Origin of the sequence: Microcoleus sp. T3_A4 (genome assembly GCF_036700465.1) — a bacterium.
GTDB lineage: Bacteria > Cyanobacteriota > Cyanobacteriia > Cyanobacteriales > Microcoleaceae > Microcoleus.
In genome coordinates this window covers 1-57,671 of sequence record NZ_JAUBOY010000004.1, presented here as the reverse complement: position 1 = coordinate 57,671, position 57,671 = coordinate 1, and the positions used below count along the sequence as shown (strand labels likewise).

General features: G+C 46.7%; 43 protein-coding genes (1 of these 43 running past the window's edge). 20 read left to right on the top strand and 23 right to left on the bottom strand.

Annotated features, from left to right (window positions below; translation table 11 throughout):
- From QUA07_RS03270 to QUA07_RS03260, 3 genes are all read right to left on the bottom strand, one after another.
- On the bottom strand, positions 1 to 67 hold the 5' portion of the coding sequence (locus tag QUA07_RS03270; RefSeq protein ID WP_333322663.1) for a type II toxin-antitoxin system PemK/MazF family toxin. It extends 212 nt beyond the left edge of the window; only the first 67 of its 279 coding nucleotides appear in the window; the start codon lies at positions 65 to 67; its stop codon lies off the left edge, out of view.
- Entirely contained in the window at positions 54 to 263 is a 210-nt protein-coding gene (locus tag QUA07_RS03265) for a toxin-antitoxin system, antitoxin component, Xre family protein (protein ID WP_333322661.1), read from the bottom strand. The genes QUA07_RS03270 and QUA07_RS03265 overlap by 14 nt, the downstream gene beginning before the upstream one ends.
- 138 nt (positions 264 to 401) lie before the next feature.
- Positions 402 to 563 carry a hypothetical protein gene (locus QUA07_RS03260; RefSeq protein WP_333322659.1) on the bottom strand — a complete coding sequence of 54 codons (162 nt, stop codon included), beginning with the start codon at positions 561 to 563 and terminating at the stop codon, positions 402 to 404.
- A gap of 140 nt (positions 564 to 703) precedes the next feature.
- On the opposite strand from QUA07_RS03260, the gene QUA07_RS03255 reads away from it, so the two are divergent.
- From QUA07_RS03255 to QUA07_RS03245, 3 genes are all read left to right on the top strand, one after another.
- The gene (locus QUA07_RS03255) at positions 704 to 1,201 is read left to right on the top strand and encodes a TIGR00725 family protein (protein ID WP_333322657.1); all 498 of its coding nucleotides are present in this window, start codon (positions 704 to 706) and stop codon (positions 1,199 to 1,201) included.
- Between the two features lie 8 nt (positions 1,202 to 1,209).
- Complete coding sequence (locus QUA07_RS03250) at positions 1,210 to 1,731, top strand: hypothetical protein (protein ID WP_333322655.1); 522 nt, start codon at positions 1,210 to 1,212, stop codon at positions 1,729 to 1,731.
- A gap of 288 nt (positions 1,732 to 2,019) precedes the next feature.
- Complete coding sequence (locus QUA07_RS03245; protein ID WP_333322653.1) at positions 2,020 to 3,207, top strand: TPM domain-containing protein; 1,188 nt, start codon at positions 2,020 to 2,022, stop codon at positions 3,205 to 3,207.
- 109 nt (positions 3,208 to 3,316) lie between these two features.
- On the opposite strand, the gene wecB is transcribed toward QUA07_RS03245, so the two are convergent.
- Entirely contained in the window at positions 3,317 to 4,429 is a 1,113-nt protein-coding gene (gene wecB, locus QUA07_RS03240; protein ID WP_333322651.1) for a non-hydrolyzing UDP-N-acetylglucosamine 2-epimerase, read from the bottom strand.
- 213 nt (positions 4,430 to 4,642) lie between these two features.
- On the opposite strand from wecB, the gene QUA07_RS03235 reads away from it, so the two are divergent.
- On the top strand, positions 4,643 to 5,212 hold the full coding sequence (locus QUA07_RS03235) for a pseudouridine synthase (protein ID WP_006631347.1): 570 nt from the start codon (positions 4,643 to 4,645) through the stop codon (positions 5,210 to 5,212).
- 75 nt (positions 5,213 to 5,287) lie between these two features.
- Here the strand turns inward: QUA07_RS03235 and QUA07_RS03230 are convergent, their stop codons facing one another.
- Positions 5,288 to 6,133: a hypothetical protein gene (locus QUA07_RS03230; RefSeq protein ID WP_333322649.1), complete on the bottom strand. Its 846-nt coding sequence runs from the start codon at positions 6,131 to 6,133 to the stop codon at positions 5,288 to 5,290.
- A 196-nt stretch (positions 6,134 to 6,329) separates the two neighbouring features.
- Between QUA07_RS03230 and ctpB the strand changes: the two genes are divergently transcribed.
- Positions 6,330 to 7,649: a carboxyl-terminal processing protease CtpB gene (ctpB, locus tag QUA07_RS03225; protein WP_333322647.1), complete on the top strand. Its 1,320-nt coding sequence runs from the start codon at positions 6,330 to 6,332 to the stop codon at positions 7,647 to 7,649.
- A 313-nt stretch (positions 7,650 to 7,962) separates the two neighbouring features.
- On the opposite strand, the gene QUA07_RS03220 is transcribed toward ctpB, so the two are convergent.
- Positions 7,963 to 8,400 (bottom strand): VOC family protein, encoded by a 438-nt coding sequence (locus QUA07_RS03220; protein ID WP_006631344.1) that lies wholly within the window; start codon positions 8,398 to 8,400, stop codon positions 7,963 to 7,965.
- Between the two features lie 231 nt (positions 8,401 to 8,631).
- The gene (locus QUA07_RS03215; RefSeq protein ID WP_333211502.1) at positions 8,632 to 9,141 is read right to left on the bottom strand and encodes a TIGR02652 family protein; all 510 of its coding nucleotides are present in this window, start codon (positions 9,139 to 9,141) and stop codon (positions 8,632 to 8,634) included.
- 106 nt (positions 9,142 to 9,247) lie between these two features.
- On the opposite strand from QUA07_RS03215, the gene QUA07_RS03210 reads away from it, so the two are divergent.
- The 3 genes from QUA07_RS03210 to QUA07_RS03200 all read left to right on the top strand — a co-directional run bounded on the left by QUA07_RS03210 (position 9,248) and on the right by QUA07_RS03200 (position 14,365).
- Positions 9,248 to 9,805, top strand: a complete 558-nt coding sequence (locus QUA07_RS03210; RefSeq protein ID WP_333322644.1) for a gamma carbonic anhydrase family protein — start codon at positions 9,248 to 9,250, stop codon at positions 9,803 to 9,805.
- 333 nt (positions 9,806 to 10,138) lie between these two features.
- Positions 10,139 to 12,652 carry a GH116 family glycosyl hydrolase gene (locus QUA07_RS03205; RefSeq protein ID WP_333322642.1) on the top strand — a complete coding sequence of 838 codons (2,514 nt, stop codon included), beginning with the start codon at positions 10,139 to 10,141 and terminating at the stop codon, positions 12,650 to 12,652.
- A gap of 285 nt (positions 12,653 to 12,937) precedes the next feature.
- The gene (locus QUA07_RS03200; RefSeq protein ID WP_333322640.1) at positions 12,938 to 14,365 is read left to right on the top strand and encodes a protein adenylyltransferase SelO family protein; all 1,428 of its coding nucleotides are present in this window, start codon (positions 12,938 to 12,940) and stop codon (positions 14,363 to 14,365) included.
- An 80-nt stretch (positions 14,366 to 14,445) separates the two neighbouring features.
- Here the strand turns inward: QUA07_RS03200 and QUA07_RS03195 are convergent, their stop codons facing one another.
- Together QUA07_RS03195 and QUA07_RS03190 are read right to left on the bottom strand one after the other, a co-directional pair.
- Positions 14,446 to 16,860 carry a tetratricopeptide repeat protein gene (locus QUA07_RS03195; protein WP_333211496.1) on the bottom strand — a complete coding sequence of 805 codons (2,415 nt, stop codon included), beginning with the start codon at positions 16,858 to 16,860 and terminating at the stop codon, positions 14,446 to 14,448.
- Positions 16,817 to 19,015 carry a tetratricopeptide repeat protein gene (locus QUA07_RS03190; protein WP_333322638.1) on the bottom strand — a complete coding sequence of 733 codons (2,199 nt, stop codon included), beginning with the start codon at positions 19,013 to 19,015 and terminating at the stop codon, positions 16,817 to 16,819. The genes QUA07_RS03195 and QUA07_RS03190 overlap by 44 nt, the downstream gene beginning before the upstream one ends.
- Positions 19,016 to 19,488: 473 nt before the next feature.
- On the opposite strand from QUA07_RS03190, the gene QUA07_RS03185 reads away from it, so the two are divergent.
- Both QUA07_RS03185 and mnmE read left to right on the top strand, forming a co-directional pair.
- Positions 19,489 to 19,734 (top strand): hypothetical protein, encoded by a 246-nt coding sequence (locus QUA07_RS03185; RefSeq protein WP_333322636.1) that lies wholly within the window; start codon positions 19,489 to 19,491, stop codon positions 19,732 to 19,734.
- Positions 19,735 to 19,784: 50 nt separating this feature from the next.
- Positions 19,785 to 21,170, top strand: coding sequence for a tRNA uridine-5-carboxymethylaminomethyl(34) synthesis GTPase MnmE (mnmE, locus tag QUA07_RS03180; protein ID WP_333322634.1), 1,386 nt, complete (start codon positions 19,785 to 19,787; stop codon positions 21,168 to 21,170).
- Positions 21,171 to 21,421: 251 nt separating this feature from the next.
- Here the strand turns inward: mnmE and QUA07_RS03175 are convergent, their stop codons facing one another.
- On the bottom strand, positions 21,422 to 22,960 hold the full coding sequence (locus tag QUA07_RS03175) for a SagB/ThcOx family dehydrogenase (protein ID WP_333322632.1): 1,539 nt from the start codon (positions 22,958 to 22,960) through the stop codon (positions 21,422 to 21,424).
- 227 nt (positions 22,961 to 23,187) lie between these two features.
- Between QUA07_RS03175 and QUA07_RS03170 the strand changes: the two genes are divergently transcribed.
- From QUA07_RS03170 to QUA07_RS03155, 4 genes are all read left to right on the top strand, one after another.
- The gene (locus QUA07_RS03170; protein WP_333322630.1) at positions 23,188 to 23,709 is read left to right on the top strand and encodes a pentapeptide repeat-containing protein; all 522 of its coding nucleotides are present in this window, start codon (positions 23,188 to 23,190) and stop codon (positions 23,707 to 23,709) included.
- 182 nt (positions 23,710 to 23,891) lie between these two features.
- A complete protein-coding gene (locus QUA07_RS03165; RefSeq protein ID WP_333211487.1) occupies positions 23,892 to 24,224 on the top strand; it encodes a hypothetical protein in 333 nt (110 codons plus the stop codon).
- A gap of 33 nt (positions 24,225 to 24,257) precedes the next feature.
- On the top strand, positions 24,258 to 26,336 hold the full coding sequence (locus tag QUA07_RS03160; protein ID WP_333322627.1) for a dynamin family protein: 2,079 nt from the start codon (positions 24,258 to 24,260) through the stop codon (positions 26,334 to 26,336).
- A 14-nt stretch (positions 26,337 to 26,350) separates the two neighbouring features.
- Complete coding sequence (locus QUA07_RS03155; protein ID WP_333322625.1) at positions 26,351 to 28,033, top strand: dynamin family protein; 1,683 nt, start codon at positions 26,351 to 26,353, stop codon at positions 28,031 to 28,033.
- Here QUA07_RS03155 and QUA07_RS03150 read toward each other — a convergent pair.
- Both QUA07_RS03150 and gloA2 read right to left on the bottom strand, forming a co-directional pair.
- Entirely contained in the window at positions 28,000 to 29,292 is a 1,293-nt protein-coding gene (locus QUA07_RS03150; protein WP_333322623.1) for an endonuclease/exonuclease/phosphatase family protein, read from the bottom strand. The two genes, QUA07_RS03155 and QUA07_RS03150, sit on opposite strands and share 34 nt — an antisense overlap.
- A gap of 109 nt (positions 29,293 to 29,401) precedes the next feature.
- Positions 29,402 to 29,788, bottom strand: a complete 387-nt coding sequence (gene gloA2, locus QUA07_RS03145) for an SMU1112c/YaeR family gloxylase I-like metalloprotein (protein WP_333259973.1) — start codon at positions 29,786 to 29,788, stop codon at positions 29,402 to 29,404.
- A gap of 277 nt (positions 29,789 to 30,065) precedes the next feature.
- On the opposite strand from gloA2, the gene ilvC reads away from it, so the two are divergent.
- Positions 30,066 to 31,115 carry a ketol-acid reductoisomerase gene (gene ilvC, locus QUA07_RS03140; protein ID WP_333043995.1) on the top strand — a complete coding sequence of 350 codons (1,050 nt, stop codon included), beginning with the start codon at positions 30,066 to 30,068 and terminating at the stop codon, positions 31,113 to 31,115.
- A gap of 850 nt (positions 31,116 to 31,965) precedes the next feature.
- Here ilvC and QUA07_RS03135 read toward each other — a convergent pair.
- Complete coding sequence (locus QUA07_RS03135) at positions 31,966 to 33,624, bottom strand: alpha/beta hydrolase (RefSeq protein ID WP_333322620.1); 1,659 nt, start codon at positions 33,622 to 33,624, stop codon at positions 31,966 to 31,968.
- A gap of 75 nt (positions 33,625 to 33,699) precedes the next feature.
- Between QUA07_RS03135 and QUA07_RS03130 the strand changes: the two genes are divergently transcribed.
- Positions 33,700 to 33,891 (top strand): hypothetical protein, encoded by a 192-nt coding sequence (locus QUA07_RS03130; protein ID WP_333322618.1) that lies wholly within the window; start codon positions 33,700 to 33,702, stop codon positions 33,889 to 33,891.
- A gap of 352 nt (positions 33,892 to 34,243) precedes the next feature.
- Here QUA07_RS03130 and QUA07_RS03125 read toward each other — a convergent pair whose 3' ends face one another.
- Together QUA07_RS03125 and QUA07_RS03120 are read right to left on the bottom strand one after the other, a co-directional pair.
- Entirely contained in the window at positions 34,244 to 36,247 is a 2,004-nt protein-coding gene (locus tag QUA07_RS03125) for a cation:proton antiporter domain-containing protein (RefSeq protein ID WP_333322616.1), read from the bottom strand.
- A gap of 267 nt (positions 36,248 to 36,514) precedes the next feature.
- The gene (locus QUA07_RS03120) at positions 36,515 to 37,912 is read right to left on the bottom strand and encodes an amidase (RefSeq protein WP_333322614.1); all 1,398 of its coding nucleotides are present in this window, start codon (positions 37,910 to 37,912) and stop codon (positions 36,515 to 36,517) included.
- Between the two features lie 305 nt (positions 37,913 to 38,217).
- On the opposite strand from QUA07_RS03120, the gene QUA07_RS03115 reads away from it, so the two are divergent.
- On the top strand, positions 38,218 to 39,489 hold the full coding sequence (locus QUA07_RS03115) for a type IV pilus twitching motility protein PilT (protein WP_333322612.1): 1,272 nt from the start codon (positions 38,218 to 38,220) through the stop codon (positions 39,487 to 39,489).
- A 68-nt stretch (positions 39,490 to 39,557) separates the two neighbouring features.
- Positions 39,558 to 40,358, top strand: coding sequence for a circadian clock KaiB family protein (locus QUA07_RS03110; RefSeq protein WP_333322609.1), 801 nt, complete (start codon positions 39,558 to 39,560; stop codon positions 40,356 to 40,358).
- Between the two features lie 339 nt (positions 40,359 to 40,697).
- Here the strand turns inward: QUA07_RS03110 and QUA07_RS03105 are convergent, their stop codons facing one another.
- The 8 genes from QUA07_RS03105 to QUA07_RS03070 all read right to left on the bottom strand — a co-directional run bounded on the left by QUA07_RS03105 (position 40,698) and on the right by QUA07_RS03070 (position 51,856).
- On the bottom strand, positions 40,698 to 42,338 hold the full coding sequence (locus QUA07_RS03105) for a thioredoxin-like domain-containing protein (protein WP_333322607.1): 1,641 nt from the start codon (positions 42,336 to 42,338) through the stop codon (positions 40,698 to 40,700).
- Positions 42,339 to 42,545: 207 nt separating this feature from the next.
- Positions 42,546 to 42,692, bottom strand: a complete 147-nt coding sequence (locus QUA07_RS03100; RefSeq protein WP_333322605.1) for a hypothetical protein — start codon at positions 42,690 to 42,692, stop codon at positions 42,546 to 42,548.
- 34 nt (positions 42,693 to 42,726) lie between these two features.
- Positions 42,727 to 44,058 carry a two-component system sensor histidine kinase RppB gene (gene rppB, locus QUA07_RS03095; protein WP_333322603.1) on the bottom strand — a complete coding sequence of 444 codons (1,332 nt, stop codon included), beginning with the start codon at positions 44,056 to 44,058 and terminating at the stop codon, positions 42,727 to 42,729.
- A 1-nt stretch (position 44,059) separates the two neighbouring features.
- Complete coding sequence (rppA, locus tag QUA07_RS03090; protein WP_333322601.1) at positions 44,060 to 44,773, bottom strand: two-component system response regulator RppA; 714 nt, start codon at positions 44,771 to 44,773, stop codon at positions 44,060 to 44,062.
- A complete protein-coding gene (locus QUA07_RS03085) occupies positions 44,770 to 47,919 on the bottom strand; it encodes an efflux RND transporter permease subunit (RefSeq protein WP_333322599.1) in 3,150 nt (1,049 codons plus the stop codon). Before QUA07_RS03085 ends, rppA begins: the two co-directional genes overlap by 4 nt.
- 103 nt (positions 47,920 to 48,022) lie before the next feature.
- Positions 48,023 to 48,718 (bottom strand): hypothetical protein, encoded by a 696-nt coding sequence (locus QUA07_RS03080; RefSeq protein ID WP_333322597.1) that lies wholly within the window; start codon positions 48,716 to 48,718, stop codon positions 48,023 to 48,025.
- A 391-nt stretch (positions 48,719 to 49,109) separates the two neighbouring features.
- Positions 49,110 to 50,078, bottom strand: a complete 969-nt coding sequence (gene arsM / locus QUA07_RS03075; protein WP_333322594.1) for an arsenosugar biosynthesis arsenite methyltransferase ArsM — start codon at positions 50,076 to 50,078, stop codon at positions 49,110 to 49,112.
- Positions 50,079 to 50,161: 83 nt separating this feature from the next.
- The gene (locus QUA07_RS03070; protein ID WP_333322592.1) at positions 50,162 to 51,856 is read right to left on the bottom strand and encodes a hypothetical protein; all 1,695 of its coding nucleotides are present in this window, start codon (positions 51,854 to 51,856) and stop codon (positions 50,162 to 50,164) included.
- 644 nt (positions 51,857 to 52,500) lie between these two features.
- Here QUA07_RS03070 and psaA point away from each other — a divergent pair.
- Entirely contained in the window at positions 52,501 to 54,795 is a 2,295-nt protein-coding gene (gene psaA, locus QUA07_RS03065) for a photosystem I core protein PsaA (protein ID WP_333322590.1), read from the top strand.
- A gap of 110 nt (positions 54,796 to 54,905) precedes the next feature.
- Complete coding sequence (gene psaB, locus QUA07_RS03060; RefSeq protein WP_333057331.1) at positions 54,906 to 57,134, top strand: photosystem I core protein PsaB; 2,229 nt, start codon at positions 54,906 to 54,908, stop codon at positions 57,132 to 57,134.
- The last annotated feature ends 537 nt before the right edge of the window (positions 57,135 to 57,671 follow it).

Sequence of the window (57,671 nt, the reverse complement as noted above, 5' to 3'; positions counted from 1 at the left end):
TATTGGTACTTTGCTCTGTAAAAGGAAACGGAACTAAAACCACATCACCAAAATTATAACTCGTCATACTCCCCGTCTTCTGGGTTATCCCAAATTTTAGCAAAAGCTGCTTCTGAGAGTTTAGTTGCAGTATAAACGAGCAGACGATCTTCACTTCGCGTTAAAAGGAAATCGATAAAATCTTCTAATAGCGTAATTTTATCGGGCGGTAAACTACGGATTTTTTCCATCAGCTTTGTTTCCGGGTTTTTGGCGACACTCATGTTATCTCTCACTTGTTAATTTTAACTTAGCCTACATTTTATACTCTCTCAATTTAATTGAATTTATTCCTTCGGTCATTCTTCTAAACCTAATTCCGCCAATTCATGTAACTCTGTCTCTTCTGCATAGACTTCCGCCTAGAGCATCGCCGATTCTTTCAACTGCTCGGTTTCTAAGGCTAATTCCCACCGTTGAATCGCTATTATAACCAATTCACTATGATTTTTCAATCCATAGTTTTGACAGTGTTCTAAAAATTTTATCTGAGATTCATCTAGTTTAAATGTTTGCTCTTTCATAGTAAAAATACTAGGAAGCTTCAGGAAGTTAGTTGTGTCAAAAACTGTTTTTATCAAGCCACTATTTATATGATAACATACATTCGTATATAGTGCAAAAAACTCGCAAGTATTAATAACACCATATTCACCCCAAAACTATGAAAAAAATCGTCATTGGCATCATGGGCCCCGGCGAAAGTGCCACATCAACAGACTTAGAAAACGCCTATCAACTCGGACAACTCATCGCCGAAGCAGGATGGATATTGCTAACTGGCGGCAGAAATGTCGGCGTCATGGATGCCGCCAACAAAGGAGCAAAATCAGCTAACGGTTTAACAGTCGGCATCCTTCCGGGGAATGACACTCGCGGCATTTCTGAAGCTGTAGATATTGCCATTGTCACCGATATGGGAAACGCCAGAAATAACATTAACATTCTTTCTTCAGACGTAATAATTGCCTGCGGTATGGGCACAGGCACAGCTTCGGAAATAGCACTCGCTCTGAAAGCTAACAAACAAGTTATATTGTTAAATCACAGCGGCGAAAGTCAACTTTTTTTTCAAGGTTTAGCACAATTTAACATCTTTGTGGTAAACAATGCTGTAGAGGCTATGAATCAAGCTCGCGAAATCCTAGTAAATTCAAGATGAAATCCAAGATGAGAGTAAGCAAATTCAATTTTTGTGCGATCGGCATTTTCCTGACTTTGGGGATTTTCGTCAGTACCAAAGCAGACGGAAGAATTGCACAGTTCAGTTTCAGCAACAAATCCACTCAAAAATTAGCACAAACCCTCCCTCCTCCTCCCCCTTTCGCACAGCCTGTTACCGAACAAGAAGCCCCACCTATTCGCAGCGAATCCGTGCCGGATCAAATAGCTTTAGCAACCCATTTGCAGACCATCAAAGCTAGAATGTACGGTGCTTACTGGTGTCCTCACTGTCACACGCAACAAGAACTTTTCGGCAAAGAAGCATTTACCGCAATTACTTACATTGAGTGCGATCCCAGAGGCAAAGATGCTCAACCGGATTTGTGCAAAGCTGCCAATATTAAAGCTTATCCCACTTGGGAAATTCGGGGAAAATATTACACGGGCAGGCAATCTTTGGAAAAACTGGCTATTTTATCCGGTTATAAAGGCAGCAGCAATTTTATGCCACCAGTTCCCTCTCCTTAAAAATATCTAAATTAGTTCGCACTCGCACTCGCCCACTAAGAAACCGGGTTTTTGAACCCAGATTAACGGTTTTCAGCAATTATTTTGGTTAAAAACCCGGTTTCTCGCCACCCCTGCCTCCAGGACTATAAATGTAAAGTGTTGATGGCGCACCTAAAATTATGATTTTTATGAACCCAACTTCTGAATAATATGAATTGACATCACCGCGAGCTGGTTATTTAATTGTAATTAGGCGGACAGATATATGTCATTTTCAGACTAGCAGTTATTCAGGAGACTGAAGCAATGCAGTTACAATTTAGCAACAAACAAATAATCTGGAGCAGTTTGCTCTGCTTTTCGGCAATTGCATTTCCCCTAACGAGCCAAGCTATAACAGTACAAGAAGTACCGAATCCCCGCCAGCTAAATAATACTTGGGTAACGGACAAGGCAAACATTCTCAGCGACAGCACCGAAACTAAACTAAATCAAATGATTTCGGATTTAGATGCGAAAAATGGTTCAGAAATCGCTGTTGTGACAGTGCCTGATACTAAACCATCTGCGACACCAAAAGCATTTGCTACAGAATTATTTAACTTTTGGGGTATTGGCAAAAAAGGTAAAAATAACGGAGTTTTATTGTTGATTTCGTCGGGTGAACGCCGCGTTCAAATTGAAACAGGTTCTGGCATTCAAAGCATTTTACCCGATGCACAGGTAGTGGGAATTATTAAAACCGAAATTACGCCCAGATTTAAACAGCAAGACTTTGACGGGGGCACATTAGCCGGGACAAAGGCGTTAGTAAATGTTTTACAAACTCCAACGGTAAATGCTCAATCTCAAACCACACTGCCTTTGGCTCCAATCGTACAATCTCAAGGGGTGAAACCGTCACCAATACCTAGTCAATCGCCAGTTATTAGCAATAGTACATCTATAGGTGAAGATTCATCGAATTTAATCTATGGCTTACTAGGGTTGTTATTCATAGCATTCATAGCATTTATACCTTGCTTCATTATCTTCAGGATATTTCGCAGCTTATTTTCTCGGATATCTCGTTACCGCCACCGCCGTTATCCGCGCAATTACAGCAGTAACCATCGCAATTACGGCAGTTACACTCCCAATTACAGCAGTAACCATCGCAATTACAGCATTAACAGTCACAACTATTACGGTGGGGCTGGCGACTACAGCAGTAACAGCATCGATTCCTGTACCAGTAGCGACTACAGCAGTCACAGTAGCAGCGATGATTGCGGTGGCTACTACAGCAGTAATAGCAGCGACTACAGTATTAGCAACAGCGACTGCGGGGGTAGCTTTGGCGGTGGCGACTCCAACGGTGGCGGTGGGGGTAGCGATTATAGCAGTAGCAGTAGCGATTATTGCGGTGGCGGCGACTACAGCAGCAGTAGCAGTAGCGACTACAGCTGTAGCAGTAGTGACTCTAGTAGTGGGGGTGGCGGTGGGGATTGGTAATTCGGGAAGGGAGGCAAAAACCGAATTTTTTTAACAGGAATTAGTCCCTCTCTGCGGGGACTTTGTTTGTTTAATTGCGGTTTCAACCGCCCAACTCGCGATGGAGTAGTTAACTAAAATACTCCTCAACAATTTTCAAAATCCGCGAAGCCGCCAAACCGTCACCAAAGGGATTAATTGCCATTGCCATTGCGTTGTATGCTTCGGAATTGCTGAGCAATTCTGCCGCTGCTGAGAAAATTGTATCAGAATTAGTACCGACAAGTTTAGCAGTACCCGCAGAAATTGCTTCGGGTCTTTCTGTGGTTTCTCGTAATACCAAAACAGGCTTGCCCAAACTAGGTGCTTCCTCTTGCAAGCCGCCGGAATCTGTTAAAATTAAATGACATCTCTGAATCGCTCCTACTAATTCTGCGTAATCTAAAGGTTCAGTTAAAAAGACTCTCGGATTGTCGCCTAAAAGAGCTTGCAAAGGTTCTCTGACTGTGGGATTTCGGTGTAGAGGTAAGAGCAAGGCTGTATCGGGAAATTTATCTAAGATTTGGAGAAATGCTTGAGCAATTCCTTGTAAGGGTTCACCCCAATTTTCGCGGCGGTGAACTGTTGCTAAGATAGTGCGATATTTGCTCCAATCTAAATTGGGAATATTGCATTCTGGTTCGCGTTTGGCGACAGAAAGCAAAGCATCGATTACTGTGTTGCCTGTACGGTGAATTTCTCCCAAAACGCCCGATCGCCCTAAATTCTCTTGGGCCAGCTCTGTCGGGGCAAAATGCAGCCTTGTGAGCTGAGATATCAACCGTCGGTTAGCCTCTTCGGGGTAAGGATTGAACACGTCGTCTGTCCGCAATCCGGCTTCTACGTGACCTACGGGTATTTTTTGGTAAAATGCAGCCAAAGCAGCGGCAAATGCTGTCGTTGTATCGCCCTGAACTAAGACGATGTGGGGCTGCAATTCTTTAAACAAGGCTTCCAAACCCTGCAAACTCCGGGATGTAATATCTGTCAAGGTTTGCTGGTGCTGCATAATTGCTAAATCCCGATCGGCTTTTAGATCGAACATTTGCATTACTTGTTCGACCATTTCTCGGTGCTGACCGGTTAAAATTACTTGGGTGTCAAAGGTTGGAGAACTTTTGAACAGTTGAATGACTGGGGCTAGTTTAATCGCTTCTGGGCGAGTTCCTAAGACGATGCAAACGCGGTGTGTGGCTTCGGGCATGGTAAAATTGGGTAGTTGAGATTTGTGAGGGTTTTAAAGGCTCAATATTTTATAGCAGGTTTGAATCTTTGGTTAATAAGATTTATTTTTTTAGGAACCGCAGAGGGCGCAGAGGGCGCAGAGGAGGGAGAAAAGATAGAGAGGAAGGGGTTTATTGAGGGTGTTATATAGTTTTATCTCGCACTGTTGGTACATTTTTATTGTTTAATTGTCATGCCTTATCGCTACATTCTATTTTATAAACCCTACGATGTTTTAACTCAATTCACTGACAACTCCAGCGAAACTAAACGCAGCACTCTCAAAGACTATATTCCTATTCCTAACATTTATGCAGTAGGAAGGCTCGATCGCGATAGTGAAGGTTTGTTGTTGCTAACCGATGATGGACAAATGCAGCACCGCCTCAGTGACCCGAAATTCGCTCATCCCCGCACTTACTGGGTGCAAGTGGAACGAATTCCCGATGCAAGTGCGATCGCTGCTTTGCAGACAGGTGTCACAATTCAAGATTATCGGACTCGATCGGCAAAAGTGCAATTATTGTTAGAAGAACCACCTTTGCCGCCCCGCGAACCGCCGATTAGATTTCGCAAAAACGTGCCGACAGCTTGGCTGGAAATGACTCTCACAGAAGGCCGCAACCGCCAAGTCCGCCGGATGACCGCAGCAGTAGGGTTTCCGACGCTGCGGTTAGTCAGATGCGCGATCGGGCATTTGCGTCTCGAAGGCCTCAAACCCGGTGAATGGCGCGAACTAACTCAAGCTGATTTTAGATTTTAGATTTTAGATTTTAGATTGGGGAATTACAGTAAACAGTCAACTGTCAACAGTCAACCGTTAACAATCAATAATCAACTACTTTCGAGGGGGCAAAATAAAACTCTCCTTTCCATCCTGATCTTTTTGCACCTGAGCTCCCAACTTGACAAGAGCTTGTCTCGCCCTTTGACGCACCAACTTATCAGTTGTTTGAGCATAAACCGTGCTCCAAGCAGTAAACCGCACCGGCACGCTATCGGGATCACGGCGCAAATACTCTGCAGTGGCTCGAAACATCGGCGCCAATTTCTGCCATTCCGGGCTTCCTTCCACCCAATCAGCGGCCATTTCGTGAGAGCGAATTGACTCGGGAATATCCCCCAACAGCAGCAACTCATCAATACCTTTAGTTCGCCACACTATCCAGGATTGGGAATGAAGTTGCGGCGAAAGGGAAAGAGCGCTAGTACCCCGCTCTATAAAGTTAACAGCAGTTTCAGGCTTTCCTTGATAAAAAGAAATAGCTGTGGAAAGAAACAGGTAGATGTCAGCCCACCGCGGGTCGCGCTGCGTAACTATGTCAAAATAATCTTGGCTCATATTGTAGCCCGTCACATCTCGCGCTTCGTCGTCGCCAAAATACTGCAAAAATTTGAGAAATGTCCAATCTGCAATTAAATTGTCAAACCCAAAACTAGGGATAGTTTTGAGCATTTTCAGCCGTAGGGCTTCTTGCTGCGCTTCTTGCTGTGCGGCTTGCTTGAAACTGGCAGCAGACATTGCAGAGGGCGACTTTTGCCCCTGAACACGAACTGGGGACATTCCGCCCAACTGCCCGCTAGACTGCATGGCGACGACCCCCGCCAGCGCTGCTATACCTATAGCTCCATTAACGAGCAGGCTCAACCACTTACGCGAAAATTGTTCGATTTTAGCTTCCACGGCACTTTATAAATCCAAGTTTTAAATTAAGTTTATTGAAAGAGAGTAATAATTGGTTGGCGATCGACAATAAATCTCGTTAAACTGTCCAAAGGGATGGTGGAGCCTCCACACAATAGTTTAAGTAGTAGTGTGAGATTTTTTAGCAATATAAAATCTCAAATCAAAAATCTAAAATCGAATTGAGCCAAATTCAATGAATCAAGCCCGCAGACGCTTTTCTAAATTACAGGCAGCCCTGTTCAGTGGGGCGATGGCAACAACCGCTTCGATATCTTTACTCGTTCCCGGCCTGAGTCAATCAGTCCGCGCCGAGCTTCAAGATAGCCCCAAAGCTGTCTTAGACGAAGCTTGGCAAATTGTGAACCGAGACTATGTTGATGGCAGCTTTAACAAGACTGACTGGCAAGTGACCCGCCAAGAGCTGCTGAGCAAAAATTATACCTCTCGCGAAGCTGCCTACACCGCCCTCCGCAAAGCTCTAGAGAAATTAAACGACCCCTACACGCGCTTCATGGACCCGAAGCAGTACGAAGCGCTGACGAATCAAACCTCTGGGGAACTGACAGGGGTGGGGATGAGGCTGGAAGAAAACGAGAAAACCAAAGCGATTACCGTAGTCGAGCCGATGGAAAATTCCCCGGCCCTGAAGGCAGGGATTCAAGCGGGCGATACGATTCTGGTGATTGACGGCAAAACTACCAAAGGCATGACTGTCTCGGATGCGGCTCAGATAATTCGGGGCGAGGAAGGCACGAAAGTCACGCTGCGGATTGCTCGTGAGGGCAAAAGCGAGTTTGATATCACTCTGACTAGGGCGAGAATTGAGGTAGCAGCGGTTCGCTACAGCCTCAAGAATGAAGGCGGTAAGAATGTCGGTTACATCCGTTTGCAAGAGTTTAGCTCCCACGCGGGCGAACAAATGGAGGCGGCAATTAAAAAGCTCTCGGCTCAGAAAGCTGACGCTTTTGTTTTGGATTTGCGGGGGAATCCCGGCGGGTTGCTGCGAGTGAGCATTGATATCGCTCGGATGTGGATGGATACAGGGGCGATCGTCCGCACAGTCGATCGCGCGGGCGATTCTCAGGAAATGAAGGCAAATCGCACTGCGCTCACTGACAAGCCTTTGGTGGTGCTCGTGGACGACAACTCGGCCAGCGCCAGCGAGATTTTGGCCGGTGCTCTGAAGGATAATAAGCGCGCAACTGTGATGGGCGGCCAAACTTTTGGCAAAGCTTTGGTGCAGTCGGTGCATTCTTTGGCTGACGGTTCGGGATTGGCGGTGACGATCGCTCACTACTATACTCCTAACGGTACGGATATCAGCCACAAGGGGGTTACTCCTGATGTTAAGGTGGAAATCACCGACGAACAAAAGCTGAAATTAGCTAACAAACCGATGTTGGTTGCGACTAAGGATGATCCTTGCTACGCGCAGGCGATCGCACTTTTGAAAACTACTACTTCCTCAGCGCGTCCCGTGGCCGCTAATGAGGTTCTTGTTCCTAAAAAGTAAGTAGTTGAAACAGTAATTTATTAACAATAAGCATGAAGATGAAACCCGCTGGTGCGGGTTTTATTTTTATTGATTAGTTATTGGTAATTAAGTAAATCTCCTTAATCCAAACGAAAGATGCAGATGGCTAAAAAGTTGGCTATATGAGCATTCTTCCTGCTTCCTGTTTCCTTTTTTTTCTATTTAGTTATTGGTTAATTGATATCCGGATTAAAGCAGATTAGTCGGATTGGGATTTTTTAACCGCAGATATCAACTTCGGAACACAGATGGAGGCTGATGGGATTTCTGAAGTGTTTCAACTCAGACTTAATTAGCTATTCATCCGTCGGATAAATTCTAAGGGCAAACCGTCGGTATCGGCAATAAAAGCTACTTCGTAAACATTTTGCCCGATCGCCTGTTGAGTCGGTTCTAACAAAACTTTCAAAGGTTGAAACTGATTGGGTTGCTCTTTAACTGCTTCCTCAAACCGTTCTTTCATAGACTCCAACCAGCTAGGCAAGTCAGTTGTCGCCTCAGTTAAATCGAAAGATAAATGATAATATCCAACATAATGCTCGTCTCCGAAAGCATCCGGTGCGGGTTTTGGTTCCGGGATTTGAATTAGTTCGATGCGTCCGTTGAGACCTTCCATCCAACAGGCTAGGGTGTAACCTGTGGTAAAGCGATCGCTCACAGTAAATCCCAACTGTTCGTAAAAGGCGATCGCCCGGTGTATGTTAGCAGTGCGAATCGAGGCGTGGTGCATTAGATTTTGGCAGTTGGCAGTTGATAGTTGGCAGTTGATAATTGTCAGTTGATAGTTGTCAGTTGATAGTTGTTATTAATCGGCTTTATGATTTGTTAATCATTAGTTACTTTATTTACTTATTACTGATAATTCCAGACTCAGGAATAAATTTAGTCAGTTAATTTCCTAATGACAACGGACAACGGACAACTGCCAACTGTCAACGGACAACTGCCAACTGTCAACTGACTATTCAAACAATCGAAAATAGGGATATCTAATCGGCTGTCCCGGCTCTTTTTCCAAATCAAAATTAATCACTTCCCAACAAGGGTCGTCTTGAGGATCGGGGCTAAAATCCACAGGCAAACCGTACAGTCTCGGTCGGGGCGATTCCGCTTGGCCGCGCCAAGGCGTGCTGCGTTCCAAATAAGCGCTGATTAAGTCGCGATAGCGTTGAGCAACGATCACGCGAGTTGCTCGGTAGCCTTGAGTATAAAGTCGATCGAGCGCTTCGTGAATTTCAAACCGAATTCCGTCCGGGTGCGTGTGCTGGCGATACCATTCATTCTCCCAGCGGCGCCAGTGCCGCCCAGACTGAAGGTGAACCAGTTCCCCCGTTTTTGGATCTGCCTCAAATGCCCCGTGACGCGGACACAAATAGGTATCCGTTAGCGTTAGAGCCGGAATTGTTTGGCGACAGTGGGGACACTGAATTTCCGGGCCAAACATCGGGTATTGCAAGGCAACTTCAATCATTTATTTGCGTCCCAGCATATTTTCTCTGCAAAAGTCCCAAATACTTTTATTATATCCCGTATCAACAACCAGCTAATCTGCTAGAAGTATAACGATCGACCAACTAATGAGCAATCTCAACGAATCTCAGTCTGCACTTCCTCCCTATTGGCCAAGACCAGATCTATCCCAAGCGGCTTTTGTCGCTGAAGGTGCTGTTGTGATCGGCAGGGTAGAGGTAGCAGCGGGCGCTAGTATCTGGTACGGGGCGGTGGTGCGGGCGGATGTAGAGCGAATTGCGATCGGCTCAAGTACCAATATCCAAGATGGAGCAATTCTGCACGGCGATCCGGGGAAACCGACGGTTTTGGAAGATTTCGTTACAGTCGGACACCGAGCTGTGATTCACTCAGCTTACATTGAACGGGGCTGCCTGATCGGGATTGGGGCGATCGTCCTGGACGGAGTGAGGGTGGGAACAGGCTCGATCGTCGGTGCAGGGGCTGTTGTCACCAAGGACGTTCCCCCTCACACGCTTGTTGCGGGAGTGCCTGCCAAGCGAATGCGGGATGTCTCTGAGGAAGAAGCTGCGGAGTTGGTGGAACACGCTAAGCGTTACGAAAAGTTGGCTTTGGTACACGCGGGGAAAGGTTCTGATTTGGGATTTGGTGAGTTGAAGGAATAAAGTTTTCAGGATAGTCCTGGACGCCTAAAAACCTTCTGAACCTGGTTTTTTGCGGTTTTTGCGGGCTGTAACGAAGTATTCTGAAAAAAACCTGGTTTCCGATCGCCCGTGCGTCCAGGATTATAAGACTCACTCTTAATGAGTTTTGTTGAGGTACAATAATGACAAATTTCAGGGCAAATCTGTCATTATAAGCGTAGCGAACACTCTCATAAATGCTAAACTACAGTAAGGAAAATTAAGCAAAAAATTATTTATTTATAATTGCTTACACAGCCAAAAAACTCCTAACCTTTGAAACATTCCTATATCGATAATCTAAAATCAATTGACATGAATAACGATCGCACATCCAATCCAAACATTCCCCCACACACCTGGAAACGTCCCATCGGTCTCGGTTGGGAGAATCCCTATACAGTCCGCTACGCAAGCAATCTCGACGACGGGCCCTGGCACGGAATGCCTCTGGGCGGGTTCGGTGCCGGCTGCATCGGGCGATCGCCCCGCGGCGACTTCAACCTCTGGCACATTGACGGCGGCGAACACATTTTTCGCAGTTTGCCCGCTTGTCAGTTTAGCATTTTTGAAGAAACTCAAGGCAATAAACAAGCTTTTGCACTGTCCACTGAACCGCCTACCGATGGCAGTTTATCTAGTTGGAAATGGTATCCATCGGAAGGAAGTTCGGCAACGAATTCTGTAACGGATGTAACGGATGGAATTCTGAATGCAGACGGAAGAAGGGAAGAGAAGGAAAAATTTCAATCTTCGGGGACTTATCATGCTTTGTATCCGCGCAGTTGGTTTGTATACGAAAATGTGTTTCAGGCTCAATTAAGCTGCGAGCAATTTTCGCCAATTTTGCCGAACAATTATCAGGAAAGCAGTTACCCAGTTGCCATGTTTGAATGGGTGGCGCACAATCCTACAGATGCGCCGATAACTCTTAGCATCATGCTGACTTGGGAGAATATTGTCGGTTGGTTTACTAATGCCAATAAGTCTCCGGAAGTGATGGTGCGAGATGATGGCAGTCCATTTTATGATTATAAACCCCGGTGGGGAGAAAGTGCCGGAAATTTGAATTTGTTGGTGGAAGATTTTCACCGCATCGGTTGCGTGATGACGCGGTTGACTGCTGAGGACGAACCGCAAGAGGGGGATGGACAATGGGCGATCGCAACTATTACTAATCCGGCGGTAGAAGTATTCTATCAAACTCGCTGGAACCCGGCGGGGAACGGTGACGATATTTGGCGCAACTTTTCGGCTGAAGGTTTCTTGTTGGATGACAAAGACGAAACAGCAGCAGCAGCCGGAGAACAGTTGGCTTGTGCGATCGCAGTTCGCTTTACTATTCGACCGGGAAAAACTCGCAAAATCCCCTTTATTATAGCTTGGGACTTGCCAGTTACTGAGTTTGCATCGGGAGTTTGGTACTACCGTCGCTACACAGATTTCTTCGGCCGCAACGGCAAAAATGCTTGGCCGATTATTCGCACTGCAATGAAGCATTCTGATACTTGGCGCGAAAATATTGAAGCTTGGCAAAAACCGATTTTAGAACGGACAGATTTGTCAGATAGTTTTAAAATGGCGCTGTTTAACGAGTTATACGCCCTGACAGACGGCGGTACTCTTTGGAGTGCGGCTGACGAACGCGATCCCAAGGGCCAATTTGCGGTTTTGGAGTGCATTGATTACCGCTGGTACGAAAGTTTGGACGTGCGGCTTTACGGTTCTTTTGCTTTGTTGATGCTGTGGCCGGATTTGGAAAAGTCGGTGGTTTTAGCGTTTGCTAGGGCAATTTCTGCGGGAGATGATACGCCGAGAATTATTGGCTGGAATCAAGCTTCGGCTATTAGAAAAGCTGTCGGTGCGACGCCCCACGATTTGGGTGCTCCTAATGAACATCCTTGGGAGAAAACGAATTATACTAGCTATCAAGATTGCAATTTGTGGAAGGATTTGCCTTGCGATTTTGTGTTGCAGGTTTATCGTGACTTTTTGTTGACTGGTGGCACAGATTGTGACTTTTTGCAAGAGTGTTGGCCGGCAATAGTTGAGGCTTTGGCTTATCTGAAAACTTTTGATGAGGATGGGGACGGAATTCCTGAGAATTCGGGAGCACCGGATCAGACGTTTGATGATTGGCAAATGCGGGGAATCAGTGCGTATTGCGGGGGTTTGTGGTTGGCGACGCTGGAGGCTGCGATCGCGATCGGCGAAATCTTGGAAGATGCAGCACCGGAGATAATTCCTAACCCTCAAGCAAAAATTGCATTATATCACAGTTGGCTGCTACAAGCAAGACCGAGCTATCAAGAAAAACTGTGGAACGGTCAATATTACCGTTTGGACAGCGAGAGTAACTCGGAAGTGGTGATGGCTGACCAACTGTGCGGTCAATTTTATGCGAAACTCTTAGGATTGCCGGATATTGTGCCGCCAGAATGTGCAGTCAGCGCTTTAGAAACTGTGTACGATTCTTGCTTTTTGAAGTTCAACGATGGCGAGTTCGGTGCGGCCAATGGGGTGATGCTGAATGGTTCGCCGGAAAATCCGAATGCAACTCATCCTTTGGAAGTTTGGACGGGGATTAATTTTGGGTTGGCGGCTTTTTTGGTACAGATGGGGATGGAGGAGAAAGCATTTAAATTGACGGATGCGGTGGTGAAGCAGATTTATGAAAATGGGTTGCAGTTTCGGACGCCGGAAGCGATTACGGCGGGGGGAACTTTTCGGGCTAGTCACTATTTGCGGGCAATGGCTATTTGGGCAATTTACGGGGTGTTGACCAATTTTAAAGAGGGAATTGGTATATTAGCTGGTGAATCCGACTAAAATTCAAGCCTTAAACTCGCTTTTTAGCAAGGAAAACGGTTAATTCAACTATCAATAAAATTGACCGTAAAAACTTTTTCCCTTCGAGGAAGACATTAATTTTTCATGCTCAAACTTCAGCTTGGCTAAAATTTGAGCATGAAAAAGCCCGGAGATGGGAGGGGATCGAACTCGGCTATAAATGAGAGAGAAAAAGGGTCTGAGGCAATTGTTAACTCCAATGCAGTCCGCACCTTACCCGTATATAATTTGGAGCGATCGCCAATTTCAAGATAAAATAGAAAAATGTCAAATCCTTTGCTTTCCCTCAACTACGAACCCGCCCTCGAATCCCTCGGTGGCGACTATTTTGATGAAGTCCCTGCAGCCGATTTTCCGCAGCATATTCTCCGCTTCCGCAATGACCAATTATTGCCAACATTGGGTTTAGATCCCGCGCAAGTAACCGACCAACATTTCATCGAAGCGTTCGGCAAATTTCACTGCGTCCGTCCCTTTCTCGCACTCCGCTATCACGGCTATCAATTCAACGCATATAACCCCAATTTAGGTGACGGTAGAGGCTTCTTATACGGCCAAGTTCGCGGCACTGACGGCAGACTTTACGACTTCGGCACTAAAGGTTCTGGCCGCACTCCGTACTCGCGGGGCGGTGACGGTAGACTTACTCTCAAAGGGGGAATTCGCGAAGTTTTAGCGGCCGAAGCTTTGCACCGATTGGGAGTGCGGACATCTCGCTGTTTTAGTTTAGTTGAAACTGGAGATGCTTTGTGGCGGGGCGACGAACCATCTCCGACGCGATCGTCGGTAATGGTGCGTTTCAGTCATTCTCACATTCGGTTTGGAACTTTTGAAAGGTTGCACTATATCCGCCGCCCGGATTTAACTAAAAAACTTTTAGATTTTGTTATTGAATATTACTATCCAGAACTGCATTTAGAAGCAAGCAAGGCTGGTTTTTCGGCCCCGGAAAAATATGCGCTATTTTATGCAGATTTAGTCCAGCGAGTCGCTGAATTAGTCGCTCAGTGGATGGCAGCAGGATTTTGCCATGCCGTGCTGAATACTGATAATATGTCGATTACGGGAGAAAGTTTCGATTACGGGCCTTTCGCTTTTATTCCAACTTACAAGCCGCAATTTACCGCAGCTTATTTTGACTATTCGGGTCTTTATTGTTACGGCAATCAACCGTTGATTTGTAGGGACAATTTAGAGAAACTCCAGGAACCGCTAGCAGCGGCGATTCCTCAAGCTGATATGGATGCGGGTTTGGCAAAGTTTGGCGATTATTATAATGCAGCATATCGGCGGTTGATGCTCAATAGATTGGGATTTGAGGATTTGCCAGAAGCTGATGGAGATGAGTTGTTGAGGGTGACAATTAAAATGCTGGCGGAGTCTCAAGTTGAGTATCACGATTTCTTTTTTGAATTGCGAAGACAGTTCGATCGCACTTGGCGAGATGATGCTAGTCTAATTTTTGCTGAGGCGGAACCCGCAAACTTGATCGCACCTTGGCGACAGTTTTACTATCACGTTTTGCAAAGTTTGTCTACGGATGATATGGATCAAATGGCGGACAGGTTGCGGAAACACAATCCCGAACAGTCGCTCTTGAGACCGACAATTGAGGCTGTTTGGGAGCCCATAGCTATTGAGGATAATTGGGAACCGTTTTATGAGTTGGTGAAGAGACTTCAAAACTCTTAAACGGAATTGGGCAGGGGGCATTGTTGACTGTTAACTGTTGACTGTTGACTGTTGACTAACAACTAACAACTGACTAATAACTACTTGAGCTTTTCAATCTCAAATTGTGCATCTTTGTAACCGCCGGTAAGTCCTTGATCGAGAAACATTTTGCCGGCTTTTTCTAAATCGCTAATTGCTCCTGCTTTGTCTCCCAATGAGCGGCGAACCATGCCTCTACCGTAGTAAGCAGCAGCATAATTCGGACTGATCCGAATAGCTTGCACGTAATCTGCGATCGCACTATTGTAATTCTTTAACTCCTGATAAATCTTAGCCCGATTGGCGTAAGCTTCCGCATTGTTGGGATTGAACCCGATTGCTGCTGTAAAATCTGCGATCGCCCCCTGGGCGTCACCTCCGGCGCTGCGAGCTAAACCACGATTGTTAAAAGCATTAAAATCATTGGGATTTACTGTTAGCGCTTGAGTGCAATCGGCAATTGCTTTCGGATAATCCTTCAAATTTAAATAAGCAATGCAGCGATTGTTGTAAGGAACCCCATCCTCCTCACTCAGCGAAATTGCCTGAGTACAATCGTCAATTGCCGCTTGATGCGCTCCCAAATTCAACTGCGTGCTGCAACGATTAGCGTAAGCATCTGCACTCTTTGGATCGATCGCAATTACCTGAGAATAATCCGCCAAAGCTCCCTGATAATCTCCTAGGTGAAAGCGAGCTCTCCCCCGACTGTAAAAAGCATCAACATTCTTAGGATCAAGTTTAATGGCCTCAGTATAATCTCCAATTCCCCCCTGCAAATCGCCACTCCCAGCACGAGCTAACCCCCGCGAATGATAAGCTTTAACAAGGTTCGGCTGCAGCCGAATTACTCCGGTAAAATCCTGAATAGCGGCCTTGTAATCTTGCAGTTCTAAATAACCAACTCCTCTTTCATAATATGTATCAACATCGTTTGGCTGGAGATTCAAAGCTTGAGTGTAATCCTCAATCGCTCCCCGTGTATCGTTAAAATCGTGACGGGCTAGGCCGCGGTTAAAATAAGCCTGAACATATTTAGGATTGAGAGCGATTGCCTGAGAATAATCTGCAATTGCTTCTTCATACTTTTGTAAATCATAATTAGCATTACCGCGCTGGTAAAAACTTTCAGCATTTTTAGGATTCAATTGAATTGACTTATTAAAAGCCTGCAAAGCTGCATCCGCATCTTTATTGCGAGACTTTTCCACTCCCTGTTCGTAATATTCCTTAGCTTTAATCGGATTTGGGCGGCTCCAATAACTAAACAGAAATACCAGAACTATCGCTGCCCCGACGCCCGCCAAAATCAGCAACCAAAATCGACTTCCCAAACGTGAATAAAAACTATCAGAAGATACTAAGCTGGGAGCAATACTTTTCTTGTTAGCCGTATTCACAGGCTCTTGGCGGTGTCTCAACTTGCTGAGAGCTACCAAAACTTCCTCGGCAGATTGATAGCGTTTGCCAAATTGGTGACAGACCATTTTGTCAATTATATTGGCTAATCCCACAGAACATTGAGCTCGGTTTCGCCAAACAATTTCCCCCGTATGAGAAGGACTCGGATCTTGCAATTTGGGCAAATCCGTACCGGGTAAACCAGTGATAGCTTGGACTGCCATCATCCCGACTGCATAGAGGTCGCTGCTAAATTGCGGGTTGCCTTGAAATTGTTCGATCGGCATATAAGCCGGAGTTCCAGTAGCAATGGTGCGCGGAAACTCTGTATCGTGATCGCTGACGTGACTGGCAACTTCTTTAACCGAACCAAAGTCAATTAAAACTAATTTGCCGTCTGGTTTGCGGCGGATTAAGTTGGAGGGATTAACATCACGGTGAATCACTCCCTGAGAGTGTACGAAGGCGAGAACTTGTAACACTTCTTGCAACAGATCCAGCACTCGTTCTTCTCGCCAAGGTTGACCGGCCACAATTTCCCTATTTAGGGCGTGTCCGGGCACAAACTCTTCGACGAGGTAGAATTGATTGGCTTCTTCAAAATAAGCTAGTAAAAATGGAATTTGATCGTGTTTTCCCAGCTTTTCTAATATTTCTGCTTCTTGTTTAAATAAGCGATAAGCTGTTTTGAGAACTGTGGAAGTGTTGCTGGGAGGGCGCAGTTGTTTGACCACACATTGAGGATGGCCCGGCCGGCGAGTATCGACAGCTAAATAAGTTTGTCCAAAAGCTCCTGAACTGAGGATTTGCACTACGCGATAACGCCTGTCTAAAAGTTGACCAACCATGTTCATATCTATAATTGAGAATTGGTAACGGGGAGTTGGTAATTGGGAATTTGTAAGGGGGAGTTGGTAAGGGGGAGTTGGTAAGGGGAAGTTGGTAATTTGAGCTTCTTCCTTTTTCCTTCTTCCTTCTTCCTTCTTCCTTTTTTCTTGTTTTTTTAACATCTGAATGGAAACTAAGAGTTTATTTAGGGTCGTTGATTTGTGATTGTGCGTTTTGGAAACCATCGGCTCTTCCTTGTTCTAGAAACAAGGTTGCAGCTTTCTGAAAATCCTCGATCGCCCCAGCACGGTCTTTGAGTTGGCGGCGGACGAGGCCTCGGCTATAAAAAGCGCTAGCATTGTTGGGGTTGAGCCGCAGCGAGTGAGCGAAATCCTCAACCGCTAAAGGGTAATTTTTTAGTTCTGAGTAAATAGTACCGCGATTGCTGTAAGCTACTGCATCGCTGGGATTGAGCCGAATTGCTTGAGTAAAATCTTCTAAAGCTCCCTGCTTGTCTCCCGAAGCCGATCGAGCTAATCCTCTATTGCTGTAGGCTTTGGGATTGTTGCCGTTGAGTCCGATCGTCAAACTGCAATCTTCGCTGGCCTTTTGATATTGTTTTAAATTCAGATAAGCAATGCAGCGGTTGTTGTAAGCTGCTTCATCTTTTGGATCGAGGCGAATTCCTTCGGTGCAATCGGCAATCGCTTTGTCGTAGGTGGCCAAATTCAAGTAAGCGCTGCACCGATTGGTATAAGCATCAGCGATATCTGGTTGCAATTCGATCGCCTTAGTATAATCTTCCATCGCTCCTTGATAATCTGCCAGATTAAACCGCGATCGACCACGACTGTAGTATACGCCAGCTTGTTTGGGGCTAATTTGAAGGGCTTGAGTAAAATCTGCCATTGCTCCTGTTTTGTCGCCTGCAGCCGATCGAGCTAAACCGCGATTGCTGTAAGCTGTAGCATCGTTGGGACTGAGCCGAATTGCCTGAGTGTAGTCTTCAATTGCTGTGCGGTAGTCGCCCAAATCGTAGTAGGCTAAACCCCGCTGAGAGTATGCCTCACCGTCGCTGGGATGCAGTCGCACTACTTGGGTGAAATCTTCCACGGCCCCCCGCTTGTCCCCGATGTCGAGGCGGGCCATACCTCGATTGTAGAGAGCTTTGGTGTGGCTAGGATTGACTTTAATTGCTTGCGTGTAATCCTGTATTGCTTGCTCGGTTGCGCCCATGTCGTAGCGAGCGTTTGCCCGCTTGTAGTAAGTTTCCGCATCGCTGGCATTCAGGGCGATCGCTTGAGTATAATCGGCGATCGCGCCTGTTGTGTCACCTTGCTGCGCCTTGGTAACACCGCGGGCTAACAATTCTTTTGACCTCGCCGGACTTTGACTCTGCCAAAAGTAAATTATCAGTGCCGTGAGGATTAAAGCTGCCGCTGTTGCAGCCAACAGCAGCAGTTTGGTTTGGCTTTTTCTTCGCGGTTGACTCATAGCGTCCGTGATGATTGTGGCGGGGGGCGGCTCAACCTCAAATTTTACGGCGATTTGTTTGAGGTCTGCTAAAACTTCGGCGGCATCCTGATAGCGTTCCTCGCAGTCAGGGCGCACCATTCGATTGATAATATCTGCTAGGGCTGCCGAACAAGTTGCCCGGTTTCGCCAGGACATTTGGCTTTTGTTGTTTTTTAAGGCACTCAGTTCGTTGGGTGAGAGTCCCGTCACGGCAAGCTGGGCGATCGTACCTAGAGCGTAGATGTCGCTATTGTAACGGGGGTTGCCGCTCAATTGCTCGATCGGCACGTATAACTCCTGGGCCGCCAAATCCTGTTTTTTTGCCACAGGCCGTTTAACAGAGTTCGGGGAAGTTTGCGACAACAAGTGACAGTTAGCAAGTTCCGGGTTAATTTCTTTGTCTAAGCTAAAGTCTACCAATACAAATTTGCCGTCTGACTCGCGCCGGATCGCTATGTCTGGTTGAATTCTGCGGTGAATAAAACCCTTCTCGTGTATGAACACCAAAATTTCTAATATTTCTGATAGCAGACCAATTACTTGATCTTCATCCCAAGGTTGACCGGGTATTAGTTCTTGACTTAAAGGTGAACCAGCAATAAATTCTTCAATTAAGTATAAACTTTGATTTTCCTCAAAATATGCCAATAATTCGGGAATTTTGTCGTGTTTCCCCAATTTTTCAATTATTTCTGCGTTTCGTTGAAATATAACTTTGACTAATTCTGGAGTTTGCGAACTTGTGCCGGGTAGCCGCATTTCTCTAACCGTGCATTGCGGATACCCGGGACGGTGAGTATCTGCTGCTAGATAAGTTTTTCCCACCTCACTTGAGTCTGTGACTTTAATGATGCGGTAACGTCTGTCTAGAAGTTGACCAATCATGCTTTGCCCTCTACCCTGTCTATCGATTTTAGATTTTAGATTAAAGAATTGAAGCATTGACCCCACAGATAAATTCGGGGGGCAAGTTTCATCGGATACAGGTTTTTTATTTCTCCACGGATGAATCCGGGGGCTTGTATCCTGGATGCTTTCGGTCAATTTTCCATTATCGCATGAAATCAGAATAGCCAAAATATGTGGCTGAGTAATTTAAGTTCGATCGAGCCGTGACTCCTACCCAAAAACGGATAGTTGCTTTCCCACAGGAGTCGTTAGCATCCCAAAATTTTAGACCCTAGTTAAAGCTCCCCGATTCATCTGTGGAGTTAATCTAAAATCTAAAATCTAAAATCTAAAATCGACTGACTGGACAAACGGGCGATCGGATTGGCTCGCTAAGTCCCTCCCTGTTGTCACGCTCTTCTAATATTTTAGAAAAAAAATGCTGAAATTGTTTATCCTGTCAATGAGATATGTATAATTTAACAACCAAGCCGGAGGTCAGTCACATGAACGTACAACTGGTTGAATCCCTAATTCAAGTTATCTGGTCTCTCGCAGCCGACGAGCAATTAGCGATTCTAGGGAAAATATTACCAAATATCTCCTACGCTTCGACCCGGAAACTGGTGCATTTTGCCCTAAAGGGCGGCTATTTTAATTTTTTGAATGACGAACTAGAGATTTATACTCTCAAATACCGACCAGCAATTGCCTGATACTCAAAAACAGGAGATTGAGAGAACTTTTGAATGTGTGAATAATAAATATGTCTGAATCACTAACAAAAGGAGGAACGATCGCAGCGATCGCTACTGCCATAGTTCCCCAACAAGGCAGCGTCGGCATTGTGCGAGTTTCCGGTTCCGCAGCCTTAAAAATTGCCGAAACTCTGTTTCGCGCCCCAGGACGGCAAATTTGGGAGTCTCACCGCATTCTTTACGGCCACATCCGCCGCCCCAAAACTGAAGAATTAGTCGATGAAGCTTTGCTGTTAATCATGAAAGCACCGCGTTCTTTTACTCGCGAAGATGTGGTGGAATTTCACTGTCACGGCGGTATTATAGCCGTGCAGCAAGTCTTGCAGTTGTGTTTGGAAAACGGGGCAAGATTGGCACAGCCGGGAGAGTTTTCGCTGCGGGCTTTTTTGAACGGGAGGCTCGATTTAACTCAAGCTGAAAGTATTGCAGATTTGGTGGGAGCAAAATCGCCCGCTGCTGCACAAAGTGCTTTGGCTGGTTTGCAAGGAAAATTAGCGCAGCCAATTCGCAAATTGAGAACAACTTGTTTGGACGTACTGGCAGAAATTGAGGCAAGAATTGATTTTGAGGAAGATTTGCCGCCTTTAGATGAAGCTAAAACATCTTTGGAAATCAATCATGTTTTGGAGGAATTGTCAACAATTTTGGCAACGGCAGATCGCGGAGAATTGTTGAGAACTGGTTTGAAAGTAGCGATTGTCGGGCGGCCGAATGTGGGAAAATCGAGTTTGTTGAATGCGTGGAGTAAGAGCGATCGGGCGATCGTCACGGATTTGCCCGGTACGACGCGGGATGTGGTAGAGTCGCAGCTAGTTGTGGGCGGAATTCCGGTGCAGGTGCTCGATACTGCGGGCATTCGAGAAACCGAAGACAAGGTAGAAAAAATTGGCGTTGAGCGATCGCGCGCAGCAGCAAAACAAGCCGATTTAGTGTTGTTGGCAATTGACGCGGAATCTGGCTGGACAGAGGAAGATTTGGAAATTTACGCACAAGTAAAGCACCGCCAGCTAATTATAATTATCAACAAAATCGACTTAGTAAAAACAATCCCAGAGCTACCTTTTTCCTCTGAAATTCACCCAATAGTTACCACAGCAGCCGCCCTGGAGCGAGGCATAGAAGACTTAGAAACAGCAATTTTAGATGCCGTCAGCGGGGGGAATTTGCAAGCAGCAAACTCAGATTTAGCAATCAACCAGCGGCAAGCAGCGGCGTTAACCAGAGCTAAAATTTCTCTGGGACAATGCACGGATACTATCAGCAACAAATTGCCTTTAGATTTTTGGACAATAGATTTGCGCGGGGCAATTCAAGCATTAGGAGAAGTTACGGGAGAAGAAGTGACAGAATCAGTGCTCGACAGAATATTTAGCAGGTTTTGCATTGGCAAATAGTCATAGGAAAAGAGTAAATTAAATAGGTAAGCTGTCTCGCATTTAAGTTGTATTTTTAGGGCGGGCGGGACGCCCACCCCACAATAATTTCACTCTTTGTGGAACACCGACTTTCACTCTTTGGGGAACAGGCATCTTGCCTGTTCTTGAGAATGGTGTAAGATGTTAATTTCATCAAACTTGACTGTAAAATTTAGATGGGCCTGGGCTTAGTGAAGCCATACTACTGACAAATAACAACTAACTTATTGTCACGATCGAGGTCTTCCCAGACTTGTAATATAAAGCACAGCCTCACCCGCAGGAATACCGAGAACGTCATTAACCCGATCGTCAAAAAAGCCCCCGATACCGCTGACACCCAAACGCAGTTGCATAGCTGCTAAATTCAACCGCTGGCCCAAATGACCCGCGTCCATGTGCAAATAGCGGTAAACTCGATCGCCATATTTTGCTACAGCCCTGTTCAAATCCGCCGTGTGAAATAACAGCGCCCCCGCATCTCTGCCCAAATCTTGCCCCAAACACAAAAAATGCAATTCCCTGCGGAAATTTTTAAACCGAATTTGCCGCAATTCTTGAGCTTTCGGAGCGTAATAGTAACAGCCTTCTTCTAACCCATGCACTCCCGAAACAGCAATAAAAGTCTCGATCAAACTTAGATCGAAATAGTCTGGATTACCGTCTAATCCTTGGTCGATATAGTGCTGCGGCTGGTAAGTAAAATCGAGCATAGCTAGCAGTTCGCCCAAGCTCAAAGAAGCACCTGTATAAGCACGGGTAGAACGCCTTTTGAGCATAGTGTTTTCTAAAGTTTCCAGGTTCACTCCCCAAGGAATCGAAGGAGTGACAGTCGAAACTTTAGTACAAAATGGAAAGTTGTATTTATCCTCTAGTACCCCTTCACTTTCATCAAGTTTCCAGCCGTCAGCTCCGGTAGGGTCTGCTTCTAAATAAGTGGCTTTGTGGAGGTATTTTAACAGTTGACCTTCGGAAATTTTCGGGTAATCTGTGGTGGTGTTTCCGGGCAAAGCTGTTTTAAATTTAGGCAAGTTTTGGTCAATATCTAGCAAGTCGGCTAATGCAACTACACAAATCGCTCCTTCTTGCTCCGAGTCGATATATAGTAATTCATTGACAGCTTCGTCGGCGAATCCTCCAATCATGTGAGGTCGGTAATCGTTGACGGCGCAAGCTAACTCAATATTACTCAATAAATGGCCGGTATCTAGAAAAATTCGCCGATAAGCTCGGTCTTCGTAACGCCAAGAAGAACGGAAAAAAACAGTGGTAATGGCGATCGCCAATTGAGTATTTTCTAGCGCGGGCGACTGGAAACAAGCTGCTTGCAAGACTGGCCAAACTTGACTGTCCCAAAAATGAACAAGTGAATGAGTTCTGCACTGATAGTTGTAGAGTCCGGCCGGCAACTGGGCAGTGCCACGGGAGATTAAATAAACCTCTGCTGGATAGAGTCCACCCGCCGACGGTGCAGATCGCAAATACAGGTAGCTATCGTCTACCGTCTGCACTTTCGCCGTCAACCCGTAGCTGCACAGCAACAAACTAGATAACCGATGCCACCAAGCGGCATCGGGATCGGCATCGGCATCCTCCGAGGGGTCTTTTAGATAAGGCTTGAGGTCAAAATACGCTCCAATTTTATATTCTTTGAAAGGCACAGGTTGCTCTGTCCAATCTAGCTGTTTGCTTTTAGCAGCAATGGTTTCAGGGTCATATTTGGTGCGTTCGTGGTAGTGCTGAGCAATGGAGAGAGGAAGTTCTGGCATATTTCAGTAGAGGATTGGCTTTGGTTTCTCGATCGATCTTGACATTACTAACCGTTTACTGGTCGAGCAAGGCAGAAATTTACAAATATAAAAAAAATCTTAGAAAAAATGCGACTGTTGTTACACAAGCTTAACATAAGAATATGCCTAAGTATAAATACGCAGAATAATAACCATTAATTACTGTTATGGATTGGCTGCAGTAGCTGTCGTCATGAGGAGTGAAAATGCAAAAGCTAAGCGCTGAGGAATTGCTTGCTCAGTATGCTAAGGGCCAGCGAAACTTTAACGCCGTTGACTTAAGTGAAAATAACTTGTTTCAAGCAGATTTGACAGAAATAAATCTTTCTGGTAGCGTTCTGAGGCGAGCTTATCTGCCCTACGGAAATTTGACGCAAGCTAATCTTTATAAAACTGATTTGCAAGAGGCTGAATTGGGCGACATTCAACTTTATCAAGCTAACTTGTCGGAAGCAAGTTTATCAAGAGCAAACTTATCAAGAGCAAATTTGCGTCACGCCAATTTGCAAGGTGCTAATTTGCAGAAAGCTAATTTGCAAGGTGCGGATTTGTACAATGCAGATTTGACGAATGCCGATTTGAGATATGCGGATTTGAGTCGAGCTAATTTGGAGAAAGCAAAGTTAAGCAAAGCTCAATTAGCGGGCTGCAACTTATTTCGATCGCGCTTGGGTGATTTGTCCGAAGCCGAGTGCGATCGCACTACTATCGGCCCCGAAGGATATTGAGGATTTGCAGCGGCTAGTCTAGGGCGTAGGGCGAGTGGCTTAATTAGTCGCTCGCCATTTTTAAAATTTCTTAACATTTCTCGACATGGGGGAAAAGGTGAGTTACAGTCGTAGAGAACTTATCGATCCGCAACATTGACAATAAATAACACATTTTTCCCGCGAAAAACAGGCTAAAATTTATGAATTCTCCTGACAACAAATCCCGAGAACTCCGGCGCAAAGAACAAGAACTGCGGAAGCGAGAACAAGAAATTCGGCTCCGCGAACTAGAAGCCGAAATCGACCGCTCAGTACCCGAACATCTAACAAGCAAGTACCAAGAACCAGACAGCCAAGTTAACGGCAAACTCAAACAGTGGCGCCGAAAAATTATAGCAGCCGCTCAATTTACAGGCATTGTCATTGCTGTTATCGTTGCAGTTCGCATAGCATCTTGGCTGGCAGCCGCGCTGATAGTGGGAGGCATTGCTTTCATAGCTTACAAAATGTTTATTGAAGAAGACAGAAGTTGAAAAGCTCAAGCACGAAACTATCAGGAAACACCCATGAACCTTAAAGTAGAAACTAGCAACTTTCTCAACGATTTAGAGCGCGTAGCCGCCGTCCGCCGAGAAATTGCCGATCGCCTCAGCAACATCGCCACAGCCATCAACCAATCAGAATTAGCAGCAGGAGAAGCATCGGGAAAACTCGGTTTAGAAACAGACAACGCTGACATTGATGTCGCCAGTAAAAACTTGCGCCAAGGAGTCTTTCGCCTGTTAGTGCTAGGTGACATGAAACGCGGAAAAAGCACTTTTCTCAATGCGTTAATCGGCGAAAACTTACTGCCCAGCGATGTAAATCCCTGTACAGCTTTGTTGACGATTTTGCGCTATGGTTCAGAAAAAAAAGTTACTGTTTATTTCAATGACGGCAAAAGCCCAAAACAGCTAGATTTTAAAAGCTTTAAACAGAACTACACAATTGACCCCGCTGAGGCAAAACGTTTAGAAGAAGAAAAGAAACCAGCATTTCCAGATATCGATTGTGCCGTAGTAGAATATCCCTTACCTTTGCTGGAAAAAGGCATAGAAATAGTAGACAGTCCCGGACTAAACGATACAGAAGCCCGCAACGAATTATCTCTCGGTTACATCAACAACTGCCACGCTATTTTGTTTGTACTCAGGGCAACTCAGCCTTGCACCATGGGTGAAAGACGTTATTTAGAAAATTACATCAAAAATCGCGGATTGAGCATTTTCTTTCTGATTAATGCTTGGGATCAAGTGCGGGAAAGTTTGATTGACCCGGATGATCCTGAAGAATTGGCAGAAGCAGAAGGGAAACTGCGACGGGTTTTTCAAGCTAATTTGGCTGAATATTGTTTAACCGAAGGACATGATATTTACGACGAGCGAGTGTTTGCAATTACCTCCATTAAGGCGCTCAGGTTGCGGATGAAAAACCCGGATGCGGATTTGGCAGGAACTGGTTTTCCCGAGTTTATGGTGGCACTGAATACGTTTTTGACGCAGGAAAGGGCGATTTCAGAATTGCGTCCGGCGAGGACTTTGGCGCGTCAAATTTCTGCTCGTGTCCGCGAAGCTGTTGGGCGCAGATTACCATTACTCGATCGCGATGTCAATGAGTTGAAGGAAAAGATTAATTCAGTTGAGCCGGAGTTTAAAAAACTGACTCACATTCGCGATGAGTTTCAACAAGAAATTATCGAAGTTAGAGATAGTAAATCGCGGGCGATCGCAGATTCTTTCCGCGCCTACGTTCTCAACTTAGAAAATACCTTTGAAACAGACTTTTTGCGGTATCAACCGGATCTAAAATTTCTGGATTTCTTCAGCCAAGGCAAGCGAGAAGCCTTTGAAGCATCGCTCAAACGAGCATTAGAGCAGTACATCAACGACAAATTAGCAGCTTGGACTCTCACAGCAGAACAAGAGATGAATTCAGCATTTTCGCAGCTATCGAAAAGTGCGGCAAATTACGGAGCATCTTACACGAAAGTGACTGAAAAAATCACCGAAAAACTGACCGGGCAAAAAATACCAGCAGCAGTCAGCAACTCGAACGAAGATACCTCGCCAGCTTGGGCAAAATGGGCGATGGGATTGTTCTCGTTAACGACCGGAAATCTGGCGGGCGTAGCAATGGCAGGAGCTGGTTTTGACTGGAAAAATATCCTGCTTAATTTAATCACTGTGTTGAGCGTCAGTACGATTTTTGCTAGTTTGACCGGGGTTGTTTTGGGGCCGCTATATTTAGCTTTGTTGGGGATTGGTGTTGGCGTTTTGCAAGCAGACGGAGCTAACAAACAGTTGGTGAAAGCGGCAAAAAAAGAGTTGGTGAAATATCTGCCGCAGGTGGCTCAAGAGCAGTGGCAGCCGATTCACGATGCTGTGAAAGAGTGTTTTGATGTTTACGGGCGAGAAGTGGGCGATCGCATGAATGCGGATATTAATTCTCGGAAAGCTGAGTTAGATAATTTGCTGGAGCAAAAGGAATCTCGCGAGATTAATTGTCAAGCTGAATCTGAGCGTTTGAAAAAATTGGAGGCTGATGTTTCTGCCGAGTCGCAGAGTATTGAATCGCTATATCAAGCTTTCCTAGCATCAGCTAGATGAAATAAAACAACAATATGCAACAAACCGAAATTTATCAAGACCTGACCGACTATCTCAAATCAGCACTGGGTATTCTCGAACTTGACAAAAACTCCCAACTGTATCGAGATACCACCTCAATCTGCGACTATCTAGCCAAACCAACTTTTCAAGTTGCTGTCTTTGGCCCGTTTAATTATGGCAAGTCAACTTTGCTCAATGCAATGCTTGGAAATCGGGCTTTGCCGATCGACCTCGTGCCCACTACAGGTGCTGCCATTTATGTCAACTACGGCGAGGAATTGCACGCAAAAATAACCCTGAAAGACGGCACGGAAATTAGCGAACCGGGGACTGATGTTCTGAAACGCTACGCCATCCTTGACGACGCGAGACAAATGCGGGATGATGTCGCGGCCGTGAATGTTTACTGTCCCCATCCATTCCTGCAAACCGGTGTGGAATTGCTGGATTTACCGGGAACCAACGATCGGGAAGAACAGGATAATTTGGTTCGGGATAAATTGCTAACGGCTGATTTAGTTGTGCAGGTTTTAGATGCTCGCAAATTGATGACTTTAGGCGAACGGGAAAACTTGAGAGATTGGTTGAGCGATCGCCACATCAACACTGTCGTCTTTGTTGCCAATTTTCTCAATCTACTCGAACCAGACGACCAAAAACAAGTTTACAATCGCTTGTTGTTTGTTGCCGAAAGTTTTCGCTCGAACTTGCCGACCAATATCAGCAATATCTACCGCGTCGATGCTTTGCCGGCTTTGAGGGCGAGGCTGAAAGGAGATGTGGCGGCCGCCCAAACTACAGGAATTGCCAGCTTTGAATCGGCTTTGCAAAGTATTGTGGCAGCTCAACAGGAACAACTAGCAGTTAAGTTGCCCAGAATTGAAGCTATAGCTACTAAAATTTGCCAATCTCTCCGAGCCAAAGCTGAAACTGTCACCGCAGAAATAGCTGCTGCTCAACAAAAGCACAAAGACAAAATTGAAATTAAACAAAAAGCTGAAAAATTGATATCAAAAGGCTTTCAAGCCAGCGTTTCTGACTTCGAGATTTGGCTTTACCAGCCCACACTTTTGCAGCGGTATCAATCGGAAATGGCGCTGTCGCTTCAGGAAGGGAGTTTTGATGCGTGGAAGCTAAAATTTCAGCGAGAGGTCTTACATCAGCAGCAAACCATCGCAGAATGGGTAAATAAAGCTTGCGAATTCTTTGAGAAAGAACAGCCGATCGCCCTTTTGATTTCGTTTCCCCCAGCCCCACAAGTCAGCTTACCCGAACCGCCGCCACCTCCACCGCAAAAGTCGATCGAGGGCGAAGTGGCTCCAGTGGCGATCGCCACCGGCTTAGGTTGGCTATTGGGCGGGCCTGTGGGAGCCGCAGTAGTCGGCGGTGCTAGCTATATTTTGAATAAAAGAACAGGGTATGAAAAGCCGCCTGAATCGTCTGAAGCTTATCTAAATCAAGTAAAGGAAATTTGCAGCGAGGCTGCTAAAAACTATCTCGCTCGCTTCAGCACCGATACTTTTTCCATGCTGCAACACTACAAGGAAATCGCCGGAAAAGTTATCAGTTTTCAAGACAGCAAAGAACCGCTACAGACAAATATTCAGCAATACCAGATACAGTTAATCAATAATTTGTTAGAAAATATCGAATCCTGCCTTCAAATGACCAAATCTGTAATTAACGGCAAATGATCCGAACCGACATTTCGGCCAGTACGAATCTTTAAAACACCAATTTCTTTGCTGACTAGAAAGTGATCGATCGGAATATAAGCCAGCGGCATAAAAGTCGGCCAAGTCGGTAAAATGCCAAACCCCGATCGCGCATTTCGCAAATTTCCGGTTTTTACCATATTTTTGTAGAACGGCGACCACATTGTGGTATTTAAATCCCCAACCACAATCAGCGGATTTTTTATTTGGGCTGCATACTCGCCAATGGCTGCTAGCTGTTTATTGCGATTGATAAAACTCTCCTGTTTGACTGGCACAGTCGGATGAGCAAGAATCAGAGAAATGATTTTACCTTGAAATTTAACATCCGCCGACAAGCTCTTTCTTCGCGTTGAAAAGGCTTTAACCGAAGAATTTTCTAAAGGCAGCTTGCTGTATATTGCACTGCCAAATCTCTCAGATTCTTGCTGGGTAGAAGAGTAAGGAAAAATCTCGCTTAAAACCGATAACTGTTTTGCCCAAGTTGAGTTGACTTCCACAAAAACCGCGATATCAGGTTGTTCTGCTTTAACCAGCGATATCACCTCAGAATATCGCCGATTAGCCCTTAAAACATTTGAATGCAAAATCCGCAAGTTGTGTCCGGGAGTTGCTCCGGCAACTGCTGGCGCTGGAAAATACCAAGGAACAATTTCCGCCAAATTAATAATAATGCAAAATGCGCTCACCAACAACCATATTTTTTTTGAGCGCACCAGAGCGAAGAATATAAAAGTAGAGAAACCCAGCAGCAGATATTGTAGTTTAAAATGAGAACTCAATTCAAAAAAAATGTTGAATTGTCCTAAATAACCGACTATTGACAATACGGCATTGACAGTTGCTGCGATAATAAACCATTTTAAAATTATGTGCTTCAAGCTAATGTTTTTGTTGGGCGTGCTGTGCATCACCGCCCATTTGAGCTTAATTTTGAGGTCGTTGGTAATCGGCAATTTATCAATTTCTATTACCAGTTGTTCTGGCTGTTCCAACTCGCACCGCTTTTGATAAAACCTCACTAGCAAGCTATCTACCACAAAATAACTAACAGAATTGGCAACAAATCCTACAAATACCAACACACCTAAACCGATCAGCATACCAAAGGAACCGCCGACTTTGACCAAACCCGACCAAACGGCTGCATCACCTGTTTTTCCTGTAGCTAATATGGCGATAAAGAGCATTAAAGTCGGCAATCCGATGGTGATTGTGTTTCTGATTAATCTGTCCATTATACAATTTTATATTTTATATTTTAGAGGGAAATGAATGATGCAATTTCTATAGTCAGCACTACGGACTGGTTGACTTAATAACGGCTTGACAAAATAAATAGACTCCTTAATTCTCATATATTTCTAATGGTAAGTTGTCGGGGTCTCGGAAAAATGTAAACCTTTTTTCGGTAATTTCGTCAAGGCGAATTTCTTCTACTTCTACTTGTTGGGATTTTAAGTAAGCAACTGATGCTTCTATGTCCTCAACTGCAAAAGCTAAATGTCTCAAGCCACAGGCTTCAGGATTGTTAATTCTTTCAGGAGGATGGGGAAAGGAAAAAAGCTCGATGGTGTCGCCGTTTCCGACTCGCAAATCTAGTTTGTAAGAATTCCTCTCGGTTCGGAAAGTTTCTTTGATAATGGAACATCCCAATACTTCTACATAAAATTTTTTCGAGGCTTCGTAATCCGAGCAAATAATCGCCACATGATGTATTGCTTTTATTTTCATCTGAAAAAAGTTAGTTATAGCTGAAGGAAGAAGGAAGAAGGAAGAAGGAAGAAGCAGTAACAGCAATGGTTTCAGCCATTAAGAATGTCAATAGCGTCGGGCGCGGTTGCTATAGTTGGGTTTTTTTTCAACAGCACAGCACGCTATTGACAATTATATTTGACGATCGCAGACTCTGCCAGAAACCCTGCTAAATTCAGCGCGATCGCCCTTTATTTTCCCCCTTCCAAATCTTAATCTAAAAATTTCTGCAAAAAAAGTACCCTACTTTGATAAAATGAGAGTTTTGCAGTCAATCACCCAATTTGCATCTCAGGAGACAAGGATTATGGCCCGTATGTATTACGACACCGACGCGAACCTAGACCTCTTAGCCAACAAAACGATTGCTATCATCGGCTACGGTTCCCAAGGACACGCCCACGCGCTTAACCTCAAAGACAGTGGCATGAATGTCGTTGTCGGTTTGTATCCCGGTAGCAAATCTGCCGCCAAAGCAACCGACGCGGGTTTAACAGTTCACCCGGTAGACAAAGCAGCCGCCGCCGCTGACTTCATCATGATTTTATTGCCCGATGAAGTTCAAAAAACTATTTACAAAGAACAAATCGAACCGAACCTTTCCGAAGGAAATGTTTTAGCATTTGCTCACGGTTTTAACATTCACTTCGGCCAAGTTGTTCCCCCTGCCAATGTAGACGTAGTAATGGTTGCCCCCAAAGGCCCCGGACACTTGGTGCGACGGACTTACGAACAAGGGGAAGGTGTTCCGAGTTTGTTTGCAGTATATCAAGATGCTTCCGGTCAAGCGCGCGATCGGGCAATGGCCTATGCTAAAGGTATCGGTGGCACCAGAGCTGGCATCCTGGAAACCACTTTCCGCGAAGAAACAGAAACGGATCTTTTTGGCGAACAAGTAGTTTTGTGCGGCGGTTTGAGCGCATTAATTAAAGCTGGATTTGAAACTTTAGTTGACGCCGGATACCAACCGGAATTAGCTTATTTTGAATGTTTGCACGAAGTTAAACTTATCGTTGACTTAATAGTAGAAGGAGGTCTCGCCAAAATGCGCGACAGCATCTCCAATACCGCAGAATACGGCGATTTAACTCGCGGCCCCCGCATCGTTACGGATCAAACCCGCGCCGAAATGCGGAAAATTCTCAGCGAAATTCAATCCGGTCAATTTGCCCGCGAATTCGTTCTGGAAAACCAAGCTGGCAAACCAGGTTTTACCTCCATGCGCCGTCAGGAAGCAGAACATCCTATTGAAGAAGTTGGTAAAGATTTGCGAGCTATGTTTAGCTGGTTGAAAAAGCAAGCCTAATCAATTTTAGATTTTAGATTTTAGATTTTAGATGGGAAGACCAATCTAAAACAGCCCTGGAGGCATAACCTCTATCTGTAGGGTGTGCAATGCACACCTTACCGCTGGGAGGAAAATCTAAAATCTTAAGTTTAATCGATTACAGATTAGAGAGTGGATAAAAAATCTCTAATCTACAATCCAAAATCTAAAATCGTACTGTTGGGTTTCGCTTCGCTTAACCCAACCTACAATACTACAAGAAAATGGCTAGGTATTGTTAGAGAAACCGGGTTTGTCGTTGGTAGCTCAAAACTATCGACTCGGGCTAGGACTTTTTTGCAATTTATCAATATCCTGTTGCCTTTTCTCGTTGAAATCTCTCGGCCTCAACCAATCTGGCCACAACCCGACGAAGAACTTTCGGCTTGCCACGCTAGTATCTCTTACAGGTTTGGGGAGAAAAGTTAAAGTGTCACCGTAAAGGGTAAATAGGGCTGCCAACAGAAGCAATAACGGGATAAGATTTTTTTTAGGCATCGCAGTTTGGGAGTAGAGTTTGTGGAAGCAGTTTGTTATATTTTGCCCTTGCACGGAAAAAATATATCAGAAACAGCTTAAGAAAAAAATACACCCTTCGGGGCTAAGCGGCCGCCCATACAAAAGGAAAAGCTGCTAGTCGTAATATCGTTTCCGCTGACATCGGAATCATAATTTTCCGAGTGCCGTGGGAGCTTCCCGTGTGGCTCCGTGCTCTCAGGAGCGACCGAGAAGACGCACTCAATTATAATTTCCATGTCACCTTATTTGATATTACTACAACTCTTAATAATTAGTTATTAGCTGAGGACTAATGATTAATTACTAATCACTACTTATTCCCTTTAAGAAAAGTTTGCACTACTGCATTAGTTTCAGAGGAAATTTCTGTTACTAGCCGCACCGGGATTGCCGATGTGGAAGCAAATTGCGCGTATTCTGGTGTTAGAAAAACTGCATATTTATCAGCTTCAGCAGTTAGTTGCGCGGCGGTAGCCAAACTTACAGCTTTAATATAATTGCGTATGCTAACAGCTTGGTCGCCGACTACTTCATCCCCGGTAATTACTGTACTCGGTCTACGAATCTGGTTTAAAGTTGTACTGGGATCTTTGACACTTAAATGGGTTCCTCCTACCAAACCAACTAGCCATTTAGGAGATGGAATTTTCGGAAAGCCTGCAATTTGTTCGGCTAAGGCGGGAGTTGTTTTGTCGGCAGAAGATGCTACTATTAAGGTGGGAATTTGAATTGCACTTAAACCTGTTTCTCCAAATAATAATGATGTGATCGGATTCATGGCGATCGCCCTTTTAATCCTCCCATCCCGCAATTGATACCGTTCTTCGGGCAATCCGGCCGCCGCGCACTGAATGCCTTCGCCTAAGCTGAACCCAATCAAATCCCCCTGACACCTTTGTTTGAGTCCGCTCAATTGCAGTTCGGCGCCGGCCAAGGACAAGGCTGTAGCGCCGCCAAATGAATAGCCAATTATTACCCATCGGTCGATCGCCATTCTCCCCTGCAAGTTATCATCAGTTTGGTTCAATTTTGTCAGTTCGTCGAGTACAAAACTGATGTCTTTGGGACGGTCTAAAAACTCTTGAGGAGCTAGCAAGGGACACTTCCCCGCCATCGCAGCATTGGTATTCGTCTCGTTGCTGCCCGGATGTTCTAAAGCTGCTACTACATAGCCGTGAGACGCCAAATGCTCGGCTAAGTAGCGCAAATCCGTGCGGACGGAACCCAACCCGTGAGAAAAGACGATCGTCGGTTTGTCGGCTGTCGCAGCTTCCGACCAATACACATCAACTGGAATAAGTCGATTGCGGGCACTATCGTTCAAATCTAGCGCCCGTACCTGCACCAAATTAGGGCCGGGCTGGGTTGGATCGAAAGGCAGCTTAAACGCGGGTTTAACCGCTGCTAACTGAGGTGCGATCGCCGCCATAAAGCGCTGAGTTTGCCAAAAACTGGCGTTCATATTTCCCAAAACTGTGAAAGCTCGATCGAGATCCACCACTACTCGCGAGCTCGGATAAGATTCAATGAAACTCAATACCGATAAGCCTTCCGGCGCGTTTGCTCCCTGCACCAAAGCCGCTCGCAGCGCTTCCACACCCCCACCGTCGCGCCTGGGTATCACAGTAGTCAAATCCGTCAGGATGGCAGTCCCGATGCCCGTATTTAGCAAGTTGCTCAGACCTACTACATTGAGGGGAATTTTCGCTTGCAGCGCCCGAAAAATTTTACTCCGCTGTTCCTCAGACAGGAGATTGGCATAAGCTTGCAGTCTGGCGGGGACTTTTCCTGTTTCTGCGAGTTCGCGCAAATCCGCCACCGATATTGACGATTCTAAAATACCTTTGCGGACAACAACCGTTTCTGCTGCTTTTACAGAGGATGTCGCGCCACTCAAAGGGCTGATCGAAATCGAACCCAAAACACTCGCCACTGAAGAAAACCATCTGAAATTTGGTCTGATGCTCATTTTTACCTTATTGAACTAGAGGGGGTAGATCACCATATTCTCAAAATTCTCCCAGATACCGAGATATTGTTCTAGATGCCGAGAAATTGCCTCCATCGGGGTGCGATCGGCAAAGCCTCTACGCATATTTACTGGCCGATCGCACATTCCGTACCTAAGTGCACTTCTTGTGCGGGTGCTAATGATGATGAGTTGAAGGATTTTTTAATCGGCAGCCCAAAAAATACCAACTTCGCGAGTGAAAAGAGCGATGTAGTGTATTTCTGAACCGCGCAAGGGTGCGGAAATTTTGCTAGCAATTCCGTTGGATTAGGATTAAATATAAGACTTACACAATTGTCAGAAATAGGGCTTAAATTTTAGGTATGTAGTTGCGCTTGTGCGCTATTTATTAGCTTAGGAAAGAGCGATTCGATCGCAACTATAGCAATCCTAAATCATTTGTAAATTTCTTACTTCCTCCCCTTGGCAAGGGGAGGGTTGGGGTGGGGTAAAAAAATTACGACTCACTTAGGATTGCTATACCTACCTTTGTTTAATTTGCCAGTTGGCTTTAGTCCTAAAATCTTAACCGCAGATGAATGCAGATTCATAACGTAATCTGCGGTTAAAATATTCCTCAAGATACAGGAAAATAAACAACAAGCATCGAAATATTTTGGTGAGTCCGGGCGATCGCTTCTGGTTCTTTGAGAGTTCCCGGTTTTTCCCACAAATTTTGTTGCTGAGAAATTGTTGTTAAAATCAGCAAATCGTGTTCTAACAAATTCTGCGAAACTAACTTGATAAAATTTCCCCGAACCCGATTTACTGGTATCTCAGAGAGAATTTCCACCTCCGCCGCACTTTGGTTGCTTTGTTCCCGTTTTGTCGCCACCAACAACACTTGCAAACTCGCCTTAAGTTCCTCGGCTAAACTCTTAGCAATATCCACGGTTTCCTGAAATCCAAACCGAGTCAACTCGCTGTCAGTTACCGCCAAAATTATTCTGGCTGTATTCTGGAGAGGATCGGGAAATCGAGCAATCAGTACGGGTACTGGCGATCGCCTGATCACAGTATCAATGATGCTGCCAAAAAAATTGTCGCGAGTCGTAGAAAATCCCTTCCAACCGCAAACAATTAAACTAGCCTCGCGTTCGGTTGCACTCCGTAGGATTCCGCGATCGATCGCATCATCTATCCTTGCGATCGGTTCAACCGCACAAGCAGCCGCATGGGCGACAGTTTCCGCAGCCGTCAAAAGTTGAGTTTGCTGCATTTTATCTGCCGGTGAAATTGCTTCCCCGCGATCGGACAAAATATGCAGCGGTAGCAAAGTTCCCTGAGATGTTTTTGCTAAAATCAAAGCCAAACGCAGCAAATTATCTTCCGTATTCGGATTAGCAACAGGCACTAAAACTCGGTCTCCCCAGGAATGCTTTCCTGAAGTAGCAGTCGGTAAACTTGACCCCGGCTGCTGCATTTCTTGACCCCACCGAGATACAATCCAAGGAGAAGCGACACAAGTTACTAAAATCATGGCAATGATGCCGTTCACCGTTTCAGTATCGACCAATTTAATGTCAAAAGCAACCGTAATCGCAGCCAAAGTAGAAGCAGCTTGAGCAACAGAAAGACCGAACATTACCATAATGTTGGGAAACTCAAAACGAAATAATTTCCCCGGTAGCCAAGCTGCCAAAAACTTGCTCACCACCTCTGCTAAAATCATCACTGCCGCCACCAACAAAGACTGCGGCTGCTTCACCAAAATTAGCGGGTCAATTAACATCCCCACAGAAATCAGAAAAAACGGCACAAACAGCGTATTGCCAATAAACTCAATCCGATTCATCAGGGGACTCATTTTGGGAATAATTTGAGTGATGGCAATTCCCGATAAAAATGCACCAATAATTGCCTCAATTTCAATTAGTTCTGCTGCGTAAGAAACTAGAAATAGGGTGGCCAATACAAATATAAATTCGGCATTTTCGTCATGTCCAAATTTCTTAAAAAACCAGCGACCGATTTTGGGAACTCCCCACAAAGTAGCAAAAGTGTAGATAGCAAGAGATGGAATGAGAAACAGCCAAAATTCGAGAGTTAGATTTCCTTTGAAAGCTTTAACAACAATTGCCAGCACCAACAGTCCCAACACGTTCGTAATTAAAGTCCCGCCCAAAGTCGTAGTAATAGTCTGAGTTCGCATCAATCCCAATTTTGTGAGAATTGGCAGCGCTAAAAGCGTGTGCGTAGCGAAACAAGAAGCGACTAAAATTGCAGCCAGCCAGCTATATCCCAACAGCAGCATTGCTCCTGTCCCCAATATCATCGGTAGCGAAAAAGTAGCCAGCCCAAATATGACAGCTTTGTCCGCATTGAGTTTGAGGTCGTCGAGGCTAGTTTCCAGTCCTGCTAGGAACATTAAAAACAGCAATCCTACAGTACCTAACAAAACAATAGTAGCGTCTCGTTGCAGCAAATTTAGACCGTTGGGCCCGACAATTACGCCAGCAATAATTAAACCGACTATTCCCGGTAGTCGCAAGCGCTCAAATACCAGCGGGGCGATTAGCATGATTGCTAAAAGAACTAGAAAAACGGGAACGGGAGCGGTAATCGGGCCGGAAGTTAACATAAATTTCACCCTAAATATTGGCAGCGAACTGCTACCAGTTTTAAACCAAAATAAGCACAATATCTATCAATCTAAAGAAGGATACTCAATAAAATACAGCATACTTGGTAATAAGTATGACTGGGCGAGCAACTCGGTTTATTGGTCAAATATGGGATGGCTGACTAGAAAATTCTGCAATAAACCGGATTTCTTGTTCGCCGCGCACGAGTCCTGATTTGGCATACCCATAAAAAAGGGAAACGTGCTTTTATTTCTTGCTCTTCCCTATTTAAAATCTAAAACCGGGAAAGGTTTCGCCGCTTCCATCTGCGCCGCTAAAGCAATTAAAGTAGCTTCCGCCGCAGGCCGCCCGATAATTTGAATTCCCACGGGCAAACCGTTGTTATCTAAAATGGCAGGAAGTGCGATCGCAGGCAAACCACTAGCATTAAACGGCGGACAAGGAGCAACCCAATTAATAATTCGCTGCAAAGTTTCTTCAAAGCTCAAATCCGCCCACTCCCCAACCCGGATTGGCGAGTGCATATAAGTCGGCAAAACTAACACATCAAATTTTTCAAAGAATCCCACAATCCGCCGTGAAATCACCTGCATTTGATTCACCGCCCGCAAATATTCCCCAGCGGAAATAGTTCTTTCTAACAGCCAGCGATTCATCGGTTCCAAAGCAGGGCCTGGAATGCCGCTTGCCGCCGCCCCAGACTGCCAAATTGCGATAAACGGTTCGATTAAACCCGTAAAATCAGGACATCCCGGTTCGACATCGTGACCCAAATCTGTCAGTAACTTGACGGTTTCGAGTACCGCTTGCTGACAGATAGCCGAAGCCTCGCCCACAGGGGAAATACTGGTAGAAAAAGCAATTCGTAGCTTGCCTAACTCTTGAGTGGAAGCTTCTAAAAACGTCGGATTTGAATCTGGTAGCCAGTACGGATCGCCTGTTGTGTAGCCTGACATTACATCCAAAAGTGCGGCGGCGTCAGCTACAGTGCGCGCCAGGGGGCCGTTGGCAGAAATGCCGCTGAGGTAATCTCCGACGGGGGCCCAGGAAACTCGCCCCCGGGATGGTTTAATGCCCACTAAACCGCAGCAGGAAGCTGGGCCTCGGATCGAACCGCCACCGTCTGAACCTTGGGCGATCGCGCATAAACCCGCCGCTACAGCCGCCGCTGAGCCACCGCTGGAACCTCCGGGCGTATACTCTAAATTCCAGGGATTGCGCGCCCGCAGGAAACCTGGGGGTTCGGTGTAAGGCAATGAGCCAATTTGAGAGGTTGCTGTTTTGCCCAGAATGTTAAATCCCGCTGCTTCGATCCGCCATACCACTGACTCGCTGTAGTTAGATATGTTATTCACCAAAGCTTGAGTGCCATAGGTACAGGGAACGCCGGCAACTGGTGTCAAGTCTTTAATCGCAATTGGTACTCCGAAAAAAGGTGGCAATTCCTGTGGCTTGTTTAAGCCAGCTAGTTGCTCGGTTTGAGATTTAGCCAGGGCGATCGCCCGATCGGCGCTTACTGTAAAATAACTGCCAAGCTGAGGGTTTAATCGATCGATCCGTTCCAAGTAAAGATTGACAATTTCTAAAGGCGACACTTCCAGGGCGCGAATCGACTTCGCCAACTCCAGAGCAGGAGTAAAAGCCCGATCGACAGAATTCATCCGTTTAACTCCTTAATAGTTGGGCAAAGTATAATTTAATACTGTTGAGTTGCTGCAAACTCTTTTCCTTAAGAAATTTATCCAAAAAAGTCAAAAGTCCATATGTGATCATATATCGAGAGTGATGGCATCCTCCAATTGGCAGAATATTTCCTTAGTAGTGCAGCACTACGACCCTATCTTGGGATAGACTGAGAACAACAGTTAAGCTTTTGTGCAAGACGCGCACAATGGCGATCGGCATTGTTCAACTCCCACAAATCATCTGTTCGAGTCAGCCTTCTCACCAACTTAAGGTAGCGCATATGACACAACAGCATCCGCCAGCTCCTCGCCCGCCCGTACCCGGAGCTCCCCCACCGCCAGGAATGCCCCGCCCTCCAGCTCCAGGGATGCCCCCCAGAGCAGCAGGAATGCCGCCAGCACCGCCGCCTGCCGCACCAGCACCAGCAGCGCCACCCGCACCAGCGCCGCAATCCTTCGCCACACCTAAAAGCCACAGCTCTAGCAGCGGCGGAGTTCCGAGTTTGAAAGAGCTAGTAATCCGAGCCAAAGATGAAGGAGTATCCGACCTTCACCTCGGAGTAAACGAAGTTCCCCGCTTCCGCACCCGGGGCGAGATTGCCGACATCGGCTATCCACCGACCGATTTAGATACGTTTTTTGGCTGGTTGCGGGAGTGCATGAGCGATGAAGAAATTGAAATTTTCCAAAAAACTCTAGACTTTGACGGCGCTTTCGACTTCGGGTTCGTCCGCATTCGGATTAGTTGCATGGACTCCTTGGCCGGCCCGGCAATGGTGCTGCGGCTAATTCCTGCCAAAATAATGACACTGGAGGAATTGAAACTGCCGGAGGTCTTTAGAAAAATATGTGGCTACCACAAAGGGCTGATTTTGGTAACAGGCCCGACAGGTTCGGGTAAGTCTACCACCTTGGCCGCGATGATCGACTACATCAATAAGAATAAAGCCTACAACATCATCACGATCGAAGACCCCGTAGAATTCGTACACGAAAGCAAAAAATCCTTGATTAAGCACCGGGAAGTCGGCAGGCACACCCTCAAGTTTATGAGCGCTCTCAAAGGCGCTCTGCGACAAGACCCGGATATGCTGCTAGTAGGAGAAATTCGGGACAGAGAGACGGTGGAAATCGCCCTCAAAGCCTCTCAAACCGGTCACTTAGTTGCAGGAACCCTGCACACCAACAGTGCGGTTAAGACCCTGAACCGGATTCTTGATATGTTCGGGGCGGAAGAACAGGATGCCATACGGGTTTCAATTTCCGAATCCCTAGTGGCGATTATTGCTCAACTGCTGTGCAAAACCACAGACGGAAAGCGGGCTGCTTTCCACGACGTTATGATCAATACCGACGTGGTTAAGGAATACATTCTGAAGGGCCAGAATGAGGAAATCAATCAAATCATGATCAAAGATACTTATGAAGGCATGACGACGATGAATAAGTCGCTCTACGGCCTTTATCAAGAAGGTCGGATTACTGAAGAACTTTGTGTAGAGAACTCGCCGTTTCCGAACGAAATGGCTCAGATGCTCCGAGGTCGAGTCTAAAGGTCGAGTGTTAACAGTTAACTGTTAACAGTTAACTGTTAACAGTTAACAGTTATTGGTGTACTGAATTGAAAGTCGATCGCCCGATTTTGCCAGAAATTTTTAAAGGCATTGCGCTGTTTACACCAGGGGGAGACTTAATCTATTGCATAGACCCGCACAAGCAAACTCGCTGGCATTTGCAGTTGTGCGTAGCTCTACAGGAGCTCCTCGGTTTGTCGGAACCCCCGCATTTTCTGATACCTTGCTACACGGCAACCGTTGACTCCTGGCTCGATCCAGGCGATCGGCAGGTGCGGGTTGTTGCCGAGGCTTACCCCCCCGTGCTGCGACATCAAACGCTGCTGAACGCCATTTTTGGGACTGGCGACTTAGTGTGGCATCCCCGGAGCGAAGAAATGTGCGAACCGATGGCGATTGCTACTTATCACGAAGAATTCCCCGAACTTTGGGAAAATCACGACTTAGTTGTACAGTATGCCAGCCCCGAAGCTCGATCGGACTGGAGCAGTTCCATAGTAACTCCCTTGGGCTTTCCGCAAGCGCAGCAAACTCGGCTTCCCAAACCAACAGCACTCACCCCACCGCCACAAACTCAAGGGTACGTTTTGCGTCTGTTTGTTTCCGGCAGCAACCCCAGCACCGAACGCACCCTAGAAACTTTACACCAGTTTTTAGAGCAATGCCTCGATCGTCCCTACACTTTAAAAGTAATTGATGTTTTGAAACATCCAGATCAAGCTGAGGCAGATCAGATTTCAGCAACTCCTACTTTGATTAAAATCTGGCCGAAACCCGTGCGACGAATTGTCGGCGAATTGAACGATGATGAAAAAATAGTGCGGCTGCTGAGCTATTCGGAATTTTAGATGGGGGCGAGGATTTTTGCGATTATTTAATAGGGGCGATCGCGGTTTTAGTAGCGATGGAATTAACAACATTTAGTAATTCAGTCCTAGACGCAAAAAGTGGTGTGGCGTTCTACTTGTATTGGTTAGGTGTTATGGGGCTGTACACCCTAAATATAGAGGTTCTGCATCCATGAGTGAATTGCGGGTGAGGAACTGCACTTACCGCGAATAATTAGGTTAACTTACTTTGCTGGAAAATTGCGGTAAGGTGGGCCGAAGAGCACCCTACCTTACCACAATCAATCTGGTAATCAGGAGAATTGAAAACCGTGCCTGATGTCAAAAAGGTCGATCGACTTAATCAGGAACACAAACCTCCGGAGCGCACAAACTGGGGAAATCCAAAGTTGTGACTTCCAGCGTATCCAACTCAACTTTCCGAATTACATGATTGTTCGTATCAGCAACAAACAAATGAGGCCCGATCGCACTCAACCCTGAAGGTTCAAAAAATCGAGCCTTGAGACCTTTAGCATCAACCAAACCTGCTGTACCATCTCCAATCATTGTTCTGCACGTACCGCCCCGGTGGTCGATCCGCTTAATTTTGTGATTATAAGTATCAGCCACCCAGAGGTAATTTTGAGCGTATTCAACACCCAAACAGTGCTGCAACCTTACCTCCTCAGCGCGACCATCTTTATCCCCAAAACCAAACAATTCACCGCTACCGCAAACAGTGCGAACCTTCGGGTCTTCATCTATACCCACAGCACGAATCGAACTAATTTCGCTGTCGGCAACAAACAACTCCGATCGATCCGTAGACAGGCCACTGGGCTGAGAAAAAGCAGATTCTGCAAGATTCCCGTCAACACAGGATTCTCGGCCAATACCTGCATAAGTGCCGATCGTGCCAGTGTCTAACTGCATTTCCCAAATTTGGTGGGAACCCGCCATTGCAATAAAAAGTCTATTTCCAACTCTTTCTAAATCCCAAGGCGAATTCAATTGCGTTTCTAAAGCCTTGCCGCTGCGGGGTGAAATTTCGTGACTTTGTTCGCCCGTACCAGCAACAGTTTCTACCCGTTGAGTGGTAAAATCAATCTTTCTGAGAGCATGATTTTCCGTATCAGCAACATATAGAATTTGACTTTCTGCATCAAAAGCCATACCTTGAGGTGCAAAAAACTCAGCCTCTTCAAAGTCCCCGTCAGTTAAACCCGGTTTGCCGCTACCGATGACGTGCAGCACTTCACCTTCTAGGGTGCTGACAACAATCCTATTGTGTCCAGAATCGGCAATAAATAAGCAAGAACCGACTAAGTTTTGTATGACTGAATTAGCAGGCCCTGGCAATACAGTTTCATCTACAGATTCATTTTCCTGACTCATTTCGCCCAAAAGCGCAACCTGTTGGTGAAGGTGTTTTGCCTCCGTTGCAGCGATCGCAAATGCCAGCACTTTTCCGGGAAAAGCCAGCGGTGTTGATACAGGTTTGCGCTGTTTTTCTAAGCTAAAACGCAGTTGTTTAAAGTTGAGCGCATTTTTATCTTTGTATTCAGCAATTAACTTGCCAACTAACTCGTCAAGTGCTTCTCTATTGCCTTCGCCGGAAACAAACCCAACGACATAACTTTCAGGATCGATAACCATTAAAGTCGGCCAAGCGCGAACCGCGTAGCTTTGCCAAACTTTCATGCCGCTGTCAACGATTACAGGATGTTCGATATCGTAGCGGAGGATAGCTTGGCGGATGTTTTCTACTTCTTTTTCGTTTTCAAATTTAGCCGAGTGAACGCCGATAACCGTGAGGGAATCTTTATATTTTTGTTCGAGGTATTTTAAGTCTGGCAGGACGTGCAAGCAGTTGATGCAGCAGTACGTCCAGAAGTCGAGGAGGACGACGCGCCCTTTTAAGGATTCAATGGATAAAGGTTTCTCGGTATTTAGCCAGGGGTAGTTTCCGGGGAATTCTGGTGCTCTGACGCGAGGCATGGCATCTCCTGGGTAGGACGTGAATGATTTTTTTACTTCTTTAATTTAGCGGGAAGTTTCGCAGGATGGGAAGAAAGCTGATTAAATCAGGGTTTTTGGACATAGGCAAGATGCGAGTGCGACAAGAGGGGGGCGAGGGGGGCGATCGCGTGAGAGTTTTCTTGATTAGCGATCGCTGCTGATACCTTAATTGAAGGCTGTTGCGGTCTAAAGTACCAAATTGGCGAGAGATTTATCTAGCTTGTCTCTGCTGATATTTTCCAAAATAAGCAATACTCCGTTAATTTTGGTCGGGTCGATCGCACTTACGATCGAGTTAACCCACAGATTGATATTCTGCGGTTCTCCTTGCAAAGGCAATCTTGACGCGATCGCAGTAATATTGTTCTCATTTGAGTGGTAGACGGATTGTAAATGTACTGCCTTTTCCTAACTCACTCTGGACTTGAATGCTGCCTTGATGAGCCACTGCGATCGCACTTGCAATCGATAGCCCTAATCCAGCACCACCCGTGGCTCTAGAACGATCGCTCTGCACTCGGTAGAAACGATCAAAAATTCGCGTTTGCTCGGCTGGGGCGATACCAACACCCGTATCCTGAACTTGAATCACCGCTTCCTTGTCGGTGCAATCGAGGATGGCAAGGATTAGCCCTCCTGGGGGAGTGTAGTTAATAGCGTTGGTAATTAAATTCGTCACCATTCGGTAAAGTTGGGCTTCATCCCCAAGAATTACAACGGCTCGCGAAGCACGAATTTCTAACTTCAATTCCACCTCAGCCACCATTGCTAAACCTGCAAGTTCTTCTACTAAATCGCCGATTAGATAGTTGAAACAGCAATGCTGCAATTGAGTCGGAATCTGTTGTTGCTCAAGTCTACAAATAAACAATAAATCTTTCACTAACCTAGAAAGGCGGATGTTTTGTCGTTCGATAATATCCAGGTTTTGACTAACCTCCGGTAAATCTTCAGCCAGACGAGTATCCTCAACTGTAGTCTGAATGACAGCCAGAGGCGTTCGCAATTCATGAGCCACATCGGAGGTGAATTGTTGCATCTGGCGATAGGACTGATAAATTGGTCGCATCGCTAATCCAGATAACCACCAACTAGCTCCTCCCACTAGCAGCATGACCAAGGGTAAGCCTAAAAAGAGCAACAATCGCAAGGTGTTAAGATAGGCATCCCATTCTTTGAGCGATCGCCCAATTTGCAAATAACCCCAAGGCAAACCGCTGTTTGTTCTCATTAATAGAGAAATTTGATAAAAGCGATCGCCATTAGAAAGATGCAGAATTTGCCAAAACTCATTTGGTGCAAAGTTTTCTAATACATCCGGCTGCTCTCCAACCTTCCCTAATATTTCCCCAGATTGGCCTAAAAAGCGGAGATAATATCCCTCCTGCTGAAACACCCTAGCAGTATGTCGCGCCCCGTCATTGCCTGAAGAGTAACAGTTTTCATTCCACAGACACAAACCTGGCAAAATAGTTTTCAAGCTGGATGAAATCTGTCCCGGTTGTTGTAATTGTGGTTCGATAGTGTCATGCAGCGTTCCGGCTAAGGACTGTAGTTTTTGCTGAAGAATGTATCGCTGCGTGTGAAACACAACCTGATAGACTACAACACCGCATATACCTAACAACAACCCAATGACGATCGCATACCAGCCCGCAAGTTGCCTGCGGGTGCGGTTAAATAGTTTGTTGGAGTGCATATTACTTGTTCAAGCGATACCCGAATCCATGAACCGTTTCAATCATCCCGTCACAGCCATAATCTGCCAGCTTGCGGCGCAACAGACGAATTCTAGCAGCAACTACATTGCTCATCGGGTCAGTATCGACATCCCAAAGCCGAGTCAAAAGTCGATCGCGCGTGAGGATTTGGTTCGGATGCTGCATGAAATATTCCAGTAACCGAAACTCATTAGCCGTCAGAGGAATCACCCTTAGCTGTCCTTCGTCATCGGTAGTACAGATGATGGATTTAGTATAGTCAAGCAGCAATCGCCCCGCCTCAAGTTGGGCAGGATTGAAATATGGCGACTGTTCTGGCGACAAACTCCGTCCCCGTCGCTGGAGAGCCCGCAACCGAGCTAACAACTCCGCTTTCACAAATGGTTTCATCAGATAGTCATCAGCCCCAGCATCCAGCCCAGCTACCATATCCTCCGTGCGATCTTTTGCCGTCAACATCAAAACGGGTAAAGGATTATTCTGCCGGCGCAAACGTTGGCACAGTTCCAGCCCAGAAGTTCCCGGTAGCAACCAGTCAAAAATCGCCACCGTGTACTCCGTCCATTGGTCTTCCAGATAGTTCCAAGCAGTTGTGCCATCTTGCACCCAATCCACCAGGTACTTTTCTCGGCTCAAGGTGCGTTGCACAATAGCACCCAAATCGGGTTCGTCTTCCGCCAGCAGAATTCTCATTTTATTGCAACCTCGTCCTCTTTCGTTGGTGTCTGCTCAATGCCATAGTTTCTCAACCCGGTTGCTTCCATAATCCGTTTAGGCATCAGAAACTTCCCAAATCGAGCATACAATGCAGGTAGAACCAGTAGGGTGAGAGCAGTTGAGGTAAAGAGTCCGCCTAGGACAACGATCGCCAAAGGCTGCAACAATTCCTTACCAGCCCCACCGCTTAAGACCAGGGGAACCATCCCCAATGCCGAGGTGAGTGCTGTCATCAGAATCGCCAGCAACCGTTCCATCGAGCCTTCCACAATGACTTTGGGAAGCGGCATTCCTTGCGCCATTTTGGTGTTGTAGTTGTCTACGAGCAGCAATCCATTGCGCGTCGCCACGCCAAACAGCGTCACAAAGCCCACCATTGACGGAACTGAGATAACGCCGCCCGTCAGCAGGACTGAGATAACACCCCCTACCAGTGCCAATGGTAAGTTAATCATCACCATCAGCATGGCAGGAACGGATTTCACAGTGAAGTACATCAATACTGCGATCGCCACCACCGCTAATATTCCGAAAATTAGGAAGTTTTGAGCAGCGCGTTGTTCCGACTCATATTGTCCGCCGTACTGAATATAGTAGTCTTGGGGCAGTTGCACTGATTGCTTAACCTTGGCGCGAATGTCATCGACGACCGAACCAACATCGCGTCCCTGTACGTTGGCTGACACTACAATTAAACGCGAGACATTTTCTCGGTTAATCGTGTTTGGTCCATTGCCAAACTCAACCTTTGCCACTTGCGAAAGCGGGATGATTTGACCTGTTGGGGCATTAACTTGGAGGTTGCGAATCGTGTTGAGATTGCGACGGGCTGATTCGTTGACCCAAACCAACACATCGACCAACTGTTGACCATCGGGCACTTGAGCAACCACGCGACCATTCAGGGCTGTTTCCGTGAAATCGGACAATTGGGCGATCGTCAATCCGTAGCGAGCGGCTGCATCTCGGTTAAATTGAATTTGTACTTGACGGATCGGTATTTGGGGCTCAAGCTGAAGGTCTACCACTCCCTTCACGTCTTTCATTGTCGTTTCGATTTGTTCTCCAATGCGACGTAGTTCTTGTAAGTCGTTGCCGAATACTTTGATGGCGATCGCACTCCTGACCCCCGACAACACTTCATCCATCCTGTGACTGATAAATCCACCGACATTGGTGGCAACTCCCGGAAACTGACCCAATGCCTCCCGCAAGGCTTCAATCGAGGCAGGACGGTTTTGCATCGCAGCTTCACTCAGTTCCACGTCCAAGTGTGCCAAGTTCACCGATGCGGCATCCGGGTCGCCCGGAGCACGCCCTGCCCGGAGTTGTACTGATTCAAATCGGGGGTCATCCTTAAGGGCGGTTTGAATCGCTAAGCCAACGCGATTGGTTGCTTCGAGTGAGGAACCCGGATAAAGGGCGATCGCATTCATTAGCGATCGTTCCTGGAACGTAGGCAGAAAATCCCGTCCTAACGTCGGCACAATCAACATTGCCGCCACCATTGAGGCTGTGGCCAATCCTAAAATTAAGGTAGAGCGACGCATCGCCATTCGCAGCAACGGATCGTAAAGTTGTTTAGACCACCGGGCTAGGAAGGGTTCTGTCGTCTGCATCCGGCTGTGGGGCAGCAGAATGGCACACAATGCAGGGGAGATTACTAGGGATTCCAGGCTGGAGATGATGACCACCACCAGATAGGCAATACCCATTGGGGTGAAGATCCGCCCCTCTACCCCAGAGAGTGTGAAAATCGGTGAAAAGACGATAATCCCAATTAACGTCGCTCCAATCAGCGACTCGCGCACCTCCTGAGAACCCTCAAAAATAATCTCTAGTGGTGGCTGGGGATTGGGCGAGAGGCGATTTTCCCGTAAGCGGCGATCGGTATTTTCGCAGTAGACGATCGCATCATCCACTGCTGTCCCGATCGCCACTACCAATCCGCCGAGGGTCATGGTGTTGAGTTCCAGCCCAATCCAGGAACACACTAACAGCGAGAACAGTAGCGTGAGAAAGAAATCCAGCAAACAGATGGTGAGGGTGCGCCAGTTCATCAGAAAGGGAATCAGAATGGCTGCGACAATCAAACTGCCTTCGATCAAGGCCGATCGCACATTACCAACCGAGGCATCAATGTAGGCATCTTGCCGGAAAGTGACATTCGCCTTCACATCCTTGGGTAAGCCCGGTTTAATTTCCTCCATCGCCTCGATGATGGCTTGCGTGACGGTGGGACTATCCACCAAAGGTTGCTTGTTGACCATCACGACCACAGCCCGTTTAGTATTCCAACTGGCATCGCCTCGCTGGAGTGCAGCCCCAATCTTCACCTCTGCCACATCCTGCAGTAGAATCGCTTTTCCTTCCTGCACCTTGACGACCGCTTTTTGCAAATCTTCGATGGTCTGAATTTGTCCCTGTCCCTGAATCACTAATTCGCGATCGGGGTCAATCAACAATCCACCTGCGCTTTTGGCATTTGCCTCGTTTGCCGCCTTGACGACTTCCTGAAGGGAAACCTTCAACGCTTGGAGTTTTTCAGGATTCGCAATCACCTGAAACTGCTGCAAATCTCCGCCGTAAACCAGCACTTGCGATACGCCTGGAACTGCTAACAAGCGATTGTTGACTTTGCCATCCACCAAACGTCGCACTTCCATGATCGATGTAGTGTCAGACGTGAACGCATATTGAATCACCGTTCCGATGGGGGGAGCTAGGGGCGATATCTGCGGGGTACCAACCCCTTCCGGTAGTCGGTCTTGCACGTCCTGCAATCGCTCTGCCACGAGTTGACGAGCTTGATAGGGGTCAGTACCCCACTTAAACACTACCCGCAATACAGAAATTCCTACGGCTGAGGAGGTACGAACGACTTCAACTCCTGGTGTTCCGTTGACCGCACTTTCTAGCGGTAACGTCACCAATGATTCCACCGCTTCCGGCGCAAGACCGGGGGCTTCTGTCTGTACTTCTATTTGAGGGGGCGCAAAATTCGGCAAGACATCGAGGGGCATTCGACTTACAGTATGTGTACTCCAGATGGTTAGGGCGATCGCCCCGAACACCACTAACCATCGTTGAGCAATAGACCATTTGGGGATGACGTTTAACATAAAAATGAAATTGGGATAGCAGGAGGCAAGCTTTTAGGAGACGGAGTAAAAAGATTTACTCCGTCGCGATCGACAGTTACCAAAAATCTTGGTTTTTGAATGTCTACTGATCCTTGCCTTTTAACCCAAAGACGGCGAATCCACCCACGAGTAAAACTCCTGCGCCTGCTACCCACATCAAAGGTGACGATCCCTGAGCAGGCTGCGTTTCTGCTGGCAATGTAGCGGTCGATGCTTGCGTTTCTGCTTGCGATGTAGCGGGTGATGCTTGCGTTTCTGCTGGCGATGTAGCGGGTGATGCCTGCGTTTCTACTTGCGATGTAGCGGGTGATGCCTGGGTTTGGGCCTGCGGTTTACCTCGCAATGCCTCCGAGTACAAAAACGTTGCCCCCTGCATCACAATCTGATTTCCCGGAACTAAATTGCCTTCTTTAATTTCCACCACATCTCCAGAGTCGCTACCAATCTGAACTGAGATTGGTTTGTAGGTTGTTCCTTCCTGGATGTAGACGAGCTTTTGCCCATTGGCATCAATCAAACTGGTGCTGGGAACTTTGACAATACCTCCATCGTTTGTAGCGGCAATTGCCTCTGTCTTAATTCCCAATGCGGTTGCTTTACTGGCATCAACTTCGATCGGCTGCATAATCTTCGCCGCATCCCCACCTGCAAACTCGTTGTCATGCCCAACGTGCGCCAGCACCGGGGCCGAAGCCGTGCACAACACTAATCCCAAAACAAAACTAGACCCGTAACGGACGATCGATAACAAACTTGAATTTAAATATTTCGATAGCATGGAAATTTCCTCCTCACATTTAGCGAACGAGTGTGATGAAAACAGCCACTCCTCTCAAGAGCAATCTATTCCTTACTTCAGAGTTGTGAACCTTCTCCCGCTAGGATGTCAGGGGGAAATAAAAATTTGATGAAAATTTGAGGCGAAGTCTAAAATTAGATACCTCTAAGCTGTTGCGGCCTTTAAATTGTATGTCAAAAAAAATCAAAGTCTTGTGGGGAGTAGGGTTGGGCGTCCCGCCCGCCCTGAATATACAATTCAAATGCGCGACAGCTTATACCATTGCTCACTAACATGAGGTGAAAAGAGGGCATAGGAAGCGCCCACACCTCACTTCTTTGAGAAATGCTCTATTCCCCAAAGATTACAGCCACATTATTCCGAAATAAATCTAACAGCAACCGCCGCCGTTATAATGCCAAGTCGAATCAGTAATTAACACCTTATCCGGCATCAATCCCCCCAACTTCCCAGCAGTTTTATCGCAGACAGCCGCCGGAACTCCCCGCTGCAAAACGTGGCCTGCCCCGTCATCAAACAGCTCTTCAGACCCCGTATAAATCGCCGTCTTGCCAGTGAAAATGCAAGCTCCGTCATCCGGTACATCCACTTTGAAAGACACCGAATCCAGGCTTTCTAACAGCAAATCCGCATCCAATTGATAATTGTGTTTGTCCAGCAATCGGTAAGGACGGCGCGCCCGCACTTCGACTTGCCCAAAACCAACGTCTACAAGGTGTTGAACGTATTCTGCGTAGGTCAGAGCGCCCGACAAACACAAGGCCCGCAAGCGTTCGTCTTGCTTCAAATGCTGCGGAATTGGCCGAGTTGCGATCGGATCGCTCATCAACAATCTACCACCCGGTTTTAACACTCGATAAGTCTCTTTTAATGCTTTAGCTAAATCCGCAGGTTCAAAAATATTAAACAAGCAATTTTGTGCGACAACATCTACAGAAGCATCCGGCACTGGCAACGCAAAAGCATCGCCTTCTATAATTTCCACAAAACTAGCATCAAACCAATCATTTTCGTGGGCGGCAATTTGTAAGTTTCGTGCAGCCGCATCTCGCATTGCTGGAACCGGATCGACGGCAATAACCGCTCCTTTGTGTCTAGAAAAATATGCAAATTGTAGTGCTTCCAAGCCGCCGCCGACGCCTACATAAAGCACGAAGGGATTGCCTACAAGTTCGGCGGCGTGAACGGTTGTGCCGCAGCCATAATTCATTTCTTGCATTTGTTCGGGAATTTTTAATCCTGGCAATTGCAAGGGGCTGCTTTGGACGCAGCAAAGTCCGATTTGGGGTGTTTCAGCAACATCGCTGTAGAATTTGGCTGCTGTTTCGAGGTAGGTCATTTTTTAGTGTCCTAATTTTTGATTTTTGACCGCAGATGGAGCACGGGCGGGACGCCCATGCCACGAATCCCAGAAAGTTTTTGTTAGGTGGCAAATTCGACTTTTTGTTCGGATTTGGGCGGATTTTCTGGTTGGGAAACTGTTGTTTCGGGAGAGGCTAATTCGCTGGTTGGCTGGCTAGGAGTTTCAGCGGCCACTGGTGGCGTTGGCGGTACAAGATTGGGAGACTGTTCTGGTATCGCGGGAGCAACTACTTTTGGTACTGGAGCTTTTCCTGTTATTTCTGGCAGGGTTGGTGGCTCTGAAGGATTAACAGGTTGGGGTTCTTGACGCAGGAAGTTGCGGAACCGATTGTAGTATCCTTTATATTCCTGTTTTTTTGTTTGGGGAGATGCTGTTGGGATCGGTTCTATTATTTTAACGGGTGCAACAACTTTGGGGGTTTCTAACTGGGGAGTTGCTGTCGGTGTCGGTTCTATTACTGGAATTGGTTCTACAATTTTAGGGGTTTCTAACGGTGGAGTTGCTGTCGGTGTCGGTTCTATTACTGGAATTGGTTCTACAATTTTCGGCGCTTCGAGTTGGGGGGTTGCTGTCGGTGTCGGTTCTATTACTTGAATTGGTTCTACAATTTTCGGGGCTTCGAGTTGGGGGGTTGCTGTCGGTGTCGGTTCTATTACTTGAATGGGAGCAACTTCGGGAGCGACTGTTGGCTCTAAAGTCGGTTGGGTAACAGGAGTTTCTGGAACCGCTGGTGAGGGTTGGACAACTGGTGTTTTTTCTAATGCAGGTGTCGGTGTCGGTTCGGGGGTTGGGGTTGGTGTGGGAGCGGGGGCTTGGTAGGTTGGATCGACTATACCGCGACTTTCTGCTGCTGTTAGTTCGCCCCGCACTAATTTTGAAAGAGGCTCTTGACCGAGCGGTTGGAAATTTATCAGTCTGACTGTATTATTAAAGGCGTTTTTGACGATATTTCCCCGCTCGTCAATTAATTCTAGCTGTACCCAGTTTTTGCCTGGTTTGAATCCTTTAAGATATATAGGTTGCCACTGGTCGATCGCAAAGCTTTGGCCGTTGACTGTGGCTCGAATTTTCCAATCGAGTATTTCATCTTGGGAATTTTCTTGCGCCACTTCGTGCCGGGGGGCATTTGTCAAGTAAAAGTCGAGCAGGATGGGTTCGGCCCCGTAGCTGCCTTGGGGGCTGTTGTACGTTAATAGGGGCAATGTTCGATCGGGGTTATTGTCGTCTGTTTTAGTAAAAACGTGAAAGGTGGTTTGAGCCGCGGCACCTTCGTTTTTAAAGCTTTCTTCCCAAGGGCGAGCGGCAAACACCTGCAGGGTATGGGTTCCGGGTTCTAAATTCGACAGCGTTAAAGGTTGGTTGATGTCGTAAACTGCTGCATAAGGTTGGTTGTCTAATAAAACTTGCAGATGGGGGCCCAAACCCAAGTTTGCCTCTTTGAAAATGGGCAAGTCCTTCACTTGGAACTGAACAGACACATTTATATCCTGAAGCACTTCGTCAGGTTTTGGATTCAAAATACTAATTTGAGGCTGGTAGATTTCTAGAGCCTGACGCAGTTGTTGAATGGCTTCTGGGGGAGAAACCTCTGAAATTCTGTTTACTGGGGCGGTAGCTGAGCCGCTCTTGTTCCCAGATTTGGGCAATTCGGGATGGCCCGCGCCACAACTTGCTAAACCCAAAATTAATACTGCTACTGCGAACAATGCCAGCAGCCTGCCCGCAACCGTTCTGTGCCAATTGATCCCAATCACGCAACCATACTCCTAGAAGCCTTCTCATAGGGAACTATAGCCCAAAAATGAATTTAGTATAGGGGAATTGCTGCTGAGGAATTCCCAAGCCGCGTAGGAACCCGGATTGAGGCAGCAGCGGGCAACCCATCCTCTCCCACTCTTAATTGCCACAGCCTTTTTCCCAAACATATATCTACAAATGAGTATTCCTAAATTACCTTATCTTTGAGTTTTGTAAAGTTAATGGCAGTACCCCTTGACTTTTTCGAGGGACTGTGGGATTTAAAGGCGTTATTACATCAAGAATTGAGCGTTTTTTAAGTATTGTTAACAAGCGATTAATACTCCTCTAGCAAGCTTATAATTCATAAAACTCCCTCAAAAGGAGCAGCCGGATCAAGTCTGAATCAAGGAGGCGATCGGCGACTCCAGATAGCGAGAAGAGTTGGCAGTACCCAGTCACATTGTTAGCGACACTGGGAAACTGGCTTCTTCACAGAAGCAAAATGCTTGGGGAGACGATGCACCTGCGTCTAACTCTGCAAAGAGTAAAGTGCAGTGAAGTGTCGGCTTTTTCGAGAATCCCCCGCCTAATCAAGCGTGGGGAGTGTCCGGTACAGTGTTCAGTTCTCGTTCCTTGTCTTACCGAGAGGAGAGTCTTCATGACCATTAGTCCTCCAGAGCGAGAGGTAAAAGCTAGGGTAGTAGTCGATAAGAATCCGGTTCCAACTTCTTTCGAGAAGTGGTCAAAACCCGGTCATTTTGATCGCACTCTAGCTAAGGGGCCAAAAACCACCACTTGGATTTGGAACCTCCACGCTAACGCTCACGACTTTGACAGTCATACAAGTGACTTAGAAGACGTTTCGCGCAAAATCTTTAGCGCTCACTTCGGCCACTTGGCAGTAATCTTCGTATGGTTGAGTGGCGCATATTTCCACGGCGCTAAATTTTCCAATTACGAAGCTTGGCTGACAAATCCTACAGCCATCAAGCCCAGCGCTCAAGTGGTCTGGCCGATTTTTGGTCAAGAAATTTTAAATGCAGATGTAGGCGGCGGCTTTCACGGGATTCAGATCACCTCTGGTCTATTCCAACTGTGGCGCGCCAACGGCATCACTAACTCATACCAGCTATATTGCACTGCGATCGGCGCCCTGGTAATGGCAGCTTTGATGCTGTTTGCCGGTTGGTTCCACTATCACGTCCGCGCTCCGAAACTGGAATGGTTCCAGAACGTGGAATCGATGATGAACCACCACTTGGCAGTTTTGTTAGGCTGCGGGTGCTTGGGCTTCGCAGGACAACAAATTCACGTTGCTCTGCCGATCAATGCTTGCATGGACGCGATCGATGCAGGTTCACCGCTGACAGTCGGCGGCAAGCTGATCAAAACAGTTGCTGACATCCCTCTGCCGCACGAGTGGATTTTGACACCGGGCTTGATGGCTGACATCTACCCGAGTTTCGCTAAAGGTTTAACCCCCTTCTTCACCCTCAACTGGGGCGCATACACAGACTTCCTGACCTTCAAAGGCGGTCTGAACCCGACCACAGGCGGTTTGTGGCTGACTGATACAGCACACCACCACTTAGCTTTGGCAGTGCTGTTCATCGTTGCTGGTCATATGTACCGCACGAACTGGGGCATCGGCCACAGCATGAAAGAAATCCTAGAGAACCACAAAGGCCCCTTCACTGGTGAAGGTCACAAAGGTCTCTACGAAATCCTGACTAATTCTTGGCACGCGCAACTGTCGATTAACTTGGCACTGATGGGCTCTCTGAGCATCATCGTCGCCCAACACATGTACGCGATGCCTCCGTATCCGTACATCGCGACGGACTACCCGACTCAGTTGTCCATCTTCACCCACCACATGTGGATTGGCGGATTCCTGATTGTTGGAGCAGCCGCTCACGGAGCAATCTTCATGGTTCGGGATTACGATCCCGCTGGAAATGTCAACAACTTGTTGGATCGCGTGATCCGTCATAGAGATGCGATCATTTCCCACCTGAACTGGGTTTGTATATTCTTGGGCTTCCACAGCTTCGGTCTGTACGTTCACAACGACACGATGCGCGCTTTCGGTCGTCCTCAAGATTTGTTCTCGGATACCGGGATTCAGTTGCGTCCGATATTTGCCCAGTGGGTGCAAAACATCCACGCTTTGGCTCCGGGCACAACAGCGCCTAATGCTACGGAAATCGTTAGCCACGCTTTTGGCGGCGGTGCAGTAGTAGTCGCCGGCAAAGTAGCGATGATGCCGATAGAGTTGGGTACGGCGGATTTCATGATCCACCACATCCACGCTTTCACCATTCACGTTACAGTCCTGATTCTTTTGAAAGGCGTGTTGTTTGCACGCAGTTCTCGCTTGGTTCCTGACAAAGGCAACTTGGGCTTCCGGTTCCCTTGCGACGGCCCCGGCCGTGGCGGTACCTGCCAAGTTTCTGGTTGGGATCACGTGTTCCTAGGCTTGTTCTGGATGTACAACTGCATCTCGATCGTGATTTTCCACTTTAGCTGGAAAATGCAGTCGGACGTGTGGGGAACAGTATCGCCAGACGGCACAATTTCTCACATTACCGGTGGCAACTTCGCACAAAGTGCGATCACGATTAACGGCTGGCTGCGGGACTTCCTTTGGGCGCAAGCTTCTCAGGTGATTCAGTCCTACGGTTCGGCACTGTCGGCCTACGGTCTGATGTTCCTAGCTGGACACTTCGTATTCGCCTTCAGCTTGATGTTCCTGTTCAGCGGCCGCGGCTACTGGCAAGAACTGATTGAGTCGATTGTTTGGGCTCACAACAAGCTCAAGGTAGCTCCGTCGATTCAGCCTCGCGCTCTGAGCATTATTCAGGGTCGGGCTGTGGGTGTAGCTCACTACCTCCTAGGAGGAATTGTCACTACGTGGGCATTTTTCCTAGCGCGAATCATTTCGGTAGGGTAAACTACCCCTAGGTTTTGGATTCTCGATTTGGGAGGAATCTCAAATCGAGAATCCAAACTCCGAACCGAATCCCTTCAATTTTGTTCAGGATTCAGGATTAATCAAGGCTTATGGCAACGAAATTTCCAAAATTTAGCCAAGACCTTGCCCAAGACCCGACCACACGGCGGATCTGGTACGGGATTGCCACAGCACACGACTTTGAAAGCCACGATGGCATGACCGAAGAAAATCTTTACCAAAAGATTTTTGCTTCTCACTTCGGCCACCTAGCAATCATTTTCTTGTGGACTTCGGGCAGCCTGTTCCACGTAGCATGGCAAGGTAACTTTGAACAGTGGATTAAAGACCCTCTAAACGTCCGCCCGATCGCTCACGCGATTTGGGACCCGCAATTCGGCGCTCCTGCAGTAGAAGCTTTCACTCAAGGGGGCGCTTCTAACCCGGTGGATATCTCTTACTCCGGTGTCTACCATTGGTGGTTCACCCAAGGGATTCGGACAAACGCCGACCTGTATCAAGGAGCTATCTTCTTGCTACTACTGGCCGCTGTATTCCTGTTCGCAGGTTGGTTGCACCTCCAACCCAAGTACCGCCCCAGCTTGTCTTGGTTCAAAAATGCTGAATCTCGCCTCAACCACCACTTGGCTGGTTTGTTCGGTGTCAGCTCTTTGGCTTGGACTGGTCACATGGTTCACGTTGCTATCCCCGAATCTCGCGGACAGCACGTAGGTTGGGACAACTTCCTGTCTACCCCGCCTCACCCGGCTGGTTTGGCTCCGTTCTTCAGTGGTAACTGGGGCGTATACGCCGAGAATCCAGATGCAGCGAACCATGTCTTCGGTACTTCCGAAGGCGCTGGAACCGCAATTCTGACTTTCTTGGGTGGCTTCCACCCTCAAACAGAATCCCTGTGGCTGACAGACATTGCTCACCACCACTTGGCGATCGCAGTTCTGTTTATCGTTGCCGGTCATATGTACCGGACTAACTTCGGTATCGGTCACAGCATCAAAGAGATGTTGGATTCTAAGGCTGGTTTGGTCGGCGGCAAGAGTGAAGGACAGTTCAACTTGCCTCACCAAGGCTTGTATGAAACCTACAACAACTCGCTGCACTTCCAACTGGCATTTCACCTCGCTGCTTTGGGCGTAATTACCTCCTTGGTAGCACAGCATATGTACGCGATGCCTCCCTACGCTTTTATAGGTAAGGACTTCACGACTCAGGCTGCGCTTTACACCCACCACCAGTACATCGCTGGATTCATCATGGTCGGCGCTTTCGCCCACGGAGCTATCTTCTTGGTGCGGGACTACGATCCTGAAGCAAACAAAGGCAACGTGCTCGATCGCGTGTTGCAGCACAAAGAAGCGATTATCTCTCACTTGAGCTGGGTGTCGCTGTTCTTGGGCTTCCACACTCTCGGCTTGTACGTTCACAATGACGTTGTAGTTGCTTTCGGAACTCCTGAAAAGCAAATCTTGATTGAACCAGTGTTCGCACAGTTCATCCAAGCTGCTCACGGCAAAGCTCTCTACGGCATGGACGTGCTGTTGTCTAACCCCGACAGCATTGCTTCTACCGCTTGGCCCAACTACGGCAACGTATGGCTCCCAGGCTGGTTGGATGCGATTAACAGCGGTACTAATTCTCTGTTCTTGGCGATCGGACCTGGCGATTTCTTGGTTCACCACGCGATCGCACTAGGCTTGCACACCACCACCTTGATCTTGGTCAAGGGCGCTCTGGATGCACGCGGTTCTAAGCTGATGCCGGACAAAAAAGACTTCGGTTATGCTTTCCCTTGCGACGGCCCCGGCCGTGGCGGTACTTGCGACATCTCTGCTTGGGACGCCATGTACCTGTCTGTATTCTGGATGTTGAACACCCTAGCTTGGGTAACGTTCTACTGGCACTGGAAGCACCTGGGCATCTGGCAAGGTAACGTGGCTCAGTTCAATGAGTCTTCTACCTACCTGATGGGCTGGTTCCGCGATTACCTCTGGCTGTATTCTTCTCAGTTGATCAACGGTTACAACCCGTATGGTACTAACAACTTGTCAGTCTGGGCTTGGATGTTCTTATTCGGACACCTTGTTTGGGCAACTGGTTTCATGTTCCTGATCTCTTGGAGAGGTTACTGGCAAGAGTTGATCGAGACTTTGGTTTGGGCTCACGAGCGCACTCCTTTGGCTAACTTGGTTCGCTGGAAAGACAAGCCTGTTGCTTTGTCGATCGTCCAAGGTCGTTTGGTTGGCTTAGTTCACTTTACTGTGGGCAACGTCCTCACTTACGCGGCCTTTGTAATTGCCTCGACAGCCGGGAAATTCGGGTAACTCTGAACTCTGGTTTCTAGGTAATTAAATGAAATCCCCTGCCTTCTGGCGGGGGATTTTTTTTATATGTTGGTTGAGGATGCAGAGTGAAGAATATTTTTTTATAGCGAAGTTACACCAGGAAAAAATAGCCACTATTAACAAATCCTTACTCTCGCTTTTACACATTGCTGCTGCGGATTTCTGAATCACAGCCAACAGCTTTTTCTGCTATGCTGAATTTAGTAGCTCAAAGGATTGAGAAAGCACAAGTTGACGGCGATGCGAAGTCACGATCCGGGAAGCCAAAAGAGATTTTTACCTGCCATGAGTGAAACACCCAAACTCGCCGATCGTGAAGTAATCCAAAAGAGTATGAGAAATATTTTATATCAGGTTCGGGTAATTACTTATAATGTGAATTCGGCCGCTCGAACTTGAATTCGGGCGCTCGAACTTGAATTCGGGCGACCGAACTTGGATTCGGGCGACCGAATTTTAATTTGCACGTGAGACCACTCCAGAGCCGCTCTGGGTGAGCACCTCGAACTCATCGAA

Coding starts and splice junctions, on each gene's coding strand:
- QUA07_RS03265 (WP_333322661.1), bottom strand. CDS start 263: ATGAGTGTCGCCAAAAACCCGGAAACAAAGCTGATGGAAAAAATCCGT.
- QUA07_RS03260 (WP_333322659.1), bottom strand. CDS start 563: ATGAAAGAGCAAACATTTAAACTAGATGAATCTCAGATAAAATTTTTA.
- QUA07_RS03255 (WP_333322657.1), top strand. CDS start 704: ATGAAAAAAATCGTCATTGGCATCATGGGCCCCGGCGAAAGTGCCACA.
- QUA07_RS03250 (WP_333322655.1), top strand. CDS start 1,210: ATGAGAGTAAGCAAATTCAATTTTTGTGCGATCGGCATTTTCCTGACT.
- QUA07_RS03245 (WP_333322653.1), top strand. CDS start 2,020: ATGCAGTTACAATTTAGCAACAAACAAATAATCTGGAGCAGTTTGCTC.
- wecB (WP_333322651.1), bottom strand. CDS start 4,429: ATGCCCGAAGCCACACACCGCGTTTGCATCGTCTTAGGAACTCGCCCA.
- QUA07_RS03235 (WP_006631347.1), top strand. CDS start 4,643: ATGCCTTATCGCTACATTCTATTTTATAAACCCTACGATGTTTTAACT.
- ctpB (WP_333322647.1), top strand. CDS start 6,330: ATGAATCAAGCCCGCAGACGCTTTTCTAAATTACAGGCAGCCCTGTTC.
- QUA07_RS03220 (WP_006631344.1), bottom strand. CDS start 8,400: ATGCACCACGCCTCGATTCGCACTGCTAACATACACCGGGCGATCGCC.
- QUA07_RS03215 (WP_333211502.1), bottom strand. CDS start 9,141: ATGATTGAAGTTGCCTTGCAATACCCGATGTTTGGCCCGGAAATTCAG.
- QUA07_RS03210 (WP_333322644.1), top strand. CDS start 9,248: ATGAGCAATCTCAACGAATCTCAGTCTGCACTTCCTCCCTATTGGCCA.
- QUA07_RS03205 (WP_333322642.1), top strand. CDS start 10,139: ATGAATAACGATCGCACATCCAATCCAAACATTCCCCCACACACCTGG.
- QUA07_RS03200 (WP_333322640.1), top strand. CDS start 12,938: ATGTCAAATCCTTTGCTTTCCCTCAACTACGAACCCGCCCTCGAATCC.
- QUA07_RS03195 (WP_333211496.1), bottom strand. CDS start 16,860: ATGGTTTCCAAAACGCACAATCACAAATCAACGACCCTAAATAAACTC.
- QUA07_RS03190 (WP_333322638.1), bottom strand. CDS start 19,015: ATGATTGGTCAACTTCTAGACAGACGTTACCGCATCATTAAAGTCACA.
- QUA07_RS03185 (WP_333322636.1), top strand. CDS start 19,489: ATGTATAATTTAACAACCAAGCCGGAGGTCAGTCACATGAACGTACAA.
- mnmE (WP_333322634.1), top strand. CDS start 19,785: ATGTCTGAATCACTAACAAAAGGAGGAACGATCGCAGCGATCGCTACT.
- QUA07_RS03175 (WP_333322632.1), bottom strand. CDS start 22,960: ATGCCAGAACTTCCTCTCTCCATTGCTCAGCACTACCACGAACGCACC.
- QUA07_RS03170 (WP_333322630.1), top strand. CDS start 23,188: ATGCAAAAGCTAAGCGCTGAGGAATTGCTTGCTCAGTATGCTAAGGGC.
- QUA07_RS03165 (WP_333211487.1), top strand. CDS start 23,892: ATGAATTCTCCTGACAACAAATCCCGAGAACTCCGGCGCAAAGAACAA.
- QUA07_RS03160 (WP_333322627.1), top strand. CDS start 24,258: ATGAACCTTAAAGTAGAAACTAGCAACTTTCTCAACGATTTAGAGCGC.
- QUA07_RS03155 (WP_333322625.1), top strand. CDS start 26,351: ATGCAACAAACCGAAATTTATCAAGACCTGACCGACTATCTCAAATCA.
- QUA07_RS03150 (WP_333322623.1), bottom strand. CDS start 29,292: ATGGACAGATTAATCAGAAACACAATCACCATCGGATTGCCGACTTTA.
- gloA2 (WP_333259973.1), bottom strand. CDS start 29,788: ATGAAAATAAAAGCAATACATCATGTGGCGATTATTTGCTCGGATTAC.
- ilvC (WP_333043995.1), top strand. CDS start 30,066: ATGAGAGTTTTGCAGTCAATCACCCAATTTGCATCTCAGGAGACAAGG.
- QUA07_RS03135 (WP_333322620.1), bottom strand. CDS start 33,624: ATGAGCATCAGACCAAATTTCAGATGGTTTTCTTCAGTGGCGAGTGTT.
- QUA07_RS03130 (WP_333322618.1), top strand. CDS start 33,700: ATGCCGAGAAATTGCCTCCATCGGGGTGCGATCGGCAAAGCCTCTACG.
- QUA07_RS03125 (WP_333322616.1), bottom strand. CDS start 36,247: ATGTTAACTTCCGGCCCGATTACCGCTCCCGTTCCCGTTTTTCTAGTT.
- QUA07_RS03120 (WP_333322614.1), bottom strand. CDS start 37,912: ATGAATTCTGTCGATCGGGCTTTTACTCCTGCTCTGGAGTTGGCGAAG.
- QUA07_RS03115 (WP_333322612.1), top strand. CDS start 38,218: ATGACACAACAGCATCCGCCAGCTCCTCGCCCGCCCGTACCCGGAGCT.
- QUA07_RS03105 (WP_333322607.1), bottom strand. CDS start 42,338: ATGCCTCGCGTCAGAGCACCAGAATTCCCCGGAAACTACCCCTGGCTA.
- rppB (WP_333322603.1), bottom strand. CDS start 44,058: ATGCACTCCAACAAACTATTTAACCGCACCCGCAGGCAACTTGCGGGC.
- rppA (WP_333322601.1), bottom strand. CDS start 44,773: ATGAGAATTCTGCTGGCGGAAGACGAACCCGATTTGGGTGCTATTGTG.
- QUA07_RS03085 (WP_333322599.1), bottom strand. CDS start 47,919: ATGTTAAACGTCATCCCCAAATGGTCTATTGCTCAACGATGGTTAGTG.
- QUA07_RS03080 (WP_333322597.1), bottom strand. CDS start 48,718: ATGCTATCGAAATATTTAAATTCAAGTTTGTTATCGATCGTCCGTTAC.
- arsM (WP_333322594.1), bottom strand. CDS start 50,078: ATGACCTACCTCGAAACAGCAGCCAAATTCTACAGCGATGTTGCTGAA.
- psaA (WP_333322590.1), top strand. CDS start 52,501: ATGACCATTAGTCCTCCAGAGCGAGAGGTAAAAGCTAGGGTAGTAGTC.
- psaB (WP_333057331.1), top strand. CDS start 54,906: ATGGCAACGAAATTTCCAAAATTTAGCCAAGACCTTGCCCAAGACCCG.